Origin of the sequence: Flammeovirga sp. SubArs3 (genome assembly GCF_947387565.1) — a bacterium.
GTDB classification, from domain to species: domain Bacteria; phylum Bacteroidota; class Bacteroidia; order Cytophagales; family Flammeovirgaceae; genus Flammeovirga; species Flammeovirga agarivorans.
In genome coordinates, this window is record NZ_CANDOA010000005.1 from 346030 (window position 1) to 403700 (window position 57671).

Consider the following 57671-nt stretch of genomic DNA (forward strand, 5'->3'; position numbering starts at 1 on the left):
TCCATAATTATCAATATAAAGTAGCTGGTTCAGGTGAATTTGGTTCGTCTAGAGCACACAGAACAGCTGTTTACAGAGATGCTACTAGAGATGGAGCAGGTATAAAAGTAGACAATAATCATTTTGAATTTGGTACTACTATTTTGGCTGGACTTGGTGTTTGGGGAGAAAGCGTTAAAGGGATTAACTATGCATCTGTTTTCTTTAAAGATAATTTTGTATTTGATGGAGAACATTCATTTCTAATTTCAGCGAATAGAACAGGAAATATAGACGGGACTTCTCAAAAAGAAAGAATTACTTTCGATCACTTAACGATTAGAGGAACAATAATTCCAACGAATGCTTATTCATTAGTACAAGAATTGCTAGCTGGTCAGGATTTATTTATCAATGCAGAGGTAGGCGAAGGAAAATACTCACAAGAAGCAATTGATAGGTATATCACAACTCTTCAGGCGGGTGTAGATTTTGCCTTTGATGAATCGAAAACTCCCGAAGAATTAGAAATAAAGCGAGTAGAAATTGAAGCTTTGAATCAGGTATTTGTAAATAATTCGAAGCCAACAGCAAAAGTTGCTTCATATACAACTAACTTTAATGAAGATCTCTCTATTACATTGGAAGGGAGTGATTCTTCTGATGATGAAATATCATATATCATAATAGATCAACCAGAAAACGGTATTCTATCGGGTGATTTACCTCAGCTGACATATTCGCCAAATACTGATTTCGAAGGTGAAGATACATTTACATTTAAAACATTTGATGGTATTGAATATAGTGATGTCGCAACAATTTCTGTAACTGTTGAAGGGCTCCCAAATACCGCCCCTGTAGCGAATGTCGTTACAGCAAAAGTTACCTCAGGAGAGACGGTAGATATTACTTTAAGCGGCAATGATGCAGATGAAGATATACTTTCATATATGATAGTAAGTCAACCCGAAAATGGTACATTATCGGGTGAAGCTCCTAATGTTACATATACACCTGATGCTGATTTTGTAGGCGAAGATACTTTTACCTTTACAGTAAATGATGGTACAGAAGATAGTGAAACAGCAACAGTTACGATCACAGTAGAAGCAGCAACTCCTGTAAATACGGCCCCAGTAGCGAATACCGGTACAGCAACAGTTACTTCAGGAGAGACGGTAGATATTACATTGACAGGCAGTGATGCAGATGAAGATATACTTTCATATATGATTGTAAGTCAACCCGAAAACGGTACATTATCGGGTGAAGCCCCTAATGTTACATATACACCTGATGCTGATTTTATAGGCGAAGATACCTTTACCTTTAAAGTAAATGATGGCACAGAAGATAGTGAAACAGCAACAGTTACGATCATAGTAGAAGCAGCAACTCCTGTAAATACGGCCCCAGTAGCGAATACCGGTACAGTAACAGTTACTTCAGGAGAGACGGTAGATATTACATTGACAGGCAGTGATACAGACGAAGATATGCTTTCATATATTATAGTAAGTCAACCCGAAAACGGTACATTATCGGGTAAAGCTCCTAATATTACATATACTCCTGATGCTGATTTTGTAGGCGAAGATACCTTTACCTTTAAAGTAAATGATGGCACAGAAGATAGTGAAACAGCAACAGTTACGATCACAGTAGAAGCAGCAACTCCTGTAAATACGGCCCCAGTAGCGAATGCTGTCACAACAACAGTTACTTCAGGAGAGACGGTAGATATTACTTTAAGCGGCAGTGATGCAGACGAAGATATACTTTCATATATTATAGTAAGTCAACCCGAAAACGGTACATTATCGGGTGAAGCTCCTAATGTTACATATACACCTGATGCTGATTTTGTAGGCGAGGATACTTTTACCTTTAAAGTAAATGATGGCACAGAAGATAGTGAAACAGCAACAGTTACGATCACTGTAGAAGCTCCGCAGGTAACAAATATTGATAATCATCTTACCACTTCATTATCACTTAAAACTACTCTTAATAAAGTAATCATTAGTGAGAATGCTCAGGAAAATCAACAAGTATTAATTTTAATTATGGACTTAACAGGTAAAGTCTTATTTGAAGAGACCGTAATTGTTGGAGCGAATTCAACTTTCGAATTTCCATTTAGATTCAAAAAGAATTTATTATACCTTTTAAGCATTAATGGTTCTAAGGATCGTCTGACGAATAAAGTCCTATTCCATTAATAAGAATCTATTGACGATATACTCATTTGTTGTTATATTAATTCGTGTAAAATCAGTTAAAGGCTAGGCATATTTGCTTAGCCTTTTTCTATTTTGATCGTATAAATTTTCTTTGATGTACACATACAAAACATTTAAAATTGTATTATTGAAATGTAAAAAAACTGTTTAGCAGTAAACATAATAATTGATATGAATTACAAGAGGTTATTTTTCGTCATACTTTCTATTTTTGGACTTAGTTCTTGTGAGTCTTACGAAGATTACCTTACTGACTTTGATTATTCAACAGTATACTTTCCCTACCAAAGACCTGTGAGAACATCCATTGTAGATAGTGAAGAGAAAATCCATGTAGGTGTAGTATTAGGAGGGGTGAGAGAAAACGAAAAGCGAATTATTTCTAAATTCGAAATACAACCTGAGTTATTAGAAAATACCCCATGGAAATTATTACCCAATGAATATTATACTTTAGGGCATGATTCAGAAATGATTATAGAACCAGGTTCCTTCCAAGGGTTAATTGAAGTAAAATTGAATGATTTATTCTATCAAGATACCCTTACTCTAGCTAATTATTATGCATTACCATTTAAGATATTAAGTTCAACCGCTGATTCAATTATTGTTGGAGATACAGATAGGGGTGTAGCTTCAAGGGATTATATGATTCCAGTATTTAAATACATCAATACATTAGAAGGCAATTGGTATCATCAAGGAGAAGATATCATGTTGAATACAAATGGAGATACGCTTTATCATCAAGTATACAGGAACAAAGATCTAGTAAAAAATAAAGTGACCTTCTTCAAAACGAAATCTAGGTATGAAATCTCTACAAATACTGTAGGTGGTGCTGAAAATGGGGAAATAATACTCCACTTTGGAAACAATGAAGAAGTGATAATTTCTCCCACAGAGGTTTCAAATATTCAAGAAATCACAACCAATATGGCCCGCTATCAGCAAGATGAAAAAGTTTTATTTCTAGATTACAATTACCAAGATCTAGATGGTTATAGACATCAAGTAAAAGATACCCTAACATTCAGAAATCTTGATATAACATTAGAGTTATGGGAGGTAAGTGAATAGATTTACACTTTACAAATAACTTGATTCTCTTTATTATTTTAATGGAGAACTAAACTCCCATAATCTTAAATAATTCTCCTTGTTTACATATAATCGTCCCATCTGATAAATACTTTAATTAGAATAATTTATATGCTACACTGATATTAAAGGTATTTAGTGATTGAGGCTGATAGGGAGTATTGGATGTTCTTGCTTGGTAACTGTAATTTGCCATAAAGGAGAGTCTCTTCAATTGATATCCTAAACCTATCATCCAGCCTAAATACATGGAATTATCATTATTATATACCCCTGTTTGAATTTCGTTTTGTATTCTTCCATGAGATGTAGTGACACCAGTTCTAATAAAGAAGTCTTCATTTGGTAGAATAAATTTTATTCCCAAAGTATGATTAAATAAGTAAGACATCATTAGGTTGTTTCCTTGTGTATTTTTGGGTAGTTCTACATCATTATATTTCCTTTTTCCTGATAACGATACTTTGTTGTCAAGAAATAAGTAGGTTTTGTTTGATGCTTTAAATTCCAAACCAACACCAACTCCATACCATTTATCACTGCCAACATCAGGAACGAAAGAGAATCCCCCATTGACATTCATACTCCATTTATCTTGTGCATTGACGGAACAAGCTAAGAGAACCACGACGACTAAAGCTAAAATATTTTTCATTGTGTTTTTTTGTTATTTCTCTTAATAGGGAAAAGGGGAGTCATAATCCCTAAAACTATATGTAGAATATGATAGCAAACCGTTTCAAGTTAGATAACAAGGAAATCAATAAAGGGGTTTTGTTAATTGAAAGGATTAGAAGAGGATAAGAAAACTTGAAAAGTATTATGTAAAAATTGAACTGCACAATTACATATTTTTTTTTAAATTTAAATAAATATCAACTTTCAGTTAAAGCAAACTCCTTCAATTTTGAATAAAATATTATCATCAGTATTCTTTTTTTTATTATTTAATGTATCAGTGGCTCAAATAAATCTTCCATATTTCAATGATTTTGAAGAAGAAGATTCAATAACTTGGACTTCATATTCTCTACATGATGATATTAAGGTTTGGGAATTGGGTACACCAACTAGTTATATTTTAAATAAACATTCCTCTGGTGTTAAGGCATGGGGGACAAATATAAATGGAAGACCTACTTCTACAGGAAGGTATTATTTAGAAACACCTGATTTCAATTTTTCTGATTCATCAAATTATGTATTAAGCTTTACACATAGTTTTCATTTTTATGTTACCAATTGGGGTTATATTGAATATTCCATTAATGAAGGTGAAAGTTGGCAATTATTATTGGATGATTTAAGTGAAAAAAACCTTTGGATGTACAAACATTCTAATAATGGATATTATTATGGTTGGAGTGGTTTACAATCAGATAGAATCCATTCATCAGCCTATAATTGTACTTTTCTAAAAGGGGAAGATAAGGTGAGATTTCGTTTTGGAGTAAATATTTCACCTTCTAGTGAAGGGTGGTTAATTGATGATTTTAAAATATCAGAATTAGAAAGGAATTATGAAGGTAATAATCACCCTAATAATTATATTACTATTAATGATACTTCAATTATAGGGTCGTATTCTTTTGACTATCATGGATTAGTAGGAGATAATTCTTCTCGTAGAAAAGTAAATATTTATTTATCCACTGAAGAACGTTTTGATATCAATAAATCAATACTTTTAGCTGAAAGCAATTCGATAAAAAATTTAAAAAACAAATATAGTTTACCTGAAAAATTAAATGTAGGAAATTACTATCTACATGCATTCCTAATTCCTGATTCTATTGCATTTGAAACAAATATAGATGATAATATATCTACAATGCCTTTCTCAGTTGATACTGTTTATTCATTACCTTATAAGGATGTTTTTCAGAATAGTGATACATTTTGGAAATCTATGAATCAAAATTTTAAAGAGGATTCAGTTTGGTTTCATGGAGATCATGTATTAGGGTCAAAATATGTAGGTGCCAATTCACGCGAAAATATTATGTATACAGATATGACTTATTATTCCAAAAATGAGTCACTGAGTACGCTTGAGTCCCCATCATTGGATTTATCTGGGAAAGATCAAAAGATGGTAAGCATTTATTTTAATTATCAACCTGGAATCTTTGAAGATAAAGTTAGTTTAGGACTTAATATTAAAAAATCACCAACATATCCATATGAAGAATATAAATTTTCTTATAAGTTTGACAAGGGTTATAGTTTAGATTTAAAAAATAATAATGAATGGAACCATTTCTCAACTCTAATAGATTCCACATTTTATGGTGAAAACATAAAGTTTTATTTTAAATTATATAGAGCAAGTAATTACCCAAATTACATTTATGGTGATGTGGCTATTGATGATTTCTACGTAGGAAAACCATTAGCCGATTTATTGATCATTCCACAGAGTGAAATTTTTGCGTATAATGATGGAAGCACTCATCAAGTACCATTAATCTATAAAAACAATGGATTAGTAGATGCTGAAGGCTTTACAACAAATTTTTATTGGTCTAACGATGATAAACTTGACAATACTGATTCATTACTTTTTAGTTCTAGTATTGAAAGTTTATTAGCAAATGAAAATAAAATTGATACGTTATTAATTGATCTTCCTACCGATAGTATTGGGGTATATTATTTAATTTCTAAAATTGATCCTGATAATTTAGTAGAAGAGATTTGGGATCGAAATAATATCTTAGTCACTCCGGTACATATAAATGCTATACAAAAAACACCATATAGTATAGACTTTGAAAAAGAAACTGAAGGATGGTATCACACATCTTTATTTGGTAAAGATGATTGGGAACATGCCATGAGTACTGAAGGGGAACTAAAGTGGAATAAAGGAAAGGGATTGGTTACAAAACCAAATGGTCCAGTTTCATCTAATTCTATTATGAGACTTTATACACCAACTTTTGATTTAAGTGAGATAGACAATCCTGTATTAGAGTTTGACTTATTGTATGATAATTACTCTAACACTATATACACTTATAATCAACCTCACTTAAACCTTAGCTATTCTACGGATAATGGTTTTACTTGGAGCCTTCTTGATACAACAAATACTTCATTTAAAGGGTGGTATTACAAATCATATTTTAATTCTTCAAATGGTAAAGACTACCAAGATGGGTATAGTATTTCAAAAATACATTATCAAAATCAGGAGAAGTCATTTATAAATTCTAGAGATTATAAAACAAGGGATGCAATTAATGCTGAACAACAAATCTTAGACATAGCGTTCTTAAAAGGTAAAAGGAATGTGAAATTTCGTTATGATTTCATTACTCCAGAATTTTCATATAGTGAGGGAGCTTTAATTGATAATTTTAAAATCCAGGAAAAGTGGAAAAATTTAAAAGTGAGCACTAATAAGACATTATATCTTAGCCCTAAAACTGATCATATTGATCTAGAATTTAAAATTTTTAATGAAGGTAATTATATCACTGAAAAAACAGACATTAAATTTTATTTAGCTAAGGATAGTATTTTAAATAATTCAGCTCTTCAACTTGCCGTTGAAATGGTCCCATTAATTAAACCAGGAAGTCAAGAATATTTTAATCTACAATTCCCTATTGAAGGAATTAATTTAGAAGACTATAGTTATATTATTTACTCTATTGATGATGGTAACCTTGTAAAGGAAACTAATGAAGATGATAATATTGGTGTATGGCCTTTGAACCTTTCTGGCATATTAGATTACCCATATTTTAATACATTTGAGGATACTGTTGTAAATGGTTGGACAGGTTATAGCATTTCATCATCAGGATATAAAAGTCATTTTAGGTTTAGAAATTTATTAGCTCCACATGAATATCGTCAACAATCTGGGCTTAGATCAGGAGTTATGTTTGCAGACCAAGTTAAAAGTGAGCAAAGTCTAACTTTTGTCCCAACAAATTATTTGGAAACACCTAATTTCAATTTCTCAGAAAAAAGTAAGATAATACTATCTTTTGAACTAGCATGTATGGGAGGACCCGAGATGGGTGGAGCTATTGAGTACTCTACCGATGGAGGCAAAAATTGGCAAAACCTTAATGATAAGAAAGGGACAGCATTAAATTGGTATAATATTAAAAAGATTGATGGTATCAATCAATCAGGCTGGGGAGACTATCAATTCGAACTTTTACCAAGAAAAATAGATATCTCATTTTTAGGAGGTGAATCATCTGTAATGTTTAGATTTATCTATCGATCAAGTTGGAAATATTGGGGAGCACAGGTTGAAAAAGGAATTAAAATTGACAACTTTAAGGTGGAGGCTTTTGAACTTGATTATGAATTGGTAGCAGATACAGACATAATTGAGACTAATATTGAAAACCCTGAACTTGAACTCGAATATTCTATCTCTAATAATGGAAATATCTCTGGAGGATTAATTAATAGTTACTTTTATTGGTCATTAGATGAAACACTAGATGAGAATGATAGTTTATTTTATATACAAGAAATAAATGATGTAAACGATCTTAAAGTTAATAACTTCGATATTACACTTAAATACCCTAGAGACTTAGATTCATTAATTTACTATTTATTCATTAAAATTGATGGTGATAATCAATATTTTGAATTGAATGAAGACAATAACTTACATAAAATAAAAGTGATTTTTGATGAATGTATAAACTACAGTATTAATGATACCCCACAAGTCAAATCAATTTCACCAAGTGATGAATCTTTAGATATTAACTATAATATTATTAATAATACTTCAATAAATGGTGTCCCTACTAATACATCATTTTATTGGTCAACAGATAGTATTTTTGATGAAAATGATACTTTAATAATCGATTTTCTCGAACAGGAGGTGAGTAGTTTTTCAGAGATCAATAAAACTATAACTATCCCAAACTTGAAAAATATCACGCAAGAAAAACATTATATATTTTATAAAATTGATGCGAGTGATCAACTTATTGAACAAAAAGAAAATGATAACATTGGATCAATTCAAATATTATATGAACTTCCTGATTTGACACTTTTAGATGATTCAAGGGATTTATTTATGAAGTCTCATGAATCTTTTACTCTACCAGTTAGCATTTCGAATCAAGGTAAAGCAGATGGAAATAGCGTAGATGTATCTGTATATTTATCTTCTAATTTAAATTTTTACAAACGGTTAAAAATTGAAAATCTAAATTTTAATAGAGTAGAAGAAGGTGAAGCAATTGATACAGTTTTAGTTATAGACCAACCTTTTGAATTACTTTATGACAAATATTACATCTTATATATTATAGATGAAGACAAAACAATACTAGAAAGTAATAATTTAAATAACATTGGTGTTGATACTATTCATGTAGAATATCCCAATATTATTCTTAATAAAGTTTCATCTGTTGATTCGATTTTAGGTGATAGTTTGTTGATTAATTATGAGATTTTTAATAAGTCAGACTTTCAATATGACTCAATAGATATTTCTTTTTTTAGTTCAAGGGATACACTTATTAACTCATATGAATTACCTCTCAAAAAAATAAATGTACAAATAAAATCAAATGAAGTTATTAGTGGTAAAGTGTCTATTCCAAGACCAATCTATGAAAATACAAGTTCATTTTATCTAAAAACTAAAGTGAATTACGATAATAAAATTTATGAAATAGATAAAGTAGATAATTATAAGTTTCTTAAATTAAATCTTGGTTATCCAAACTATAAATATATCAATGAAGTTATTGAAGTTTATCCCCAAGACATTAATAATCCTATTGATATTGAAATACCGATAACAAATAATGGGCATTATATAGGTGATGATTCAATTGATATAAATATTTCATGGTCTGGATATAAGGATCAATATTATCATGATCTTAAACAGGATAAAATTTCTAGAATAGCAGTAAACGACACAACTATTTATCACTTAACATTCAACTATCCTGAATCAGGAAGGTCTAGTTACTATATTCGATATTCTTTGGATGAGAATAAAAGAATATTTGGAGATACTTTAACTGATAATCTTGGCTATATCAGAGTATATAAAGAATTAGTGAACTTTTATATAAGTGAATTTGAAGATATTGCAGTTAAGAATAATCAAAATAGTATATCAATTCCATACACAGTGAATAGAGAGTATCATAATCCCTTCATCATGGATACTATTTCGACCCATTTTTATTTGTCTTTAGATTCAATTTACGATGATTCTGACCAACTTATTATAGCTAATGATAGAGTAAACTTTTTGCAATATAAATCGTCTCTATCTGATACTATAAATATTCAATTACCGACTTCTAGTATTGAAAATGATTATTACGTCATTTACAAAATAAATGACGATAATAATAGATTAGAATCAAATTATTCTGATAACACTGGGTACATTAATATTGCTATTGAGTCTGTGTTAACATCACTTGATGATGCAAAGTATAACAGTAATCAAATATTTCTTTTTGATAGATATTTAAATATTAATCTTTATGAAAATGATCATCAAGGTTTATTTGATATTAAATTGATTAATGTAAGTGGACAGGAAGTATTTTCCATTTTAGATCAAGATCTAACTAGCCAAAGTAAATTTTTAATACCACAAAAAATACCTAATGGTATATATACAGTGATACTAAAAAACAATAGTACCAAGAAAGTTCTTGTTGAGAAAATAGGCATTTTCTAACGCTATAAAATAAAATAATATTTATTATGTTAAATAGAGATAGAGTTTGAATTCAAAAAACTTGTATTAGAAATTAACTGTTAACACCTATTACTATTTTATAGTATTGTTAGGTGATTATATATAAAAAGTTAGGGTCTTAATTTTGAGACATAGTATATTACTAACTGAACTGTAGGATTATATCATTTGTCTTTTGCTAAATTAATGCAGAATTGGTAACTAAAAACTATCCTTAAGTTACTTTAGAAAGCTCAGGTTTTAGGTTTACTAGATGTGATTATTCAAGATAATAAAATATGAAATACTCAATTTTTTTTATTCTTTTACTATTTGGATGCTCTAAAAATATAGAACCAAAAGATATTTTATTAAATGCTTTAACCAATACACAAAAACATCAAAACAGTAAATTTACAGTTACTATAGCTACTAAATATTTGGGAGATACTACGATTTATAGTGGTATTATACAAAAAGGAACAATACTGAAAAATGAAAATGACTCAATAATCAATTATATTTTTGAAGCTGGAAATGATAAAGTAATAGGTATTGATACAGGAATTATTTCTATAGATTATTCTAAATCAAAAGCTGAGATCTTAAATAACAAACAGTATAAAGCTAAAAATGAAGATTATAGAAGTGATATTTCAAGAACATATCCACCAATAACAGATAATGAGAAGATATTAAAAAGAGTGCTGGATTCTACAACTGTATTTACATTATTAGATTCAGGGAATTTTTATAGAGTTATAACTAAAACTAATACTACTCTTGAAAACAAGAGTAATTCTCCCATTAAAATAAATAGTATCGAATATATATTTACAATAAATAAAGGCAATAATATTATAGAAAAATATGAAGAAATTAGTAAAGCTAATTTTTTAGGCAAGCCTGATAAACAACATATTATAAAAGAAATATCTGATTATAGTTTTGATGAACTTGATAAAAAGTTATTTACATCACAAAATATTGAGGAGTTTATTACAATTTACACTAAAGATACTGATGAGATAATTGACTTAAGTATTAATGAAAATTATAAACTTGATTATAACTATCATAAAAAATATACTCTACTAGATTTTTCTTATTCTTCTTGTTACCCCTGTTTATTATCAATACCAATAATTTCAAATTTACATAATGACTTTAATAATGTTTTAGATATAGTTATGATTGATTTTGATGATAATGAAGAAAAAATCAATCAGCTAAAAAAACATTATAAAATTCAATATAAAATACTGAATGATTCAACAAATGAAATAACTAACAATTATAATATTAAAGTCTTTCCAACTCTGTTATTATTAGACAAGGATGGAAATGTAATAAACCAGTATTATGGATATAGTGATGATTTATATGATGTAATATCCCAAATGTTAATCTAATTTAACCTCCTATTTCTATTCGAATAAGTACTGTAGTTTAAAAGAATATTAGTATGTAAAACTATGATTAAGTCCCCTACTCCTTCTCAAAAATAATGTTTCTCTCAGAATCTTTTTTATAGATATTTTTGGCCTTAAGTCCTTTTTTCTTGTTTGGGCGGTAGTGATTATTATTGGGATTAAGGATACACTCGACTTGGTACTCAATCATTTTTTCAAATGGAAGTAGAAAGTCTGTAGTTTCGCATTGCTCTACATCGGCTTTATTAAGTAGGTTGAGTACTGTATGGACCGACTCAATTGTACTAAGACAAAGTGATTCTGGCTGTTGTTTAAGAATAAATTTTGATTTTATCTTATTGTCAAAGCTTACTCTTGGTAAGGCTTGTAAATTTTTACTTAGTCTAAGCATTTTACGAGCACAAGGCCATGTACCATCAAGAATAAAAAGATGTGGAGCATCACCCAAAAAAGTATTGATTTCAGTACTGCTTCTTTCTGATAAATTGAAATTCTCTTTTCCTGGATAAAGTAAGAAAGAACTACTGGCTTCTTTCGTTAGAATTTCATTGACGCGTTTATTATTAGTAAAATCAACATCAACTATAATTTCTGAATTTTCAAGTTGAAGTTTTGTCATATGCCCTGTCCCATTTTTCTCCTTTCTATATTCCATAGGATGCATAAGAATGACAAAACGAGTCTTTGTTTGTAAAGGTTTTGTGTATTTACAAATACATGAGACAGAAGGTCTCATACATTTATAACATTTGACTCTAGGATTTTCTATATCAACGCGCAAAGTAAATATCTTTTTTTAATTGACCCTAACAGTACGATAAAGAATAAAAAGGCTAAACTTTATTACAGTTCAAAAGGTCATAAATTGAATTCGGCTGCTAACTTAATTATTTTCAAAGTTGAAGCAAAAGCTTTATTTGAAATATTTGTTTATTGGTGATGTACCAACGAAAAGTATTTTCCTTCGATTGTTTAATTTAACAAAAAAGCCAAAGGTTCTTCCTTCAGCTTTTTTGATTTCATCTGATGATGTATAAATGTTTACTTTTTAATGAACTTAATAGTACTCCCTTTTTCTATTTGTAAAATATAGACTCCAGACGGAAGGTGGCTAATATTGACTGTTCTATCACTCCAACATTCCATCATTAATATACCCTGAAGATTGACAATATGTATTTGAGATGTTTTCTCTAGTCCTTGAATTGTCAATAGATCAGTAGCAGGATTTGGAAACACCTTAATAGTATTTTTTTCCTGATGAATATTCGTCACTGTAGATTTCCTCTCAGCCAAGTAGAGTGTGAAATTTGGTATATTAATATCATTTGAGGCGATCGAAAATACACCTACATTATTTGTGTTTTGCTTTTCATTATAATGAATTGTGATATCCAATGTTTCTTCTGGTCGTAGAAAAGTGATTTCTTGATTATACTCGGTCGTAAATGCCTTATTATTAATGTTTACGTTATCCAATTCTAGAATTTCATTTCCAATATTTTTCAAGGTCAGTTGATAGGACTCAATTTTGTCGAAATCTATTGTTGTATTTGTAGTTATAACATCTAGACTACTCACCTCAATAACAGGTACCTTATTGGTAAACTCAACATAAAAAGTAAATCTATTTCTATTTGGTTCATCCGTATTTATTTCGACCTTCGTTGAAAATGTCCCTGGAACTTTTGGAGAGGTAGCTTTCATTTTTACTTCTACTTCTTCTTGAGGTGCAAGTTGGATAGGGAACTGTGGTGTTTCAAAATTGAGGTCAAATTTATCTGTATTTGCCATAACCAATGATTGTATATTTAATGGAGCTCCTCCCCTATTTTTTAACACATAGGTATATTCACGATCTTGATCGATAGTTAAACTTCCAAATTTTTCGGTATCTCCATCCCAAACGGCCATTGTACCTGATGGATTACTAATATAAAGATCTGATTTTACAGGATTAGCTGTCAGTTTTACAGTCTGAATAGGATATAAATAATCATTGGTTTCAACAGAAAGCACGACATCAATCAACTCATTAAATTTGCTTGTATTGCAGATGACTTTGATTTCTCCTTTTCCGCCTGAAGTGATCTCTGTTTGTGTAAAACTCTTTATTGCAAAATCTGTTTGGAGAGGATTCTTAAAATTCACATTATTGATGGTAACAGGTAAATTCCCTTCATTCTCTACAAGAATGACCACCTCCTTACCATGGTTGATATCAACCCGACCAAAATCTATGGGATAGTCTTCGGTCACGGTATTTCCATTGTAGGTTAAGGTACTTTCGGTAAATTTATGAATCCCATTGACGACAAGTCGAATGTCTTTATCTTCAAAATTATTAGAAATAAGATCTATTGGAAAAGAAGTTACAGGATAGTTTCTGTGATGAGGCTTAAATGTAAAATCAAGTTTTTCTCTTCCATTAGGAGCAATCGTACTACCTGAAAGGATAAATGACATTTCTTCAAAGCTATCATTTATCTCAATTACATCGGATATACTTAATGCTACGTTTCCAATATTTCTTATAAAAAGCTCTCCCTGTATTACTGTGCCATTTTGGGTAGATGGTAGATTATAACCTAATCTATAATCAATCTCATTTCCTTCCTTATCTTCAAATTGTAATATAGCCTCTTCCACAGTAGTCGAAAAATCTACGACAATCTTAGGTTGGTCAGGGTCAGTCGTATTGAATGTTAGGGATACATCCTTTTGGCCAATACTTGAAGGGACTAATGACAAGGTGTAAGTTAAAGATGCATTGGGTGGTATCGTTTTAAAAACACCACTGTTCGAAAGGGTATATTCTTTTTTTGCTGCACCTTCAATTTTTACTCCATTAATAGTAAGGTCGGTATTTCCAGTATTTTTGATCACAAAATCATAGGTCTGTACTTGGTGTGGAATAGGGTCTTTTACTATAGAGTTTTGAGTAGTTAATTTATTTCCTTCAAAATAAACTTCTGTTACGGGTGCCAAGACATTTCCTGTTATCATAATATCTATCGCATCTTTTTGTCCACGTTGCAATACATGTTTAAGTGTTGCTTGTATAGGCCCCTTTTTCTTTGCTTGGAAGTAAATGTTGTTATTATAGTTCTCACCAGGAGCAAATACTTCTTTTGCTTGAAACGAATAGTCTAAACGATGGGTATTATTATTAACTATTGGAGGTTCCACATACATATAACCTTCTCCATTATTCGTCATATTTAAGGTGAAATTTTTACTCTCTCCTATTTCCATATTCCCTAGATCAATCGTATTATTTGTGACGGGGTAATCGGACGAAGTGATTAATAATTCTCCTTCTTTATCATTTACTAATGTCGTAAATGTAACTACAGGTTCTTGAGTATCTGTCGTCGTAAATGTAACTGTAGATTCTTTTCTATCTATGTTATCTGATGGACTATAGAAACAGAAAATGGATGTTTTATTTTTGGGTTGAATAGTTAATACCTCATTCTGATAAAAGGTAAAAGCACTATTTTCTGATATTGAAATTTTTGAAATTATAAGTTCTTCATTATCAGATTCATTCTTTATAATTAATTGCCTTGCCATCAAAGAAGGATGAACACCAGGATTCCCAAAATTGATAGAGGAATTATTAGAAAAAGCGATTTCTTCATTTTTATCATTCAGTGTATACAAAGCTAGTTTTCCTTGTGATAACACTGAGGTGGAAGTTGCTAAAATTAGTATAGATAAAAGATGGAGAGAAGTTAAATTTACTCTTAACATTAGGTTTTGATATTTAGTTGAAATGGAGAGTTAGTACCTCTCAGAATTTCAGTAGTAATGGATTGAATAGATTGAAAATTATTTTGTAAGATTAATTTATAGGTGTTGAAATAACAACATATAGATCATCCTTTTTACGGATCTAATTCGTAATTGACAATTATTAATAACTCACTCAAATTATGACGGTTATTATATATGTTTAATTGAAAGTAAGGTAGAATGCGACATTCTACCTTTCCCTTTTTTATCACTTAGACGTTGGTTTGTAGTTTGGATTTTTAGTCGGCATTTGAGCTCCAACTTCTTTTTTCCATACTTTCATCTTTTTCTTTAATTCTGAGAATTTTGCCTTTTCAGACTTCACTAGGTTATTTTGTTCACCAATATCATCTCTTAAATTGTATAGCTCATAATTTCCATTCTCGATATTATGAATGAGTTTCCAATCTTCTTGAATAACAACAGTATGAGGAACTGCACCTTGGCTATGATAATGAGGGTAATGCCAATACAATGGTCGAGAATAATAATGCTCAGTTTGGTTGAATTCTACGATGGAGATACCATCCCATTGCTCTTGAACATCCTTTTCAATTTTTAGATGTGCTAACTGTGCTAAAGTAGGCAAATAGTCTATAGAAGAGACTGCATAGTCGACCTTGTTAGGTGTTAAATTTGGTGCATAAATCATTGTTGGAACTCGAATACCACCTTCATAAATGGTGCCTTTTCCTCCTTTTAATGGTAAATTATTAGTGACTTTACGTTTAGGCTTTCCTATTAATCCTCCATTATCAGAACTAAATAGAATAATAGTATTTTCCATCAAACCCAAATCTTCTACTTTGTTTAATACTTGACCGATAGCTTCATCGACATGTTCTATCATGGCTGCATAAGTAGGATTACTATGGTATTTGCCTTTCTCTTTGTTCTTATATTTATCAACTTTTTCAGCCCTTGCCTGTAGAGGTGTGTGTACATTATAAAACCATAGATTAACAAAGAATTTTTCATTTTTATTTTCCTCAATATAAAGGCATACATCTTTGGCTAATCGCTCAGTTAAGTACTCATCCTGAGGTCCATCTTTTAACCTTGGGTTTCCGTAAGGCATAAAATAACCATTATAACCTTTCTTCTTATTTTTATGAGGAGCACCTTTGCTCCAACCTCCATGGTTTTCATCGAAGCCATGGTTTTCTGGCCAGTATCCCTCATCTTCCCCTAAATGCCATTTTCCAAAATGAGCTGTTTTGTATCCGTTTTCCTTAAATAATTTACCGACGGTCTGTTGGCTTGTTTCTAGGTACATGGTCCATTCAGGAACTGAATACTTTGCATATGGCATCTTCCATCCTTCAATCCAATCGGTCAAATTCAGTTTTGCAGGGTACTTTCCTGTAACAATACTTGCTCTTGTAGGTGAACACACATTACAAGATGCATAAGAGTTTGTATAAACAATTGATTTTTCAGCAAACTTGTCTAATGCTGGTGTTTCATAATAATCACTTCCATAACTACTTAAATCCTTCCAACCTAAGTCGTCAACAATAATTTGTATTACATTATACTGTTTTTGTGAATATCCTACCTGAGTAAGCCCCAATAATAATATGAATAATACCTTTTTCATTTTAGAATGTCTTATCTTTTTTTACCAATACCTTAATAATATCTTTCATCACAATACTTTCATCATAACCATTTTCAGCGGTATACAATTGGCATGGAATATTTAATTCCCTACATTTTTCATTAAAATAGTAACCGTAATTTGCTGAATGTACGGGGTCTTTGATTTTAGGATTCTCTAGCTGAATTGAACTTGGGTAGTAAAGGTATAACGCAGGGTACCTCTTTCCTTTTTTCAGAAGATCATAGGGTGAATATTCATGAACTTCTTTCAAAATTTCATCCCTATTATTTAGAAAGTTTTTATAGTTAGCTTTCTTATTTTTTGGTTCCAATTCTAGGTTAAATGCAAGTGCTCCATATTTATTATTTGGAATCCATTGCTTAACCATTTTCGGATCTAAAGAAGTCTGCGCTCTTATCGCAAAAACTGCATTTATTGATTTTCGTAATTGCTTGTACTTTTTTTCATGGCTTACACTGCTATTCAAACCAATGATTAAGCTGCTACAAGCACCAGCTGACCCACCACATAAAGCGATATTATTTTTATCGATATTAAATTCAGTATCATGATCTAATACATAATGTAAAGCTTTAAGCATATCATTTATTGGTACACTTACTTTTGGATAAATAGCATTATCTACGTCCTTCAATAAACGGTAATTCACAGTAATTACCGATATTCCATTGTCTAAAAAAGGCGTGAGATCTGGAAAAAACTTTTTCTGATGGATGTCTTTCTTATCTCCCCCTTTCCATGCTCCTCCATGAATAAAAAATAAAAGAGGAGTAGGTGCTGTCGATGTAGCTTGAAAAAAATCAAACACTTGTGCTTGCTCATTACCATATGCCACATTGGAACGAGTAGCTTCAATTGATATATTTTGGCCAATTACAGCTTGACAAAATAATAGGAGAAAAATGTGTACTAATATTTTCATTATAATTTTTGAATTTTTGATGTAAAGTAATCTGTAGGAGACTCAAACTTTATGATATACACACCTGTTTGAAGATGGAGAGTTTTAATATCAATGCTTTTCTGGTTTGTAATAAACTCCTGATAAAGAATATTACCCAAAAGGTCATAAATAGAGATTCTTCCAGATTTTGCTTCTTGGAATTTTACAAAGAAATATGAATCGAAAGGGTTTGGTCCTAAAAACCATGAGCTCTTAAAATCATAAATATCAGTAGGTATTTGACCTTCTAAAGGAGGTTGTTCTGGATCTACATTTTCTTCTTCTTCTTTCACCTCAGATAAAAGAAAAGCTTTTATTGCTTGATCCAGTGAATCTATAGTTGCATTCACTGTATATTGTGGTCTACAGTTTTTGCCAATTAGTGTTGCATCATCAATGTTAAGAAGTAAGGTATCCACAGCAGTCTGAGGGAAGTCACCTACTGAAGTGCCAACGCTTATTGCTTTGATAATTGTGTAGGCTTCACTAATCTTATCATTTAGAGGTTGGTAATCTATTTTGTTTTTAATGTTTAATGCATCAAAGTAAATAGTACCTTCATTCTTATAGACTTTGCTAAAAGTAGAAACCAGTTTATCTATTTTTTCATTGATTACTTTAACTCCTTTTTCTACTAATAATCCATTGATATATATATCCAACGATTTACCTTCATAAATAGAAAGTTTGACTCTATAGTTTTTATTCTTTTCAAACTTATCTGATAATAAAGCATTTTCATCTAGAAATGTTGTGACCTGCTCTCCTTCTATAGAATTTGTATAAAAAATATTATATCTGTTATCACCTCCAATCAATAGAGAAAGAATATAATTTCCTTCCGATGAGATAAAATCTATAGTATTTGACAGGTGATTTTTACCAGCAGAAAAAGTGAAATTTAGTTCATAATTATCATCTAATTCAGTTGCTATTTGATATTGTATGGTAGGTATTGAATTTTCAGAACTAAGCTTATTCAATATCAAGTGCTTGTTTTCAACGAAAACTTCCTTTTCGGTTCCGTTGATGATGGACCAATTTTCTGACAATGATATGGATTCAAAGTTTTCTTCTTCCACCATACAATCATATCCATTGGTTTCAGGAATTGTTATTTCTTCTTCTTCAATATTATTTTTAGCCCTCTCATTAATCATATACAAAGCACCTTTACAAGTCGTTTGCACATTATTTCTTATCGATCGATACAATTTATCGATATCATCCGAAGCAGGTAGATTATCAATAACTTCTTCATATAGACCAGTAAATTCATTCTGGTTGGTGAAGTAATCTTGTATATTTCTTAAAGAGTGCCACTGATGGAACAAATCCTCACCTTTTGCATATTCCTGAAGTAATTCAAGAGCTTTTTCGTTTCTTGTTTGCTGATATAAAATAGTGGCCGCTTCAATTCGAATAAAGCTTCTTTCTTGAGTATCAAAAGCAATTTCCTCGACTTCCTTAAGATAGGGAATTACATTAGACAGTTGATTTCTAAGTCCATAAATTGCCCAATAACGTACTAAATCTATATCACTATTTAAGGCTTCTATTTGTTCTTCAATCACTTCTTTTCCTTTTCCAGATAAGTTGGCTATCGGAAGAATTTTAGTTAATGGATATATGTCTTCATCAAATTTAAACTCGTAAGGAGTGAGCCCCGTTTTCAGGTAGATATTAATCATTTCCCCATATGGAATAAACTGAAGATCTCTTGTTTCCAAAATCTGTTGATTACAAAAATCCCTCATTTTTTCTAGCTGTTCTTTATACTGAGGATCATCGGCTAGGTTATTCATTTCCCAAGGATCATTTTTTGTATCATATAGTTTTTCATACTTCCTGTGGTCATAGAAAAGTGAGGTTTGAAAATCATTTAATCGTCCATTCCATAAATCATTTCTAACCGTTTGATATAATTCCGATTTACCTGTATAGTTTTTAAATTTCATCTCAGGTAACGAAGTGTTATATACTCTTGAATAGCTAAAGTTATTGTCTGCTACTTCTCTTGTGATATCTCTAATCTCGTCTGCTGCATCTTTAGCTCCAAAATACATTTCCTTAGTATAGTTTTTAGCTAAGAAATTTACTCCTTCCATATAATCAGGAACTTTTATACCCGTTAATGAAAGTACTGTTGCTGCTAAATCTTCAAAACTTATTACCCGATCAGATGTAGTTCCATTGTCAATACCAACCAATGCTTTAAATTTTTCGGGAACATAAACATAAAGTGGCACTTGATGACCAATGTTTAAGCCATTCCCTTTTCCGCGAGGCATGGCTTCGCCATGATCAGAATAGATAAATACAATTGTACTTTCTGTCAGTCCATCCTTTTCTAATTCATCGAGTATTTCTCCAATTTTATAATCTGTATAGTTGATACAATTGTAAATCCTGGCGAAGTGTTCTTTCATTTCTTCCGAATCCTTTAAATAGGGAGGTACTATTGCATCTTCAGGTTTTGTCTTTAATTCATCAGGAAGATTATCCAATACTTCCTTTTTGTAATTGCTATATGAATTGACATACTTTCTACTTGTATGAGTATACATTAGATTAAATACACTAAAAAAGGGTTGATCAGGTTTCCTATTTTTCCATGTTGCTGTAGCACTACTTTCGTTCCAAGCTTCATTCGTAAAACCAGAAGCATCAAGTACATTATAATCTGTCTTCAGATTATTGGATGTATAATACCCATGGTCTCTTAAGTAGGTTGGAAATCCTTTGATGAAGTTTGGAAAAGGAATATTACCCCTATGATTTCCTGTACCAATAGATGTCGCATGCATTCCCGTAATAATAGCAGATCTTGATGCAGAACATATGGTAGCTGTCGAAAAAGCAGAATTAAACTGAATACCCATTTCTGAAATTTTATCCATCACCGGTGTTATTGCCGCTTGATTATTGTAGATCATATGAGGTGATGTATCCTCAAAAGTGATCCATAGAATATTAGGCTTATCATTCTCTGCTGTACCTAAATGAGGAAATAGGTGTGTTAGTATTAGTAAAAAAGTAATAATCTTGAAATTCATACTTTAATGATGATCAATATATAATGATTAAAAAATAAGTGAGTAAGTCAATTTCTTTTTTTACATGAGTGTATAACTTACACTCCAAAATTGGTGGTGTTGTATAAATAAATGAGAAAATAATTCCCTTTTAGGGAGGGGATATTTAACTAATTTGGATGAGTACTCATTTTTATTCAATAAAAAAGGGTATCAGTCCTTTGAACCAATACCCTTCTTCTACTTAAAGGATTATATTACCATAATTCCAACTCCATATCTAGGTTTCGGAACGTTAATGTATCCATTACATGATGTTTAATACCATCGGTATCAGAATAGTTGTAGTCTAAATATAACTCATTAGTATTCGCATTATATTCTGATAAATTATTGGTTACTTCTGTGATAGGTGAACCTTCAAAAGGCTCCACTTCTACTACATTATCTGAAGAAATATCGATTTGTAATCTACCATTGTTTGTACTTCCAATACCATTGGTAGATACTTTATTTTTCGCTAAAGTATTTAAGATCCAAACATCATTCTTCACCATGTCTTTATGGCTGTACACATTAGATACTAAAGTATCTCCCTGAGGATCAAAACTTGTATCTACTCCATGATGGTACCAATTTCCCTCTAGGTAATGAATAAACTTAAACACTGGAATCATATAATTCTTCGCCAATACACCATTTTCAGTAGAACCTGTAAGCACTGAATCTGCTGTAGATTGTGTGATCAAAAGTGGTAATGCATAATGGTTAGTAATCGCTTTAGGATCATCATAAAATGCATCAGTAAAATTGATCTCCACTAACCCCTGAAAAGTACCAGGTTCAACCACCATTTCAGAAGTATGACCAAGAGTATAGTATTCTTCTGGAAGAAGTTCCCAAGATGTTTCATTCAACAGAGATTCATTGATTTCAAATTGAGTGACTACCCTATCTTTATTTTCTCTTTTCCCACCTAATACAACACCTACATTTGTTTTCTGTTCGCTATCTAGAACGACAGTTCTTACAGGTTGTTGATAAGGAAAATAGACAATAGAATAATCAAAGTCTGTTAGATAGTCTTCGTAAGGCTCACAAGAAGTAAAAGTTATTAATGATAAGCCGATTACCAGATACTTATTTATAAAATCTTTCATATTATTTAATTCTTACTACCAACCTTTATTTTGTACAATATTGTTACTTTTCATGATCTCATCGTAAGGGATAGGACCATACATCATATAATCCATATATGAACGTTCTTCCACATCAATTACATGATAAGAGTACTTCGTTTCTCCTTTTGTGATTTCGATCCCTTGAGCAGCTGTATTGATGACATCTAAATTATATTCCCACCTTCTTAAATCGTAAAAACGGTGACTTTCAAATGCTAATTCAATTCTTCTTTCATTATGAATGAGTTCTCTAAATGCATCTCTACCTTGACTTGCTACTTCAGTTAGGTAAGCATGATCGCTTAGGGTAGCTCTTTCTCTTACTTTTTTCAATGCTTCAAATGCTGTGATTTTACAATTCGGAGGAACAGCATTCGGTCCTACTAATTCGTTTGCTGCTTCAGCATAATTTAGGTAAGCTTCCACTTCTCTAAATAAAGCATAGTAATGACGATCAGTACTTTCACTACCTGGAGTTAACGAGATGTTCGGGTTTACAAATTTCTTTAAATAGTACCCTGTTTTAGTATAGTACGAGTAATTTTCTTCGGTGTCTTTTCCTCCAACAAAAGTTTCAATTGAGTCTCCTCTAAACACTGCATCATTATAGATGATCATTGTGTAAAACCTTGGATCTCTACCTTCATAAGGATTTTCGGCATCGTAGTTACTCAACTCAGAAGTAATAGGGTAACCGTTTTCCATTGGAAATGCATCTACCAAATTTTGTGTTGGATTTGTAAAACCTTTACCATTTAAACTTGGTGGATAGTTTTTCTTTTCAAAATCGTTAGTCGAATTCGAAGTCGTTAAGATAGGCTTTCCTTTATTTTGCCACCAAAACATATCAGGATCCCAAGCAGGTAAACTACCCACTTTGTCAATGAATTCTTGACTAAGGATTGCTGTTCTTAACCAATTCTCAGATTGAGTATTTCCTCCTGTTCTATCATAGAAGGCAGGACTTGCCGCATATAGTGCCACTTTAGAAGCCAATGCAAATGCCGAATTCAAATTTGCTTTACCAACATTGTTGATAGCAAAACTTGGACTATCGTAATCACTTGTGAGGTACTTCTTAGCAGAGTCAAGATCATTTAAAATATAATCGACACATTCCGCATAAGTATTTCTTGGTAAATGTACCGAGTAAGGTCTACTTGTATCGATAATAGGTACGCCTAATACAGCACCGCTTTCGTCTTTACCCGCATGATTTTTCAATAATTGGAAATTGAAAAAAGCTCTTAAAAAAGATGCTTCTCCATACATTCTACATTGGTACAAAGAATCTGTTTCAAGATCATCAAAATAAGTAAATTCTATTGTGTTGGTATATTGCGTTGAGTCAAAATACTTTTCGTTTAAGCCGTACTCTAAGAACTCATTTATATTTCTGATCGCTTGATAAGAATCATTCCATGTATTGATGGGGTTAAGGTCAGCATTCCAACCACCTAAAGACATATTTCTCACCTCAGATCCAACCTGACTTGATATAGCATTGTCTGTAGCACAATCTAAAATATCATTACCTAGGTAATCATACGATTTAGGAAATTTATTGTATACGTAGTTCAATACTCCTTCTGCAAAGTCAGGATCTTTCCATACTTGTTCTGGAGATAATTGATTATCTGCATCTGGCTCTAGGTACTTAGAACAACTAGAAAATAGAGCAGTCCCAAGCAGTAATACTAATCTAATTTTATTATTTAACTTCATCACTTACTCAATTTTAGATGTTCAAGTTGATACCCATTGTATAAGACCTCATAATCGGGAATTCTGTGATGCCACTGTTGGGTCTTTCAGGGTCTACATTTTTATTTTCAGCAGCAGAGACTTCAAAAAGATTATTAGCTCTGATGAAAAACTTCGATTCAAACTTTCTTGATTCTTTACGAGGAAGAGTGTACCCCACTTCTACATTTTTGATTCTGAAGAAATCCGCTTTTTCTAACCAGAAATCTGAGGTTACGTAGTTATTTTCTCCTTTTGTAGTAGTTAATGCTGGGTAAGTAGCATCTGCTCCAAGTTCTGGAGTCCACGAGTTTCTCGCTACTTCAGAGTAATTGTCTAAGCCACTCATCTGATAATACTTACTATCGTTATATCTGTAATGTCCTGCAAAACCAGCACCTGCAACAAATAGGTTGACATTTTTATAGCTGATTCCAAACTGTATTCCATAAGATAAAGTTGGGGAAGTATTACCGATATATTCTTGATCATCATTATTAATTACACCATCTCCATTAATATCTTGGTAGCGAATGTCTCCGGCTCCAACAGTACCAAAAGTCTGAGAAGGGCTAAATCTAGCTAAATTATCACTTTGGAATAAACCTTGGTTTCTGTATCCATACATTCCATCAATAGGTCTATTTTCTTGATTCATCCCTTCAGGTAGGTTTTCCATTTGTAAGACATCCTCCCACTTCGTTTGTTGGTACATTAAATTAGCTCCAATATTTAAGCGGATATCTCCAAATGTTTTGTTGTAACTGATGGCTCCTTCAATACCTTCACTTAAAGTACTATTGTTATTAAAGTAGGCTCCATCATTACCATAATAATCCGGATAAACGGCAGCGTAATTCGTAATCATATCCTTACGGGCATTATCGAAATAATTTACTTCCAATGCTAAAGCATCAAATAGTTCTACTTCAATCCCTAAATTTAATTCTAACGCTTGCTCATAAGATAGCTCTATGTTTTCTTCTCTATGAGCAATTAATGTATTACGACTTACACTATTATTTTCACCTAAAACGAGTACTCCGCCATCACCATATCTTTGAAGGTGCATATATGTCCAGATAGTAGGATCATAGGCCATTAATCCAGCAGAACCTTTAATTTTTAAATGTGTTAGAATTTTATTTTCTTCAAGGAACCCTTCATTAGAAATAATCCAACCTGCACCCACTGCTGATGAGTTGGCTACGCGTTTATCTTTTGCTAATTTATTTGTACCAACCCATACAGAAGAACCTTCTAATACATATTTGTTTTTAAATGTATAGTTGGCATTCAAACCTGCATGCAGTGTTTTTATAAAATAAAACTGTGTACTAGTAGACACTGTTTGTCTATATCCTACTGCATTAACAGAAAGCTTATGTTTTTCTCTAAATGTTCTATCATAGTTGATGTTACCATAAAACGTATTACTAAAATAATCTGAATTTGTTTTTCTTACCTGATCATCCGTTTTAGCTCCTTGTTTTACTTGGAATAAATCGTAACCATCATCTGTTTTTGCGAGAGGCATATAGGAGTTGTAGCCTTCATCCTTACCGTATTCAAAAGTATTACTACCATCCACTGCTACATAAACATCAGCGGAAAGCCCCATAATATGTTCATTAAAATCTAGATCAAAACCAAAACGGGTTTGGATACTTCTATCTACATTTTTGTCATAACCTGTATAATTCAACTCTCCATAGATATTCTTCGGTTGATGCAATGATCCCCCTAATATATCTGTTTCTCTAGATCCTCCTTTATGAATAAATATTGGATACTCATTGGGTCTTGTTGTCGACAGAAGGTTAAAATAGTCCCCAGAACTAAGGTTAGGAGTATTGTAAAGTTCTACTCTACCACTTACATCTACTACACCAGTAATTACATCAGTTAGTTTCATTCCTAAGTTTGTTCTGATGTTAATTCGATCATAAGAGGAAGTTGTTCCTACATTTTCTAAACCATCTTGACCTACATACCCAAGGTGTACGAAATAATTAGATTTTTTGGACCCACCAATAAAGTTTAAATATCCCTTTCTGTAGGTAACATCGTTCTTCATGGCATACCCATAGTAATCATTATTGGGGTATAAAATGGGATCAGTACCATTTCTATAAGCCTTGATTTCATCATCAGTATAATGCGGAGCTAGACCGTCGTTTGATCTTGCAGTATTGTAAAGAGAGGCATATTCATCTGCAGCTAAAAACTCAGGTTTTGTTGTAGGAGTCTTAATTCCTTGCTCATAACCTACGGTGATTTTTAGTTTATTACTAATCCCTCTTTTTGTAGTGATTAGAACGACACCATTTGCTGCATTAAGGCCATAGATTGCTTTCGCTGTCATGTCTTTTAACACAGTAATTGATTCAATTTCTTCTGGATTTAGATCAACCCAGTCTCTAGCAATTCCATCTACAAGTACTAGTGGAGCATAATCTGTAGTACTCGATTTTCCTCTGATAGATAAATAGGAAGCATTAGTACCAGGTTCACCAGTAGTGCTTATTACTTGTAATCCTGATAATTTACCCTGTAAAGCATCACTTAAGTTTAAAAAAGAGGAGTTAGATAATTCATCTCCAGTGATGGTTGAAATAGCACTTACTGTCTCCTTTTTGTCGATATCATAAAATGGAGCATGGTAAACATCAGCTTTTGAATTTAACTCTAAACTATCTAAAATAAACCCGAGGTCTTTCTCTTGGGAAAAGACTTCCTCCCAAGAAAATAGTAGAGTTAAAAAGAAGATTATATATTTTAATTTTGACATTATTTCACAGTTTTAGTCAGACAGAGAGATTACCACCCAGTATTTTGAGTGTAATTATTGTACTTCGCGATTTCATCGATAGGTATCGGATACCAATAATTTCTTGGTCTAAAATTACGTACTCCTTTAAGGACCGGATAAGAATATTCTAGGCTACCGTCTGATGACTTTTTAATCACCACTCTTTTGATTGTTGCCAATTTTTCTTCCGCAATTTTCCACCTTCTAATATCAAACCAACGGTGTCCTTCAAAGCATAATTCTACAGCTCTTTCGTTTCTAATTCTATCTCTGAATAATGCTTTATCACCTGTGTATTTTGAATTGACATCAGGCATACCTACTCTATTCCTGATAATATTTACAGCTTGTAAAGCTGAAATACCAGCTTCTGGAACTACTGCAGTTGGACCATATACTTCATTAGCTGCTTCTGCAAAATCTAGATATACTTGACTTAGTCGAATATACACCCAAGGCATATAATGCTGGCTCCATCTTTTTTCCCAATGATTAGAACCTTTCGGCCAGAACTTCTTTACAAAATAACCTGTACGAGAAGCTTGGTTATCAGGAAGGTTATCTTCTCTTCCTCCAGTAAATGTCTCAATGTAGATCTGTTGTTGTCCATTTACACCCCATTCTGCACCATTATATAAGATGTTATTGTAGAATCTAGGATCTCTTCCTTCATAAGGTGATGTTGGATCATAGTTGGAGGCAGGGTCTGTAATAGGTAAACCACTTTCCATCTCAAACATATCTACCATATTTTGGGTCGGCCCTGTTGTAGCATTTGCTCCACCATAACTTTTAGGTATAAAATGGTTAGTTAGGTCTCCTTTAGATCTTGTTCCTCTGTTTTTCCACAATAACACTTCAGAACTTCCTGGATTACCAAATCTAAAAAAGATATCAGCGTAATTAGTACCTAATGAAACACCAAACTCACCTTGACGTTGAATCAGTTCAGATTGAGCTTTAAGAGATTCTAATAATAAATCATTGTTATATGCAGCAGCTCCGGTAGCATCTTCTTGCATCAGTGGACTACCCATATATAATAAGATCATCCCTTTTAATGCTAATGCAGATCCTTTTGTTACTCTACCATGTTGGTCACTTGGCCATGTAGAGGGTAATAATAGAAGTGATGCATCTAGATCTTCGATACAATCTTGAGCCGATGTAACAAAATCTCTTCTTTCTAAATCTTTGTAGTCTTCATCACTTTCAAACAAGAAGTCCATTCTAGGCTGTCCTCCCCATCTGATTAAGATCTGGAAATAATAAAATGCTCGAAAGAAATAAGCTTGACCTAAAAGTTCATTTACCTGTTCTTCGGTTGCTCCTTCTAACATTTCTATATTTTTGAAAGTTAAGTTGGCTACTCTGATTGCTTGGATCGCATTCCAAATTGGCGGAGCCTCCGCTCCCCATTTTGGTTTTCCATCAGCAGTTTTTGCTTCCCAACCCGATTCATAAAGCTTACTTTTACTCGAAGTGGAGTAGTTACCACCGCTATTCATATCAGTACTGAATCCATACTCATAATTATTCTGAGTTTCATCTGCCACTGATCCTAAATCATCTCTTCTATCCCAATGTAACTGATCATCCATATGACCATACAAACGGTCGTTGAATGCTCGAAAAGTGAAATAGTCTGTATATATGTCCTCTTCTACTAATCCTAAGTCGGGAGAACGGTCTAAAAAACTTTCACAAGCAGGTAATGTAAAAGCAATTAATAAGATATATAAAATTCTTTTCATCTCTTTGTCAGTTATCTGATGTTTAATCTTGCACCTACTGTATATAACCTTACTAATGGGTACGACTTGTTTGAATTTGCAGGGTCTAGCCTAGAGTCAAATTCTGTAAAAGTAAATAGGTTATTACCCGAAAAATAGATGTATAATGACTTAAACAAGTTCTTATTCTTAGGCTTTAAATTGTAGCCTATATGTAGGTTCTTCAACCTTAAATAACTTGTATTTTGCCAAGTGTAAGAAGTTGTATTTTTATTATGCGGTTCGTTAGCAAAATGTAACCTTGGGTTTGCATTTGGATCTGGGTTAGATGGCGACCAAGTATTTCTATGGGTCTCATCTACATTATTATACCCTTTTGTGAAACCCCACATCAAGTCACCGTTAATGTTAGCATAAGAGTTTTGAACTCCATAGAATAACGCTGACATGTTGAAGTTGCCATAGTTTATTCCAAGTTTCAAACCATATGTCGTTGTTGGGAAATTCAACCCTTTTATAACAGTATTGTCTAATACGTCTACCTGACCATCACTATTAAAGTCAGTGTATTTAATATCTCCAGGAGTAACATTACCAAAGTTGGTTTGTGGTGAATTATAGATATCATCCCAGCTTTGATATAGACCGTCTGTTAAGTATCCATTCGTTGATCCAATAGGTTTACCTGCTTCCTTTAGATAATCTGGTAGATTAACAGGATCATCTCTATTAATAATTCTACTTTCATTAAATGAGTAGTTTGGAGAGAAGGTAAACTTAAGTCGTTTATTCAGTTTTAATACATAAGAACCAGAAATTTCAAAACCTCTAGATTTCACTTCACCAATGTTAGCGTATGGATCTTGAGAGAAACCGCTCAATGTCGGAATACTTCTTCTTTCCATTAAGATATCATAACGGTGTTCATTATATAGATCAAGGTTGAGTGAAATATTTTCGAAAATAGTCGTTTCAAAGCCAAGGTTTTGTTTTAGTGCCTTTTCCCAAGTGGCATCTTCGTTTGGAATCCTTCCTTCGAAATAGTGTGTACTTGGTTTATATGGTTTTTCCCCTATTCTCCAGTCTTTACTGTCTTGTGTGTAATACTGACCGTAGTATAAATATCTTGTATTGTTATTGATATGAGATCTACCGACAGTACCGTAGGAATATCTTACTTTAAAGAAATTCAACCAACGTACATTATCTCTAACAAAAGATTCTTCCGATAATACCCAACCTAAAGCAAATGATGGAAAGATACCATAACGTTTTCCTGGAGCGAAGTTGTCAGATCCATTCACACCTAAGTTGATTTCTGCTAAGTACTTAGTGTTATAGTCATAAGTTAAACGGCCTGCCCAGTTTTCTTCGTATTGTGGAAAACTTGTTTGTGCTTCATTAATTCTTCTAGAAAATAATCCTAGAAGTCCGATATGATGCTTACCTATATCTTTAGAATATCTTGCTGAAAACTCATAAAAGACTGTCTTACGATAATAGCTATGATTCCATTTTTTATTTATTGCTGGTTTTTCAGTGAAATTTGGATGGTTGGTCATAATAGAATCTACCAAAATTTCTCCACCTGTTGCGGGATCATAGACAGGAACTTGTTGGTATGAATACGTCTCCGGTTCAAAAGTAATGTTTCTTGTGAATTGATTATACGTATCAAAAGCTACCTTACCTTGGAGTGAGAATCCTTCTAATGCTCCAGTAAAGTTATGTCTTAACTGTACATTGGTATATAGTTCTGATCTTCTTGTAGATTTACTACCTGAACCGTTCAATTGCATTAATGGGTTAGTACTTCCTTCTACCCAACCATAGCTTCCATTATCAAATTGTGCCGGATGTAGGTCACTTGGTGCTCTGTAGATATCTTGGAAAAACTGTTCTCTATGCCAGCTACTTTCCGAAACAGCTCTAGGAGAATTGTATTCTTTATTATTACCCGCGATACCAACTTTTAATTCAGTATTTTTTGTCAGTTTAAAGTTAACATTCGATCTGAAGTTGATCCTTTGGTTGGTAAATGACGGATCATATCCTGCTTGGGGAGCAGACTTCAAAATGTCTTCTTCATTTACATAACCAATTGAAGTAAAGTAATTCACTTTCTTTGTACCACCCGATAAGTTTAAATTAGTTTTGTATTGGATGCCAGTACCTACTACTTCATCCCACCAATTCACATCTGGGTATTTTTCTAAGTCTCTATTAGGATCTTCCCACTGATTGATTAAGCTTTCAGGAATTAAAGACTCCCAATTACCATCTGCCTTCATGGCCTCATTCATCAAACGATAAGAATCCGGAACACTTAGTCTTTGGTAATTATTTGTTGGTTCTTTAAAACCTACTTCTGTTGTTATTTTAATAGATGTCTTTTCGCTTTTACCTTGTTTAGTAGTAATAAGTAAAACACCGTTGGCACCTTTCACACCAAAAACTGCCGTTGCCGATGCATCTTTTAGAACTGAGAAGCTCTCAATTTCATTGGGATCAATATCATTAAAGTTTCTTTCTATACCATCTACTAATACTAGTGGAGAGTTATCCGTCCAGCTTGATTTACCACGAATGAAAATACTAGTATTGTTCTCGCCAGGAGCAGCACTAGATTGTTGTACCGTCATACCCGCAACCTGTCCTTCTAAAGTCGAAGTGAAATCTGTACCACCACCAGCTTCTAATAAGTCTTCTCCTGAAGTTTGTTCGATAGCTCCAACAACACTTTTCTTTTTCTGAACTCCATACCCAACAACGACTACTTCATCCAAAACTTCTTGATCAGGTACAAGAGATACATTAATAACGGTCTGACTATTTACCTCAATAGCTTGTGGTTGATAGCCTATATATGAAAAGATTAAAGTATCGTTGGGTTTTACATTAATTTTATAATTTCCATCGATATCCGTAATTGTTCCTGTTGTAGTCCCTTTTACAAGAATGGATGCTCCAGGTAGAGTAATTCCATTTTCATCTTTCACTATACCTGTAACTAAAATTTCATTAAGGTCAGACTCTTTATAATGTTCTTTATTATTTTTTGCTATTACATTGTTTGAAAAAGAAATAAAAGTCAAAAAACACAAAAAGAAGAAAAAGAGAATTGCCTTACTTACGGTAAAGCTATTGTTCATAATTTAACTTAGTTTTTACTAAAAAATTCATTTCAGTGTTGAATTAACAGTTAATTCAGTCGAAAAAAAACCTACTTTTTCGTCAAATAGGGGTGGTTAAATTCATAAACAATTGATAATGTGTTAGTTGAGATTTTATGTTTTGTTTATAAATTTTACTTAAGCTTAACTACTATATCCAAATATATTCTAAAATTTTTCATTATCAAACCTATTTCTGTTAATTGAATTAGAGAGATTTCACCTAAACTTGTCTGATAGAGAATAATCAATAAATAAGTAATTACAGTAGATATTTATTATTCATATAACGGAGTGCTCTTGGTATATTACAATTAGTGACAAGACTTAGTAGAAGAGAATAAATAATAGGGACTCATACTTTATTATGATATAAAATAAAATAGAGAAGGCTTTCCTATGAGTATAGTAAAGCCTTCTCTATTTTTTGAATTTATGGTATTAAGAATCGAATGTTGTTATCTATTATGCAGTGGATTTTTGCTACTCCACTGATAAACTACTGTTGTAAAAGGAGGTACTTTTATCTCCATAGAAGCAGCAACATCTGTCAATTCAGACTTGATTATTGTTACTTCATTAGGCGTTCTATCTGAATTCTTTGCTAGAAAAGAATCTGCTTTTGTTTCCCATTTTGTTAATCTAACATTATCAGATGAGTCAAATGGATAGTTTTCAATATTTAGTGATAGGTTGAGTATTTTATTATCAGAAGTATTCGGTATTACTACTGTTATTGTCCTTCCATCATCACTGATTGTTGCTGTAGAATAGGTATTGTTAATTGTTTTCTTGTTGTATTCATAAGTTTCCCCTTCATAAGCAACCTTAACAAAAGTATCTTGATGTAACGTTGTAAACATATGGTATGCATGAGCCCTCGCACTGGTATAGCTTTTTCTAGTATCTACTAAAGGAGTATTATCCTTTTTAAAGTAAGAATGTACTAAAGCTGATCCTAAAACATCAGGATGATCATTTACAACATTATACCATAACGAAGATACAAGAGGAACTGACACTAAACTATTTCTTGCCCCAAATTCCGTTAGGTGAAGCTGTATATTCTTCCCTTTCAGTGCTTGATTCGGATACTTTTTCAACCATTTTCTATGTTTGTTTACCTTGGATTTAAAGTGTAATCCTTCCCAAATACTTCTTTTGTATAATTCATTATCAGGAAGGTTCTTAGCACTCATATTTGGATAAAAATGGAATGCTACACCATCAAATGGAAGGTTTTTCTCAGCCATTAATCTATAGAACTTTTCTTTTTCATAACAGCTGATTACCGTTATAGATTCATCAACGGATTTGATGGCATTATAGTAATCTGAGAAACTTGGATGATCACCTGATGTATAATCTAAAACGACATTGTAACCAGATATAGGTATCAGACCTTTCACTCCATCTCCAAAAGTAATTTTACCTGTTTTACCATCTACTGTATAGTGCTTATCAGAAGATGAAGATTTATTGAAATCTTTTACTCTTCTCCATTTTTTGCCATTGATCGTTAAGCCAAAATGTTCTGATAGTTTTACTGGAGCAAATTTCACATATAATTCTTGAGATGGTAACCCTGTCGTTTTACAATCAGAGGCTAACCAAGAAGTATCCGCACATGCTAATTGATTTGTAAAGGCTCTACTTCCACCGTTGACATAATTTTTAGCATCACCATATATAATATTATCTCCACCTCTAGTTTCATCACCATCTGCAGGGTAATTAAAAACGCTTAACTCCCAATTACCAAATACTTCATTACCAATTTCCCAGTATTTAATATTGTAAGGTTCGTAACTGCCATTTTTTGCTCGTACAGCAGCCCAATCAATCCCTCCATTAGGATTTTCGCCTACCTTTGCATTCATATATTCAACATAATCGGCTACATCTTCCGGTGTTTCATATTGAAAGGCCACTACCATAATACCTTTATCAATAAAAGTAGTTTGTAAAAGCTTGCCAAATTCATCTGGACCAAATTCATTGCTTTCAGGGCCCGCTTTTCCATGAGAATTCATGTTTGATATTCTCTGCTCTAATGGCCCAATAGCTCTCTTCCACTTATAAAGATTGGCCATGGTACCACCTGGAAATCTATAAAATGATGCTCCAGTATATTTAGCTCTCTCTAATACTTTTTGATCGGGGGCATTTTTTTCTACATCCCATAAGCCTTGTCCTGCATCACTATAGATATTATTTCCTCCAAACCATAAAGGATTCTTTTTTGATAAGACTTGCTTAGTATCGATAGTCAAAGAAATATTCGTTACAGGATATATTTTACTCAACTTAAAGGCATTAAAATGCTCTTCTAATACTATTTGATATTTTTCTATATCCTCTGGTGTTGATGCACAGTTCTTTAATAGATCTTCTGCCTTATTCAGTACACCTACCAATTCTTTATATTCAGATTTAGGGTAATTACCGTTTTCCTTACCAACGTTCACTTCATTTTGCAAGAAAGAGTGAATAGTACTAACAGTGTTCTGTAATAGACCAATATTGGTCGGAAAACTTCCTGTATTCACTCTAAAATGGTGCAGATAAAATAAAGCAGTTCCTTTATACGCAGAAATAAAATCAAATTGCATATCACTTAGTTGCTTACTTGGGAAAGGCAAATTAATATTTTCTGCACTTACATGACCGTCAACAGAAATAGTCAATTGATTATTCGCCTTAAAAGTCAATAAGATATTGTAGTTCGTATTCTTATAAAATGGAGTTGACAGGAGTTGATGACTATCAGTAAATGTTTTAGGTTTATCGCCGTTTTCACTGACAGCATATAAAATATTTCCTTTATCACCGACTTTTAAACTCAATAGGAAACCACCCGTTTCAGAAAGAAAATCTATACGATTTGAAATTGTGGTTTTGGATGAAGACAGATCAAACATCACCTGAAACTCTTCACCTATATTCGTTGGAATTTGGTATCTTAATCTTGGTGCTCGAATGGAACCATTTTGCTTTTTTCGTTCCATAACCAATGCTTTATTTTTTATATATACTGCCCCGCTAGTATTTTTTTCCTTCCATGAGATAGGAAGAGTTGATACATTGCTAAAATCAAACTCTTCTAAAATAGAACAGTTTTGTTTTAAAGGAACAGTAGCTAACTCATATTTAACTTTTGAGTTGCTTGCGTTGACAAAAAAGCTAGTAATCACACATATGGCTACAAGACAAAATAGACTTTTTCTTGTGATGTTATTCTTCATATTCATTAAAAAATAAGTAATGTACATTTCATAATGCAATCAACAATATAATATAGTGAAGAAGAGTATAAGATTAGTTTTTTGTGAGGGGGTATTTCGTTTTATAACGTAGTTGACTCTTCCAAAATATTGTAATCCTTTAAAATAGTATCTGCAATATTCTCTTTATCAATGCCTTTGTTGTTTGTTTTCTCCTCCTCCATTTCTAACCAAACATCAAACTGAAAATCATCAAGTAAAGGTTTTACTTTGGATTGATAGTGTTTGATATTTTTATCTCTTGCCTTAAAGTAGACCTTAGGTCTATCTCCAAACTCTAGTAATGCCTTTCGATTAGAGAGAAAATTCTCCTTTGCAGCTAGTCTCCAAATTTCCTGACTTTTTGTATTCAATAAAAAGCTTTCATGCATTTTTTTCATTTCTAAGTCAAGGAACATATCATTGACTAAAGAAGAATATTTTTGATCGATGGTTGAATTGATATAAAGTATCGGATCAAATTTATTAATAAAACCAGTAATAGCTTTTGGCGTACTATAATTTATCACTTCACTTTTCCCTCTTTTCACTTCTAACTGTATTTTTCCTTTTACTTTAGGAACATAGAATTCTTGAATTCCTGAAGTGGCTTGCCCGATATATTTTTTATTGATATATACATCGGCTGGTTCTTTTAATAAGGTGACTACCTCAATGTAATTATCGAAATTTTCATACTCTTTCTTATTGTGATATTTTATCGAAATACTTTGACCAGCTACAAGTTCATCATTGAAAAAATTCTTATATGCAACATAAGCCATTTCTTCTTTTACAGGATCTTGAAGGCCATTCCATCTGTTCTTATAATACTCTAAAACTGCTTTCATAGCATATCCATGGTGTATTTCTGGAGCCAAGTGAGAAGCAAAAAAGTACCGATTCCAAGATTCTATATTTAATAAGGAAACCTCAGCATCTACAGACTTCTCTAAGTTTCTTCTAAACCTATTGGTCATTTTTGTATTCGAACCAGATAAGTAAGTAGTAGCTAATGTCTTACTATCCTTATTGATAACAGCTCTTTTACCTGTATCTACATCTCTAAGTTCTGAAGTAAGATTTTCTAATGCGATATGAGGAATTAAACTGACATTATTTGCGGCACAAATTCTTTTCAATTTATCGATCTTATTTTCATTGGACCAAAAATTTAGCGTATGAGTAATGGCTTTAAAGTTCTTAGCAACAGCCTCATTGATGTCCTGTTTCCATGAAATTAGATGATACACAGGCATTATTTCAAAATTACATCTTGTATGTAAATCTTGGAACCATCTTGCCACATTTTGAACATCTTGTTTATTATATTTTTGCCCTACTTTATCCTCTAAATACGTCGATATATTTTGAGTGTTAGTCGTAAAGAATATGATTTTTCCTGCTTTTGTCCTTAGCCATTTGTCTGATAATTTGGTCCTGCTATATACCGTATTCAAATCATTAGCGATAGAATTCATGAGTTCTTCTTCCGATTTCTGGTTTTGCTTATTTCTTGGTATTACAAACTCAAGACAAAACTTAAAGTCAATGTTTTTCTTTTCTGTTGTATTTATTAATGCAATAAGCGCTGTTAAAATGTCTCTTTTGTATTCTTGAGAACCAAACGTACTATACTGTATTTTAAAAGCATCTATCCCCATTTTTTTGGCGGTAATTACTTCTAAATACATAGCTTCTTCAGCTTCTAACAAATTTGTCATTAAAGTAGATTCTGGAATAGATGTATTATAGTACGAAGTCACGGTACTTACGTCTTTGCCTAAAGTGTGCTCGTATTTTAGTAAGGTCATATGACCAAATTCCGCACTTAATGTATTAAAGGGATTAAATGTTGCCATCATTATTTTTTTTGATAGCAATTGATACGGTTTATTATCATTTTGAGCTTGGGCATACTGTAGCATCCAAATACTCAAGAATAAAAAAGTAATTGTTTTCATTTTAATAAAGAAATAATCAGGAAAAGATGATATTTAATAAAGTTTGTTTTAGTATCTATTTTTTTATTTATACATAGCAGAGAAAAAAATAACTATGCAGTACCTCTAAAAATACTACATAGTTATTCTATTTAATTTAAGATGAGCTTTTGGAGCAATACACCATCTTTAGATTGAATTTTTAAGATATATAATACTCCCTTTGTACTTCGATAATCAATAAATTGACTCGAATTTGGTAATAAAGTGATGTTATCTTGTAATAAAATCTGCCCTTGTGTATTCAACATAACAATATCTAAATCTTGACTAGCTTGTGATTTATCGAGCAACCATATTCCTAATGAAGTGAGTTTTACTTCTAATTTAGTGTTGAGGTTTTTCTCAATATTGGTAGGTGTATCCTCTTTTACATTAATAGTTACAGTCCCTATATTACTATCTAATTCTCCATCATTAGCAACATATTGGAAGGATACCTCGCCTAAATAATTTCCGCTTGGAATATAGGTTACCACTCCGTCATTAATAGACAATTCTCCATCACTAACATTTGAGATAATGTAAAAGCTTAATAAATCATTTTCAGCATCCTGAGCCGTTAATGTAAACTCTAATGTCTCAGTGGCATACACCTCTTTCGACATATTTTCAACTATTGGTGCTGAATTATCTCCTTCAACTTGTACCACTAAAATACTTACAGTAGCTTCGTCACTATCGTCGATACCATCGTTGACAATATACTTTAAAGTATCCTCTCCAAAGTAACCCGCTTCAGGAGTATAAGCAATGTTAGGAGCAGTTCCTGATAGCGTTCCATGTTTAGGTTGAGCTGTAATTGAATACGACACGTCTTGTCCATCAAAATCAGTACCTGTTAGAGTAATATTTACCGTTGCGTCTTGGTATAACCACTCGGCCATATCATCTGCTTCTGGTTTAGTATTTCTTTTTTGTACAGTGATAGAGATTGTTGCTAACTCACTAAATCCGATACCATCTGTTGTTTTAAAAGTAAAAGAATCCTCTCCTAAATATCCTTCATTGTGTGTATAAACCAAATCAGGAGCAGTTCCTGATAGCGTTCCATATTGTGGTTGCGACTCCAACATAAATGTAATTGGATCTCCGTCTCCATCAGAACCTTTTAATGTTATGGAAAGCTCATCACCTTCAGTTACTTTATAAGTAGCACTTTCTGCATCTGGAGCTAGATTGCCACTACTTGTTACGGTAATTGCTATTTTAGCAGGAGTACTGTTCTCTCTACCGTCTCTTGCTACATACTCTAATTCATCTGAACCATAAAAATTTCTTGTGGGAGTATACACTAATTGATCATTAATGATTTCAACGGTACCGTTAGATGGAGCTGTTGAAATACCGTAAGTCAGTAAATCTCCATCATCATCATCACCATTAAGAGTAATTGTTAAGATTCCATCTTGAATCACTTCTTCTGTTCGAGCAATAACAGTTGGGGCAGTATTAATACTTCTACTATTGGTGTTATTTCTAAAATGATCATTTATCACCTCGATATAAGTTTTCATGTCATTCAATTCATCCACAGATTTTGATTCATCAAAGGCGAAATCGACATGAGATTGAAGCTCTAAAATATAACGGTCTACAATTTCTTGTCGATATTCCGTATCTCCTTCACCCACAACAGCATTTACATACAATTCTTGTCCAGTAAGTAGTTCCTGTACTAGAGCATAGGCATTTTCTGGAACGACTGTACCTCGAATTGTGATATGATCAAATGTAAGGTATTCTTTCTGGTTGGCATTATCTGTCTTACCTGTACGGTTTATGGCATGAACAAAGGCATAAGAATCTTCAAAAACTAAATCATCTTTGAAAAAGACTGGAACATAGTCGATGTCCTTAACATTGTCACCATATACATCTACTCCTGTTAATAAGATATTATTAAACTCAAAATGACTATCAGCTACTTTTACACCTGCGTCATCTCTTGTTTTATCTCTATAAACTGCAGTACGATGTGCTCTTGATTTACCATGCTGGCCTGAACCTGCGATCTTATATTGGTAGTTATGTACCAACGTCTTATACCCACTAGCTGTTGTTAATGAATAAAATAAACCCACTCTGTTTGCATAGCCAAACCCTAGGTTATTGTCTGTGGTTTTAAGACGAACACTAAAAGTATTGGTTTGTTTCCATTGTGAGTCACCTTGTTGTCTTGCGATCTCAGTACCAGACACATTAGGATTTGATGATTCTGCAGACATGTCTTTGTCATTCATCGCATAATCAACAGTAAATGTAGGAAGATCTAAACCTTTCACATACTCTCCTTCAATAACCACCTTATCTACATACCAATTGAAAACATCATTGGTATTGTTCTCCCCTTTTCCGGTAACAAAAACAGAGATATAGTCTTCGTTCTGAACATAGTTGTACCCTTCACCTGGAGTATATTCAGTTTCTTCAAACTCATCGGAAAATAAAGTATTTATCGTTGATTGATTTCTATCATTATTGTTGGGAATAGCACCATTAAGTTGCGTTCCTATTCTAAACATGTAGGTATCTCCATTCCCTTCTTCATCGATAAGATCTGGATCACCTGCATGATCACTTTTTTGTACAATACGTACTTTATTGATTTTAAACTTTACACCTCGGACAGTATGCAAGTCAAATCGGAAAAATGTCTGCTGATAGTTCGTGGCATTATTATTTGTAATCTGTGTTACTGCTACCTGACTACCATTGGCAGATTCTAATCCTTGATTGACTAACTTAGGTCCACCTATTAAAGCTCTCTGCGGATAAATAATATTTTTATCATTGATGTCCATTTTAGCTTCAAATGTATCATCAAAATCATATGTAATTGTAATTGGATTCTGTGCTATCGCTATAAACCCAACTAAACTGAAGAATATATATAAAACTATTTTTTTCATAACTCTATACTTTAGAAGAAGTTGTGTTTAATATTTGATAATCTTAGAAACCAAACTCTGATCGTCCATTTCAAGTCTCAGTACATAAATTCCAGATCTTAATGCATGCATGTCTAGATGTAATGCATTTTCAGCATTCACTTGCTCAGTGTAAACCAACCTACCTGTTAGATCATACAGCTTGAGAATACCACTTACATTCTTCGAAATTGTAACATTAACATCACTAACAAATGGGTTAGGATGAATGATCCAATCTAATTCATCTTTAAGGAAATCATCGTCAATATCTGTCACAGGAGATTTTCCATCACCCAAGACCACTCTAGCTTCACCAAAGATGGCAAAGCAATTGATGCCCTCTTGAGCCACTGTCTCAAACTCTAGTCGTGCAACATTCGTTACATCTAACTTGATTTTTTCTTCAGGAGTGTTTGGTCCGAATATTTGAGAATAAAGCAGTTGATTATCACCATAAATATTGATTTCTGTTGACCCCTCTGTAAATGCATCATCGAGGCCTACGGTTGCTGAGAAAGAAGAACAATTGCTATCTAAGTGATAGAAAACTCTTGATTCGTTGAATAATGAAAATCCTTGATCGTAGATAAAACCATTTACTTTCATTACTGAATCAGAAGCAAAACCGTGACCTTCTGCAAATAACCCTTCAGTTAATTCGCTCTTTACTTTTGTGATATCCATACCTTCTTTTACAGACCATTGGTAAACAGCGGTTGTAAATGCAGGTACTTCTGTTGTGAACTGAGCCTTTGCCTCAAGAGTATCTATCAAAACCAATTGTAGATTATCATTTTCACTGTTTGAATTGTTGGCAAATACATCTTCAGCTACTGTATGCCATCTCTTTAAGATCACTTCGTCATCACTCGAAAATGGATAATCTTTGATATCCACAGTAAGTTTGATGATTTCAGTATCTGTCAGGTTGGGTACTACTAAAGTAAATACATCGCCTGCATCGTTCACTGTTGCTGTAGCAAATGTTTTTTGTATCACTTCCGTTTCGCCTCCTAATCCGCCATCATAAGAATAGGTATCCCCATCATAATCAACAGATACAAAAGTATCTTGATGTAGTTGACCAAAAATATGGTAAGCGATTGCTTTTGCAGATACAAAGTCATAGCGAGGATCAACCATTGGTGTGTTATCATTCTTGAAATAAGAATGAATTAATGATGTCCCTAAATTTCCACTATGATAATTGGCAATATCATGGAACATTGTTGCTATAAATGGTATGGCAAGAAGGTCCTTTCTACCACCAAATTCTGTCATATGAATTTTCACATCTTTACCGGCCAACGATGGGTTATCGTATTTTTCTACCCAACCTTTTTGTTTGGCAATTTGTCTTTTTACTCTAGTGCCTTCCCATACACCTCTTTTGTAATGGTCTTCATCTGGAATATCTCCTTCTTCTAATTGTAAGTTAGGATAGAAATGGAAAGAAACACCATCATATGGCTTATTGTCTTGGGCCATATATTTATAGAAATCTTCTTTTTCGAAACAACTGATGACCTGAATAGATGGATCAACCGCTTTCATTGCATCGTAATAATCTGAGAAAGATGCATGTGGTCCAGAAGTATAATCTAAATAAACATTACTTCCTTCGGCTGGAATCATTCCTCTTCTACCATCTCCAAATGTGATTGCACCAGTTTTGGCATCAACAGTAAAATGTCTATCTGTAGGTAACGAACCATAAAGGTTATCTACTCTAGTCCAAGATTGATTATTTATTCTTAGACTAAAAGTGGCTGATAAATCTACAGGAGCAAACTTTACATATAAAACTTGAGAAGCCTCGCCTGTTGTTTTTGTATCTGAATTTAACCAAGAAGCATCTGATACGGCAGTTTGATTAGTAAAAGCTCTTGATCCTCCTCTAACATAATATTGAGCATCACCTTTCACAATTCTATCTCCACCTCTCACTTCATCTCCTGTTTCAGGGTAATTAAATACTGAAAGTTCCCAATCGCCATACATTTCATTACCAATTTCCCATAATTTGATATTGTAGGGTTCATAACGACCATTTTTTGCTCTTTCTAAAGCCCAATCTTTACCACCGTTAGGGTTATCACCTACTTTGGCATTCATGTATTCCACATAATCTCCTGCATCTTCAGGTGTTTCATATTGGAATGCAACAACAACAATTCCTTGGTTGATAAAAGTGGTATTTAATAGCTGACCGAATTCATCAGGACCAAAAGTATTGACCTGTGCTGCACCATCTTTATGAGAATCCATATTATAACCTCTTTGGTCTACTGGTCCAATGGCTTTTTTCCATCTGTACAGATTGGCCATAGATCCACCTGGAAAACGATAAAGGCTGGCCCCTGTAAAGTTTGATCTATCAATTACATCATATTCAGCATGGTTCTCTTCTACATTCCATAAACCTTGACCGCCATCGTTATAAATACTATTCCCTCCTAACCATAAAGGGTCTTTTTTTGTAAGAACCGTATTGGTATTTACAGTAAGTTTTACATCTGTATAAATTAAGATGACAGATTTTTTAAAACTATCGAAGTCATTTTGCAATTCCTCTTCTAAAGCCAAAACATCTTCTGCCGTTAAAGAACAGTCTGATGATTTTGTCTTTGCTTCCTCAATTTTTTGATGCATCAAATCAACATCTTCTTGTTTGTATTGACCACCATTATCTCCGACAGTTACTTTTTCATTTAAGTACGTTTCTATTTCGACAATCTTATTATTGAAAGAGAACATGTCGACTCTTGCTCCTTTAAATAGCTTAAAATCATCCATATAATAAAATCCATTATTACTATAGATGCCTGTCATCGCAGATTGAATCGTAGCAATCGGATCCACTAATGCTTGTGGTAATTGGATATCTGAAGCCTTCAATTCTCCATTAATATAGATGCTTAAGGTATTGTACTCATTAACCTTTAAATGGATTGTATATGGTGTATTCTTTACAAATTGATCAATTAGCTTATTTGAATTGGGAAAACTAGTCGGTTTGTCACCAGCGTTATTGATTCCATAAATAATGTTCTTTGTTCCTCCATCACCAATCTTTAGCGAGAACCAGTATTTACCATTCTTTGTTAAGAAGTCGATTCGGTTAGTAAACCAATCTCTTGATGCCATCGCAACAAATTCAATATCAAAACTATTACCCACATGATTAGGCATTGTATATTGAACAGTAGGTACTTCTCCTGATGTTGTTATTTCAGAAGTCAACTGATTATCAACGATAGTTACCAAGTTGTTTTCGCCTACTTCTGTCCAACCACTTGGCAAGACATCTCCATTTAAGTTGAAATTGTGATTGATAATTTCAGCACAATCTATCGAAGAATTGTCTTTTACAATATTATTCTTAAAGTTATCTGTTGCTGCAGTAAGTGCATCATTTGCTACCTCTACTTCATCTTGGGTAATACAATTGCCTACAATAGATTCTCCGACTAAAATCGCTGATTCTAACTCCACTTTATTATATTCTGGATACTCTCCGATATTATCTCCAATGGTAGCATTAGCTAACAAAGTTTTACTATCTGCGATGTTCTTTTCTAACGCTGTAAAGTCTGCTCCACAGTCGGCAGGGTTGGCTTTAAAGATATCAAAAGCTAATTGTAAGCTAATAATTTCAGCATCAATGATATCCTGGGTAACACATGTAGTGAGTACTACTTCAGCACTAGCTAGTTCATTTTGTAAAGTAATTACCTCCTCTTCAGGGTAAGCAATATCAATAAGATCTTCATTTTCTTCATCAAAAATAATTTCAGATCCTGAGATAATAATGATGCTCGAAATATACTGTTCTATATCTGTTTTTAAGCTCTGAAGTGCAAATGTATTCTGTGTAATTCCTTTTATAGCATTAAAGTATTCTATTTTGAAAGTATCATCATCAAAACTTTCAGAGAAAGTAAATTCAACTATAGATAGCTCTTCTGTGAGTTCGGCTGGTAATGCTACTGATTCGGCTTCAAGTACACCATCAATAAAAATTGAGAATGTATTGTCAGATTTGAAGCTCACTTTTACCTCATAGATCTTATTTTTCTGGATCTCCCCTTCTAACAATTTATTTTCATCAGGGTAATCAGTAGGTTTAGCTCCATTATTACTTTCTGCCAGCACGATATTTTTTTGGCTATTACCTCCCAATAGGAGTGATAACCAATATTCGCCTGAAGCCGTCTTAAAATCTACTACATTTTTGTAATAGTTTCTACCTGTCTCAAAGGCAAAGGTCACTTCAAAATCACCAGATAGTGATTCGGGCAAATTGTGTGTAACAGTAGCTTTATCTTCATCGCCCTTAATAAATTCCATTAAAAGAGCGTCTTTATATATATATACTTTGCCAGAAGAATTACTTTCAACCCATGTTTCAGGAAGAGTAGCATCCTCACTATCAAAGTTTTCTCTAACTATAACTTCGCAATCCTGACCAAATAGTAGTGGAATTGTTAGAATGTAAGTTATAAATAGTAAGTATAATGTCTTCATCTAATAATATTCATTTCATCTATATCTACCTAACTAAACTTCTTATTTAGTTAGGTAGATACTATAAAAAAATTGAGTTTGTTTTTGCCGTTATTAGCAATATACTAATGTGAATAGAAATTAAAAAAAACTTCTATAAACTCTCCTGTTTACCTCTAACAACAAATTCATCAATAGCAAAAATTCCCGTTCCTTTATAAGCGTCATAAAATTTGAACTTTACTTTTGATAGAGGTGCTGTTAAACTAGAAGGTAGAGCTACATTTTTTACTGCTAATTCACCATCTACATAGATATTTACTTTCTTCTTTTTAGTAAATTCAAGCTTTACCGTGTAGATCTTATTTTTTACGATTTTATCTTTCAGAAGCTTCTCATTGGCTTCAAACGCTTTCGATTTCGGTTCTTTTCCTTCATTATTCGTTGCATATAGGATAGTATATTTTCCTTGTGCCCCTAACTTTAATGAGATAAAGTTTTTGTTATTGGCAGTCTGAAAGTCAACGCGTGTATTAAAGAAAGCCTTGGATGCCTTGAAAGAAAATTCTACTTCAGATTTAGTGGTTGATACATTGACAGGCAAAGTGTAAACAGCTATAGGACTTTTTATTTTCCCCTCACTATTTTTCTTTCTTTCTATTTTCAAGAAGCCTCCATCAACTTTAATATTCCCTTTCGTAGATACTTCTTTCCAACCTTTAGGTAACTTACCTGCTTTGTCGAAGCTTTCATTGACCAATTCACTTTGTGCAGAAACAAAGTTGATGGACAACAAAGTTGTGATTAAAATATTGATTAAGTATTTCATAATTATTTATTTAACTTCTTACTAATTATATCCCCTGGGTAGGGTTTTGTACTCTCTGGTTGAATTTGGAATGAGAAACGATATTCTTTTGCTGGAATCATATATTTTGTCAAAGGCATTCCTATAGTACTCCAGCTATCATTACCTCCCACTCCCATTTGTTTGTAATCAATGTTAAGAGTAAGAGTTTCACTTTCAATTAATTCATTGGTATGTCTTGCTTGATCGATAATTTCATCTGAATAAGGATAAACACTAAATTCAAAAGGAGTATTTGATGAAAATTTAAGCCCATTTGATTTTTTATCTTCCAAAGAAACATACCTCACTTCAGTACGGTTAGCATATGCCTGTGGAAAAACATAAGATTGTTCGAAAGAAGTCAGAGGCAACTGATACAATCCGACCATTGCTCCAACGTTTCTATCTGAATAATTTTCTTCAGGTCCTTTGCCATACCAAGTGATATTATCGAGATTTTTAGCTACTTGAAGCTGTAATCCTATTTTTGGCATATTTGGTAATTCAACAGAAGGAACAAAGTGACAATCCACTTCAATAAAACCATTTTTCAACAACGTATATGCTGTAGTCCATGATGCTTTATTTTCTGGTAATTGGTATTCTACTTTTATCACTACTCTATCTGCTAATTCCGAAATCTGTGTATTTTTCACCTCCGAATCTGAAGTAGCCCTTTTCCAATAACCTAATTTTTTTGAGGTTTTAGTCGTACGGATATCGTTATCTGTTGCTGGTCTCCAAAAGTTAGGGTGGATACCACCAGTAATTACCTCTTTACCTTTGAAAATCACTTTGCTTAATTCACCATTTGATAAAGCAATTTTGAAATCCCCGTAAGTAAATTCTTTCTTATCTAATGTCTTCCAAGGACCAATTGTATTGGATGTATTTTGATGATCCACAAGGAATAAGTTGCCGTTTGGAAGTACAAACTGATCAACAGCGACTAGATGCCCTTTGGGAGCATATTTCGTATCTTTCGTTAATTTTACTTCTACCTGTACAAAATATTCTTTTGCCGGTTCGAAAGAGATATTTTGAGTCGGAATAGTTACAATTGCTGATGTTCCTGCTGCTATATTTTTAACTTGAAGCGGCTCTTCTAATATCACTACACCATTTTCTTTTACTTTATATGTAAATGCATAATCTTTTGTATCGATAAAGAAATGTCTGTTTTCCACCTTTACTTTCATTTTCTTTAAATTATTGACAGAAATTGAAATGGGTTGGAATGCATGTTTTATCTCATACATTGGTGCCTTAGGTTGCCCGTCAGAAGTAATTACACCATTGATACAGAAGTTTTTTGTATGAATCTTTTCTCCGAAATCTCCTCCATAGGCAAAATATTCAACTCCTTTACTATCTTTTTTAACCAAGCCTTGATCTCTCCAATCCCATATGTAACCCCCAACTAATCGGTCTACATTTCTCATTAGGTCCCAATATTCATGGAAGTTACCTACACTATTTCCCATAGCATGTGCATATTCTGTAAGAATAATTGGTCTTCCAGAAGGATCCTCATGGGCAAGGTTTTCCAAATGTTCTAAATTAGGATAGAAACGACCCAACATATCTAAATAATAAGGATCTGTACCATTTGGCGATAAACGGTTAGCATCTAGCTTTTCTTTCCATTCTTTTGATAATACTGATAAATATTCTGGATGATGTTGGTTACCTTGACCACCTTCATAATGAATAAGTCTACTATTATCGTAATCTTTGATCCAGCTTGCCATTGCGGCATGGTTGGCTCCTCTTCCGGATTCATTACCTAAAGACCAAAAGATGATAGAAGGATGGTTTTTATCTCTTTCGACCATTCTTACAACTCTATCTAAGTAAGCTCCAGACCAATATGGCGTATTACTTATCGCTCCTGTAATACCATGAGTTTCTAAATTTGCCTCATCCATTACATATATACCATATTCATCACATAAATCGTAGAAAACTGGATCGTTAGGGTAGTGAGAAGTTCTTACTGCGTTAAAGTTAAATTGCTTCAACAGTTTCACTTCATGCTCCATATCTTCTCTACTTACTACTTTTCCGTTTAGATGATGGTGATCGTGACGATTTACCCCATAAATAAGAATAGGCTGACCGTTGACTAATATTTGACCTTTATCGTTTTTCTCAACAGATCTAAAACCAATATTTGCTGATCTTGCTTCTACTAACTCTCCTTTTGCGTTGTATAAACCCAACACAACCTTGTAAAGGTAAGGTGTTTCTGCAGACCATTTCTTGATATTTTCTAGTTTACCTTCTATCTGAGCAAATGGCAATTGATCTCTTTGTGGACCTTTCTTTAATGTCTCACTTACTTTAATATCACCCTTGAAAATTTCGTTTTCTCCATCAAATAATGAAGCAACAACTTTGTAATTCTTCCAATTTTCTTTGTCAAACTTATTTGATACCTCAAAGTGTACTTTTAAATGACCATCTTGATAGTTATTTGTAAGATCACCTCTAATAAAGAAATCATTAATTCTATACTTTGCTTCCTGAATTAGTTTAACTTCTCTATGAATACCAGACAATCTCCAATGGTCCTGATCTTCCAAGTATGTACCATCAGAATAACGATACACTTTCATAGAGATATTATTCTTACCCTTTTTTAAAAATGAAGTAATATTAAATTCAGAAGGTAATCTATCATCTTGACTATATCCTACAAATTGCTCGTTGACATAGACTTCAAATGCAGAAGTCACAGCTCCGAAATACAAAATAATTTCATCGCCATTCCATGTTTTTGGAAGTGAGAACTCTTTAAAATACATTCCTACTTCTTGTTCTGAATGTGGAATATATGGAGGGTTTACTTCACCCCAAGGATATTTTGTGTTAGTATAAATAGGTCTTCCGTAACCTTCCATTTCCCAGTTTGCTGGTACTTTAATTTTTTTCCATTTCCTTGCGTCTTCCGTTTTGATAGTTGCAGGAACTTTTGAGTAGTCACCCTCATATTTAAAATTCCATTGTCCATTCAGAGTCATTTCATTACTAACTTCCTGTGCAGCTTTTGCTTCTTCTATACTATTATAAGTAATGGAAGTAGCTCTACCTGGTAATTTATTCAACTGATATATAGTTGGATTTTCCCACATAGGATCTTGTGCAAACAAACTACTTAGGGTAGCTAGATATAAAACCAATAATAATTGCTTGTTCATTATCATCCTTAAAAAGTTATTTAATAGTGTAATATTAACTTTTCAACAAGTGATTAGAAACATGCATTTTCATTATTTATAGGGGTTTAATTCTGTTTAATTTTACTATTCAATTGATTATCAATAAGTTGAACATCAATTTATAATACCTTGATCATCAGGCACCATTAAATTTTAGGATGCTTTTTAAAAGATTAATTTTAACAATTGAGTATAAATTTTGTATAAAAAAATAAAGCATGTAGTAATTAATAGATAACAATTTCTACATGCTTTTTTCATCTATAGATGATATGGAATCGTTAGTTGAAATCTCTATACTCTCTCTTCCATTTATGGTAATTGCCGTCTTGTTTAATACAAATGCCTGATAATGGTTTAGATTTAGTCTGAAGAACCGTACCACAGCTATCACACTTATAATATATTTCTCCCACCTCGCCTAGATTTTTCCAATAGTGGCGTTCGCCTTCTTTATTGGGACATTCTGTTCTAACAGGGTAAGAAGATTTACGAACTATTATTGCACAATATTTACATTGAAACCAACGTAAATTTCCTACATAGCCCAAAGCTGAGACAGTAATGATTACACACACTGAGAATAATAATTTTTTCATAATTAGATGATTAGAAAGTTATGTTTGTTTGAATAGTATTTTATAATGTATCACACATAAAAAAGGATTAATAAAATATTCGCATAATTTATTAATCCTTTATTGTCAGTCGTCTCTCAATTGTCTAGAAATTAGTGTGATTTATTTCGCTTGTAAACAGGACGATAATTTTCAGGTGTCGGCTTCATTGCCAATTTAGCATCTGTTGCTTTCATCCATTCTTGAAGTTCGTTCACCAACGCATCTCTAATTTCTTTGTTGTCCAAAGCAACATCTTTGGACTCTGATGGATCATCGTTTAGATTGTATAATTCCACCATATTATTTTTATCAATTTTAGCTATACCCCCGTCCAATACATATTCTTCATGGAAGAACAGCAATTTCCAGTTGTCTTTGATAACTACAGTAACAGGGCGATTTCTAAAATATTCATCTCTTGCTCCTCTAGCTTTCGAACCATTTAAATAATTCGGATAATGATAGAACAAAGATCTTGAAGGCAGTTCTTTTGTTTTACCAAAAGTCAATCCTTTTAGACTGGCACCATCAAGTATTTTATCTTCCTTTGGAGTAATATTCGCATAATCAAGGAAAGTAGGATAAAGATCCACATTGATTGTTCTCTCATAGGATTTTGAACCTGCTTTAATATTAGTCGGATTCCAAACAATAAATGGCACTTTGATTCCTCCTTCGTATAACATCCCTTTAGATCCTCTAAGTGGTGTTTGTTTTACTTTTCCAATAGCACCATTGTCTGATGTGAAAATTACAATTGTATTTTTATCAAGTTTCAGATCTTTTAGTTTCTTCATAATCATTCCCATACTATCATCTGTATGTTTTACCATAGCAGCATACTTGGCACTTTTATGAATCTTTCCTTTTGGTTTCTCTTCAAAGTAATCAATCATTTCCTGACGAGCTTCCCATTTTGTATGAACAGTATGATGGGATAAGAATAAGAAAAATGGATTCTTCTTATTTTCTTCCATAAAATCACAGGCCTCCTCAGTCAATTTAAAGATATCTTTAGGATCGTTTGTTTGTTTAAATTTTATTTCCCCGGCATCAGTCTCATGATCAACATCAAAACCTTGTAATGCTGGGGTACCTGCAATATGCCATTTCCCAAAAAGACCTGTTTTGTAACCTCCATCTCTTAATGCCTCTGCTAAGGTGTAGTTATCTAAAGGTAGACCTTTATCAGGTACCGGCTCTAAACGCATTTGCTCTTCAATACCTCGCTTAGAGTTCCAAACTGCAATTTTACCATGCCTTGGTGTGTATTGCCCAGACATTAAACATGCCCTAGATGGAGCACAGTTAGGTCCTGCAGAATATGCATTATAGAATGTCATTCCTTCATTGGCTAATGCATCTATATTTGGTGTTTCATGATAATCTGAGCCCATAATGGCAAGATCTTTCCAACCCATATCGTCTACAAAAAATACGATAATATTTGGTTTTTGCGGGTCTTGTTTCGCTATTCCATTTACACTCGAAAGTATAAATGGAATAACAAGTAATAAATATTTCATTGTCTGTTATTAGGTTTATTAAATCCCTTTGAGTTTTTCACCTTGAAAAGGAAATACTGCAGAAGAAGTACGAGCAGTAGCAAATATTTCTTTTGCTTTTTGTACAATCTCTGGTTTTTGATCCGCTAGATTATTCGATTCTTTAGGATCCTCTTTTAAATTATAAACCTCAATTTTAGATTTGTTTGGCTTATTTAAACGGTATTGTACTGCTTTCCAATCACCAATTCTAACGGCTCTTCTGCCACCTGCTTCATGAAATTCCCAATACAAGTAGTCATGTTTCTTCTGTTTTTTACCTTGTCCTTCTAAAGTAGGTAAGAATGATATTCCATCAATTTCTACAGATTTAGGTACTTCAATGTCTAGAATATCTGCTACAGTAGGTAATAAATCCCAGAATGCTGAAGGATGAGATGAAGTAGAATTAGGCTTAATTTTACCAGGCCATGAAACAATGTAAGGTACTCTGATGCCACCTTCATATAAGTCTCTTTTTACTCCTTTAAAAGGTCCAAAAGAATTAAAGTAGTAAGGGTCTGCCCCTCCTTCTTTATGAGGGCCATTATCCGAGCTAAAAATAACAATGGTATTTTCATCAATCCCCAATTCCTTAAGTTTGCTCATAACATCTCCTACAGAATTATCTAAGTGATGCATCATTGTAGCAAATGCTGCTCTAGGATACGCTTGATCAGCATAAACACCTCCATAAAACCTATCTTCATGTGACAAACTTGGATCGTGATTCTTCTTATGAACGAAAGGCTTTCCTTGTGGATAAATCTCTTTGTATTTCTTGAAAATTGAATCCTCTTCCACAGTCATCTCAGCATGTGGAATAGTATAAGGTAAATATAAGAAGAATGGATTATCTTTATTATCCTCGATGAAAGCCATTGCTTCTTGATGAATTAAATGATGTGTATAAGTATTTTGACCTTTTTCATTTTCAGGTAACGGAACTTTTACCCCATTATGTCTTAAGTATAAAGGATAATAAGTATGTGCTAACCTTTGGCAATTGTAACCATAGAACTCATCGAAACCTTGAACATTAGGTGCTCCCTCAGATTCTGGATAACCTAATCCCCATTTTCCAAACATACCGGTAGTATATCCTTCTTGTTTTAACATCTTAGGTAAAGAGTATACATCTGCTGGAATTGGAATTTGTCCTTCGGGCATTACTTCTTTGTTTCCTCTTATAGGTGTATGACCTGTATGTTGTCCCGTTAGTAATGCAGACCTTGAAGGAGCACACACACTGCTACCTGCATAATGATCTGTAAATCTAATTCCAGAACTTGCTAAAGCATCAATGTTAGGAGTAGTAAATTTTTCTTGACCATAGCAGCTAAAATCACCCCATCCTGCATCATCGGCAAGGATAAAGATAATGTTAGGCTTTTTCAACGTCCCTTCTTTTACTACGGCCTTTTTTGTTTTAGGGGCACAAGAAAAAAGAAAGAAGCCTACTATAATTGATAGGACTAACTTTTTCATATATAAAAAAATATTCGAGTTTATGAATAAATTAACTTTTGCTTATCTAAAGATAGATAAATGTTTAAAGTTGTATAGGTTACACTTTAACTAGATTGAGGGGGTTAATTAATCAATAAACTATAAATGCCTAATTATCAATATTATAACATCATCAAAAATAGTGATTTTTAAAGTTTCAATAACCAAAAATGATCAACTTTATGATAAAATTTCGATGAAATAACATAAATAATCAATAGTGTTTTTCACTTTATTCTAAATTGAAGTTCCAAAATTTAAATAACAATTTTCCATTCAAACGCACTAATAACAATTTAAATACAATAGATCACTATTGACGATAAGCTATAACACCTTGACGATTTTCTCTAAATGTTTGGTGAGCAAATGAAAGACCTTTGTAAGGTAATTAATCAGTAATTGATTCCTTTTAATCACTTAAACAAATAGAAGTAACCATGGGAGCAGGAATCTTGGTGGGAAATACCTTATCTAGAACTTCAATTAGTCTATAACTCTTTATTCGCTTTTTTCCATTCTAAGAGATATAAAAAGGCTGTAGACTGATGAGGATGCCAATGATCAATAATAGCTTTCATTTGTGCTTTCAAACGAGATTTAGGATCCAATTGAAAAAGGGACGTCATGATTTGTTTGATATGAAAGTCGTCTAATGAAAAGATATTTGGTCTATTGAGTGTATACAATAAAATCATATCAATAGACCATTTTCCTATTCCTTTAATTTTTGAAAGTTCATGTACTACTTCTTCTTCAGAGCACTGATGCCAAGGAATATTATTTTCATTCCAAAACTCAATTACGTTAGCAATAGTGGAAAATTTACGTTCAGATAATTTGGCATCTTTCAAAGCCTTATCTTCAAAAACGGAAAAGTTTTCAGGAGTGAGTTCTTGTAAATTCGCTTTATCTAATAACTTTTTAAACTGCTTTTTTGTACTTCTATAATGAATCTGTTGTTCGATGACACAACTTAGTAAATCATTAAATACATTATTTGTCGTACAAATTATTGGATCATTTACTATTGGTATGATCTTTTGTAAAACTGGATCGCAACGCATAAAGAACTTTTTCCCTTCGACAATCATTCGTATAGATGTGTTTTTTACAAAAAGTAACAAGAAAAGCCAGTTATTGTTTTCCTTTGAGGTACTTTTTGGGTAATGGCATTCCTTCTACCTCGTTGGTCCAGAGAATATTTACAATCCACCATCGGTTTTCCATTTGTACCAATTGATAGCTTGTAATTCCCCTACCACTTTCTCCTTCAGAATCTTTGGCTTTAAAACTCTGAAATACCTGAGCCATGCCGTTGTATTGATCAATTACCCGGTAAATTTCTTTTTCAGAATACCCTTCTTCGTAATAAGGATCTGTAATCAGTTCTAGGAAATCATTTAAAGTGACCGTTTCAGCATATGCTGAATCGGTTTCATTCATCAAAATAGTTAACTGAGCTGTGGGTATAAATAAATTTCTTACCGCGGCTGTATCCATTTTATCTCCTTTTTTGAGAGATATTTGTGTAAGTAATTCTGTCATTACCCCATCTATGGTTTGGAGATTACTTTGAGCAGAACTGTGAACACTCCATTGAAGTGCAATTAAGAAGAGAGATAAACGTAACATGTGCTTTTTGTTTATTATTCTTGACACTAAACATTTGAATTAGTTGCAATTATACATCACAAAAGCAGAAAATAGTTCAATTAATTGACCATTTGACGGTATTCATTTGGGCTCATTGACGTCTTCTTTTTAAAGATCTTGCTGAAATATTGAGGGTATTCAAAGCCTAAAGAATAGGCAATTTCAGAAGCACTATCCTTAGAGTTTAATAACCTGTTTTTTGCTTTTTCTATAATGAAATGATGAATATGATCTTGAGTACTTTGGCCGGTCTCCTTTTTTAATAAATCACTTAGGTATTTTGGTGATAAGTTCATTTGTTCTCCACAATATTGTACAGAAGGTATGCCTAATTCCAGCTGTTTTTCATCTTTATAATATTGCTTTAAAAAAGTTTGAAAATCTGCTACGGTATCCTGATTTAAATTCGATCGAGTATAGAACTGACGATCATAAAATCTCACACAATAATTCAATAAAAGTTCGATATTACTGATAATTAAAGTCTGACTATGAGCATCAATATTATTTCTAAGTTCATTTTCAATCTTATGAATAATATCTGTGACTGTTTCTCTTTCGTCATCAGAGAGGTGAAGTGCCTCATTAATAGCATAAGAGAAAAATGAGAAGTCTTCTATTCTTTTTCCCAATTCCGATTTTCTTATGAGGTCGGGATGAAAACATAACGTCCACCCTTTGTCTTCCTTTACCGTTTGATTTTTTTTGAATTCAAGAATTTGATTTGGAGCGGTGAAGATCATCGTTCCTTCCTGATAATCATAAGAGTTTCGTCCATAATTCTGAATAGTAAACACACAATTATCCTTTAAGCTAATCTGAAAGAGATCGATAGCGTATTTGATGTTATCTACTTCTAATTTTTGAAGTTTATCACCCAAACGAAGTACAGAAACCAAGGGATGTTTAGGCTTTTCGAAACCTAAGAATTCATGGATCTCATGTATTGAATTTATTTTTAGGATATCTTTCATCTCTTCACATAATTAAAGTTGCTCCAAGAAAATTAAGAAATCATCTGATCTTTTCACAAAACCACTATCCATGATATAAGTGGCTACCGATAAAATAATAATACCCAGAGCGACACCTTTGTAGTAAGGAGTTTGACTAAGTACCAAACCAATAATAGATAGAAGCATCAATCCTGGATACACATATTTTATTAGCGTTTTCCCTGCTTTATTATCGTTGGTATGTTTGGTAATTTCTGCTTTAATCCCTTCTTGATTAGATTCATTATACAATTGAACACTTTTCTCCACATGAGCAGGCCTACTATAAATAATATACCCACCATAACCTATTAAAATAGTGATCAGTAACCCCAGTGGAATACTACTTCCTTTCAACAATTGATTGTCGCTTTTCAAGATCATCACGAGTACGGCAAAAATGAGAAAGCCAATACCAATCATGACTTTCCCTTGTGTTACTTCAGCTTTTGCCCAATTATTTGCATATGTAATAAAATCCATAGATCATTTTATTTAAACTGACTCATTATCATTTTATCATAGATATTGTCTCCGAACCATTTTCTAATGGCAATAGCTGGTTTAGCCATATATCCTTTTACATATCTAGTTTTTGGTTTTTCAATCGTCGCAGCTTTTGCGATAACACCACCAAGTACATCTACATGCGTTAGACTATCGTTTGTGTAGGTTTCTTTCATTCCATCTGCTACCTTATTGGCAAATTGAGCATAAGCACCTTTTCCTGAAGTCTTTTTCAGGTTATCTGCAGCGATTGTCCCCCATGATGTTTTGATTCCTCCTGGCTCGACTACCACTACATCAATTCCAAAAGGTTTTACCTCCAATCGTAAACAATCGCTCCATCCTTCAACAGCATGTTTAGTTGCATGATACCATGCTCCAAGTGGAGTATATATTTTACCTCCCATAGAAGATATATTGACAATCCTTCCATAGTGATGCTCTCTCATATGAGGTAATACCAGTTGAGTAATACGAGCCAATCCAAACATATTCACTTCAAATTGTCTTTTTGCTTCTTCGATGGGTACATCTTCTACCGCACCATAAGATCCATAGCCTGCATTATTGATCAAGATATCAATCCTATCTTCTTTTTCGATGATTGCATTTACACAATCAACAATAGAAGCATCATTGGTTAAATCCAAAGAAATAATTGACATTCCTGCATCTTCTAGGTCTTTCATCTGATCCAATCTTCTGGCTGCACCATAGACAATATACCCTTGTGATTTCAAGATGTTGGCAGTCGATTTACCCATACCTGATGATGCTCCCGTAATTAATGCTACTCTACTCATGATATTATAAAACTTTGATTGTCTTTTATTTATATCACAAATTTATTCACACTACCAAAAACAATTGTATTCAAATTTCGGATAATTGTATACTTTTTACTTGGGAGTGACGGAGAGTAGAATTATATATTGAAAGTCTTATATTTTATCCATCTAAGGAAAAATCATAAATATTAAAATAAGATAAATAGAGTCTCCTATTTTTTTTCTAATTCATCCATAAAACCACTACCAAGTAATCCAGCAGGAAGGCCAAACATTCCTAGTCCAAGAATACTTTGAATGCAAGCAAAAATTTTCCCCGCTTCAGTTACTGGAGAAATATCTCCATAACCAATAGTACTTAATGTCATACAACTATAATAGAAAGCGTCTCCCATTGTCCCAAATGTTTCTGGCTCAATATGATACATAAGTACTGAGCAAATGTAGACTAAAATAACTCCCAATATTCCGGTTGCGATTAATTCATCTTTTTTAGCATTAAAAACTCTTCCGATAAGTTGAAAGCTTTTAGATACTCGCTCTAGTTTTAATACTCTAAATAACTTCGAAACTCTTAGGATTCTGACAAACCTGAAATCGCCTAGACCAAACAAAAATGGTGCTACCGAAATAATATTGATCCAAGAGAACTTTTTATTTCTTGCATCAATTATTATCTCTATTGAAAATATAAAGACACAAATCCATTCTAAATAATCAAGTATAGGAGAACTTATATAGGTTTCTACAACAATAGAGATTAGGCTAATAATTGTTAGGACTGTAGTTAATCGTTTCATTATATAGTTTTATTGAGTTCCTTCTCTTTTAATTCTGCTTTAGTAAGTTTTCTTTTTCGAACTAATCTTATCTTAGACTCTTCTGAAAGCCAATCTTTTATGTTATTATCATGCATTAATTGACCATGAACAGATTTTCCTGAAAATCCATGCCCATACCATTCACATTCCACATATAGACCTTGACTTCCTATTTCAGTAGTATCTGTCTTCGTGTATTCTGGAAAATAAACATATCCTTTTTCAAAAAAGAATTTTCCATTTACAGATGAATCCATATTAATATCCGTTTGACCATACCCACTTAAACCTACTTGAAAAGTTTCCTTTTTGGGGTGGTATGTTTTTATTCTTGTCGAATGAGATATTTTGACTTTTACAGAATCAACTCCTTTTATATAACTTGGAAAAACTTTCTGATCATCATTTCTAGATTGATTATTTGTATGCTCAACAGGTGATGCTGTTATAACCAATATACCAATACAAGTTACTGCTGATAACCCCATCAAATGATAACTATTTTTCCATATAGATACTAAGAAAATGACAAAGGCAATACTTGTATATGGATTATAAGATATTAATATAAAGGATGCCGCTAACCATATAAAGCCACCTAATAGAAGGCAAATAATCCAAACTATTTTGGCTATAAACACGAGCCATGACTTTGGAAGAAACCCTAGAACTGTTAGTAATATTGCTAATATGGGATTGTTTTTAATTTGATTGATCTCCCATATCTGTCTGGAAATTTTACTCATTTTTATTTACTTTTTGTAGATAGAAATACCTTAAATGATAACTTATTGTATCTCTATTTAACAGTAAATTGATAAAACAGATTACCTTAGAAAGGCCAAGTATTACCGCCTAAAGACCATATCTAAAACGCCTCCGAGAACATCAAGCTAAAACTCCAATCGTCTTTTCCGAAGCCTACATCAAAACCTACAT

At 32.7% G+C, this 57671-nt stretch carries 32 protein-coding genes (2 of these 32 only partly in view); 4 read left to right on the plus strand and 28 right to left on the minus strand.

The window, feature by feature from the left end; all coding sequences use genetic code 11:
• A protein-coding gene (locus QL232_RS16185; RefSeq protein WP_281614898.1) for an Ig-like domain-containing protein crosses the window boundary here: on the plus strand, positions 1-2204 show its 3' portion. The gene continues 946 nt to the left of window position 1, outside the view; only the last 2204 of its 3150 coding nucleotides appear in the window; its start codon lies beyond the left edge, outside the window; it ends in the stop codon at positions 2202-2204.
• Between the two features lie 192 nt (positions 2205-2396).
• Positions 2397-3305 (plus strand): DUF1735 domain-containing protein, encoded by a 909-nt coding sequence (locus QL232_RS16190; protein WP_281614899.1) that lies wholly within the window; start codon positions 2397-2399, stop codon positions 3303-3305.
• 118 nt (positions 3306-3423) lie between these two features.
• Here the strand turns inward: QL232_RS16190 and QL232_RS16195 are convergent, their stop codons facing one another.
• On the minus strand, positions 3424-3981 hold the full coding sequence (locus QL232_RS16195; protein WP_281614900.1) for an outer membrane beta-barrel protein: 558 nt from the start codon (positions 3979-3981) through the stop codon (positions 3424-3426).
• A 252-nt stretch (positions 3982-4233) separates the two neighbouring features.
• Between QL232_RS16195 and QL232_RS16200 the strand changes: the two genes are divergently transcribed.
• Positions 4234-10038, plus strand: coding sequence for a CARDB domain-containing protein (locus tag QL232_RS16200; protein ID WP_281614901.1), 5805 nt, complete (start codon positions 4234-4236; stop codon positions 10036-10038).
• A gap of 299 nt (positions 10039-10337) precedes the next feature.
• Positions 10338-11450, plus strand: coding sequence for a TlpA disulfide reductase family protein (locus QL232_RS16205; protein ID WP_281614902.1), 1113 nt, complete (start codon positions 10338-10340; stop codon positions 11448-11450).
• 76 nt (positions 11451-11526) lie between these two features.
• Here QL232_RS16205 and QL232_RS16210 read toward each other — a convergent pair whose 3' ends face one another.
• The 27 genes from QL232_RS16210 to QL232_RS16340 all read right to left on the minus strand — a co-directional run.
• The gene (locus QL232_RS16210; RefSeq protein WP_281614903.1) at positions 11527-12252 is read right to left on the minus strand and encodes a tRNA-uridine aminocarboxypropyltransferase; all 726 of its coding nucleotides are present in this window, start codon (positions 12250-12252) and stop codon (positions 11527-11529) included.
• 260 nt (positions 12253-12512) lie between these two features.
• Positions 12513-15227, minus strand: coding sequence for a choice-of-anchor D domain-containing protein (locus QL232_RS16215; protein ID WP_281614904.1), 2715 nt, complete (start codon positions 15225-15227; stop codon positions 12513-12515).
• A gap of 250 nt (positions 15228-15477) precedes the next feature.
• Entirely contained in the window at positions 15478-16869 is a 1392-nt protein-coding gene (locus tag QL232_RS16220; protein ID WP_281614905.1) for a sulfatase, read from the minus strand.
• 1 nt (position 16870) lies between these two features.
• Positions 16871-17815, minus strand: a complete 945-nt coding sequence (locus tag QL232_RS16225) for an alpha/beta hydrolase (RefSeq protein ID WP_281614906.1) — start codon at positions 17813-17815, stop codon at positions 16871-16873.
• Entirely contained in the window at positions 17815-20892 is a 3078-nt protein-coding gene (locus QL232_RS16230) for a sulfatase-like hydrolase/transferase (protein WP_281614907.1), read from the minus strand. Before QL232_RS16230 ends, QL232_RS16225 begins: the two co-directional genes overlap by 1 nt.
• Positions 20893-21128: 236 nt before the next feature.
• On the minus strand, positions 21129-22031 hold the full coding sequence (locus QL232_RS16235; protein ID WP_281614908.1) for a DUF1735 domain-containing protein: 903 nt from the start codon (positions 22029-22031) through the stop codon (positions 21129-21131).
• Positions 22032-22046: 15 nt separating this feature from the next.
• Complete coding sequence (locus QL232_RS16240; RefSeq protein ID WP_281614909.1) at positions 22047-23780, minus strand: RagB/SusD family nutrient uptake outer membrane protein; 1734 nt, start codon at positions 23778-23780, stop codon at positions 22047-22049.
• A gap of 13 nt (positions 23781-23793) precedes the next feature.
• A complete protein-coding gene (locus QL232_RS16245) occupies positions 23794-26589 on the minus strand; it encodes a SusC/RagA family TonB-linked outer membrane protein (RefSeq protein ID WP_281614910.1) in 2796 nt (931 codons plus the stop codon).
• A 29-nt stretch (positions 26590-26618) separates the two neighbouring features.
• Entirely contained in the window at positions 26619-28364 is a 1746-nt protein-coding gene (locus tag QL232_RS16250) for a RagB/SusD family nutrient uptake outer membrane protein (RefSeq protein ID WP_281614911.1), read from the minus strand.
• A gap of 11 nt (positions 28365-28375) precedes the next feature.
• Positions 28376-31495 carry a TonB-dependent receptor gene (locus QL232_RS16255; RefSeq protein ID WP_281614912.1) on the minus strand — a complete coding sequence of 1040 codons (3120 nt, stop codon included), beginning with the start codon at positions 31493-31495 and terminating at the stop codon, positions 28376-28378.
• Positions 31496-31974: 479 nt separating this feature from the next.
• Positions 31975-34761, minus strand: coding sequence for a hypothetical protein (locus QL232_RS16260; protein ID WP_281614913.1), 2787 nt, complete (start codon positions 34759-34761; stop codon positions 31975-31977).
• 101 nt (positions 34762-34862) lie between these two features.
• Entirely contained in the window at positions 34863-36743 is a 1881-nt protein-coding gene (locus QL232_RS16265) for a hypothetical protein (RefSeq protein ID WP_281614914.1), read from the minus strand.
• A gap of 131 nt (positions 36744-36874) precedes the next feature.
• Complete coding sequence (locus tag QL232_RS16270; RefSeq protein WP_281614915.1) at positions 36875-39694, minus strand: Ig-like domain-containing protein; 2820 nt, start codon at positions 39692-39694, stop codon at positions 36875-36877.
• Positions 39695-39721: 27 nt separating this feature from the next.
• Positions 39722-44242, minus strand: a complete 4521-nt coding sequence (locus tag QL232_RS16275) for an NPCBM/NEW2 domain-containing protein (RefSeq protein ID WP_281614916.1) — start codon at positions 44240-44242, stop codon at positions 39722-39724.
• A gap of 133 nt (positions 44243-44375) precedes the next feature.
• Positions 44376-45050, minus strand: a complete 675-nt coding sequence (locus QL232_RS16280; RefSeq protein ID WP_281614917.1) for a hypothetical protein — start codon at positions 45048-45050, stop codon at positions 44376-44378.
• Positions 45051-45052: 2 nt separating this feature from the next.
• Positions 45053-48271, minus strand: coding sequence for a glycoside hydrolase family 2 TIM barrel-domain containing protein (locus QL232_RS16285; protein ID WP_281614918.1), 3219 nt, complete (start codon positions 48269-48271; stop codon positions 45053-45055).
• Between the two features lie 302 nt (positions 48272-48573).
• Entirely contained in the window at positions 48574-48891 is a 318-nt protein-coding gene (locus QL232_RS16290) for a hypothetical protein (RefSeq protein WP_281614919.1), read from the minus strand.
• Positions 48892-49022: 131 nt separating this feature from the next.
• Positions 49023-50438, minus strand: coding sequence for a sulfatase (locus tag QL232_RS16295; RefSeq protein WP_281614920.1), 1416 nt, complete (start codon positions 50436-50438; stop codon positions 49023-49025).
• Between the two features lie 18 nt (positions 50439-50456).
• Positions 50457-51944, minus strand: coding sequence for an arylsulfatase (locus QL232_RS16300; protein ID WP_281614921.1), 1488 nt, complete (start codon positions 51942-51944; stop codon positions 50457-50459).
• A gap of 512 nt (positions 51945-52456) precedes the next feature.
• Positions 52457-53059, minus strand: coding sequence for a hypothetical protein (locus QL232_RS16305; RefSeq protein ID WP_281614922.1), 603 nt, complete (start codon positions 53057-53059; stop codon positions 52457-52459).
• 43 nt (positions 53060-53102) lie between these two features.
• Positions 53103-53600 carry a hypothetical protein gene (locus tag QL232_RS16310; RefSeq protein WP_281614923.1) on the minus strand — a complete coding sequence of 166 codons (498 nt, stop codon included), beginning with the start codon at positions 53598-53600 and terminating at the stop codon, positions 53103-53105.
• Positions 53601-53680: 80 nt separating this feature from the next.
• On the minus strand, positions 53681-54595 hold the full coding sequence (locus QL232_RS16315) for a helix-turn-helix domain-containing protein (protein ID WP_281614924.1): 915 nt from the start codon (positions 54593-54595) through the stop codon (positions 53681-53683).
• A 12-nt stretch (positions 54596-54607) separates the two neighbouring features.
• Positions 54608-55099, minus strand: a complete 492-nt coding sequence (locus tag QL232_RS16320) for a hypothetical protein (RefSeq protein ID WP_281614925.1) — start codon at positions 55097-55099, stop codon at positions 54608-54610.
• An 8-nt stretch (positions 55100-55107) separates the two neighbouring features.
• Positions 55108-55926, minus strand: a complete 819-nt coding sequence (locus tag QL232_RS16325; protein WP_281614926.1) for an oxidoreductase — start codon at positions 55924-55926, stop codon at positions 55108-55110.
• 197 nt (positions 55927-56123) lie between these two features.
• Entirely contained in the window at positions 56124-56711 is a 588-nt protein-coding gene (locus QL232_RS16330) for a potassium channel family protein (protein ID WP_281614927.1), read from the minus strand.
• Complete coding sequence (locus QL232_RS16335; RefSeq protein ID WP_281614928.1) at positions 56711-57478, minus strand: hypothetical protein; 768 nt, start codon at positions 57476-57478, stop codon at positions 56711-56713. Before QL232_RS16335 ends, QL232_RS16330 begins: the two co-directional genes overlap by 1 nt.
• A gap of 122 nt (positions 57479-57600) precedes the next feature.
• Positions 57601-57671 carry the end of a hypothetical protein gene (locus tag QL232_RS16340; RefSeq protein ID WP_281614929.1) on the minus strand. The gene runs 985 nt beyond the window's last position, so the window shows 71 of its 1056 coding nt (coding positions 986-1056); the start codon falls outside the window, past its right edge; its stop codon occupies positions 57601-57603.

What these genes read in the sequence shown, in the direction of transcription:
- QL232_RS16190 (WP_281614899.1), top strand. Translation starts at nt 2,397, where the DNA reads ATGAATTACAAGAGGTTATTTTTCGTCATACTTTCTATTTTTGGACTT.
- QL232_RS16195 (WP_281614900.1), bottom strand. Translation starts at nt 3,981, where the DNA reads ATGAAAAATATTTTAGCTTTAGTCGTCGTGGTTCTCTTAGCTTGTTCC.
- QL232_RS16205 (WP_281614902.1), top strand. Translation starts at nt 10,338, where the DNA reads ATGAAATACTCAATTTTTTTTATTCTTTTACTATTTGGATGCTCTAAA.
- QL232_RS16215 (WP_281614904.1), bottom strand. Translation starts at nt 15,227, where the DNA reads ATGTTAAGAGTAAATTTAACTTCTCTCCATCTTTTATCTATACTAATT.
- QL232_RS16220 (WP_281614905.1), bottom strand. Translation starts at nt 16,869, where the DNA reads ATGAAAAAGGTATTATTCATATTATTATTGGGGCTTACTCAGGTAGGA.
- QL232_RS16225 (WP_281614906.1), bottom strand. Translation starts at nt 17,815, where the DNA reads ATGAAAATATTAGTACACATTTTTCTCCTATTATTTTGTCAAGCTGTA.
- QL232_RS16230 (WP_281614907.1), bottom strand. Translation starts at nt 20,892, where the DNA reads ATGAATTTCAAGATTATTACTTTTTTACTAATACTAACACACCTATTT.
- QL232_RS16235 (WP_281614908.1), bottom strand. Translation starts at nt 22,031, where the DNA reads ATGAAAGATTTTATAAATAAGTATCTGGTAATCGGCTTATCATTAATA.
- QL232_RS16240 (WP_281614909.1), bottom strand. Translation starts at nt 23,780, where the DNA reads ATGAAGTTAAATAATAAAATTAGATTAGTATTACTGCTTGGGACTGCT.
- QL232_RS16245 (WP_281614910.1), bottom strand. Translation starts at nt 26,589, where the DNA reads ATGTCAAAATTAAAATATATAATCTTCTTTTTAACTCTACTATTTTCT.
- QL232_RS16250 (WP_281614911.1), bottom strand. Translation starts at nt 28,364, where the DNA reads ATGAAAAGAATTTTATATATCTTATTAATTGCTTTTACATTACCTGCT.
- QL232_RS16255 (WP_281614912.1), bottom strand. Translation starts at nt 31,495, where the DNA reads ATGAACAATAGCTTTACCGTAAGTAAGGCAATTCTCTTTTTCTTCTTT.
- QL232_RS16260 (WP_281614913.1), bottom strand. Translation starts at nt 34,761, where the DNA reads ATGAAGAATAACATCACAAGAAAAAGTCTATTTTGTCTTGTAGCCATA.
- QL232_RS16265 (WP_281614914.1), bottom strand. Translation starts at nt 36,743, where the DNA reads ATGAAAACAATTACTTTTTTATTCTTGAGTATTTGGATGCTACAGTAT.
- QL232_RS16270 (WP_281614915.1), bottom strand. Translation starts at nt 39,694, where the DNA reads ATGAAAAAAATAGTTTTATATATATTCTTCAGTTTAGTTGGGTTTATA.
- QL232_RS16275 (WP_281614916.1), bottom strand. Translation starts at nt 44,242, where the DNA reads ATGAAGACATTATACTTACTATTTATAACTTACATTCTAACAATTCCA.
- QL232_RS16280 (WP_281614917.1), bottom strand. Translation starts at nt 45,050, where the DNA reads ATGAAATACTTAATCAATATTTTAATCACAACTTTGTTGTCCATCAAC.
- QL232_RS16285 (WP_281614918.1), bottom strand. Translation starts at nt 48,271, where the DNA reads ATGAACAAGCAATTATTATTGGTTTTATATCTAGCTACCCTAAGTAGT.
- QL232_RS16290 (WP_281614919.1), bottom strand. Translation starts at nt 48,891, where the DNA reads ATGAAAAAATTATTATTCTCAGTGTGTGTAATCATTACTGTCTCAGCT.
- QL232_RS16295 (WP_281614920.1), bottom strand. Translation starts at nt 50,438, where the DNA reads ATGAAATATTTATTACTTGTTATTCCATTTATACTTTCGAGTGTAAAT.
- QL232_RS16300 (WP_281614921.1), bottom strand. Translation starts at nt 51,944, where the DNA reads ATGAAAAAGTTAGTCCTATCAATTATAGTAGGCTTCTTTCTTTTTTCT.
- QL232_RS16305 (WP_281614922.1), bottom strand. Translation starts at nt 53,059, where the DNA reads ATGATTGTCGAAGGGAAAAAGTTCTTTATGCGTTGCGATCCAGTTTTA.
- QL232_RS16310 (WP_281614923.1), bottom strand. Translation starts at nt 53,600, where the DNA reads ATGTTACGTTTATCTCTCTTCTTAATTGCACTTCAATGGAGTGTTCAC.
- QL232_RS16315 (WP_281614924.1), bottom strand. Translation starts at nt 54,595, where the DNA reads ATGAAAGATATCCTAAAAATAAATTCAATACATGAGATCCATGAATTC.
- QL232_RS16320 (WP_281614925.1), bottom strand. Translation starts at nt 55,099, where the DNA reads ATGGATTTTATTACATATGCAAATAATTGGGCAAAAGCTGAAGTAACA.
- QL232_RS16325 (WP_281614926.1), bottom strand. Translation starts at nt 55,926, where the DNA reads ATGAGTAGAGTAGCATTAATTACGGGAGCATCATCAGGTATGGGTAAA.
- QL232_RS16330 (WP_281614927.1), bottom strand. Translation starts at nt 56,711, where the DNA reads ATGAAACGATTAACTACAGTCCTAACAATTATTAGCCTAATCTCTATT.
- QL232_RS16335 (WP_281614928.1), bottom strand. Translation starts at nt 57,478, where the DNA reads ATGAGTAAAATTTCCAGACAGATATGGGAGATCAATCAAATTAAAAAC.